Origin of the sequence: Nonlabens sp. (assembly GCF_051251825.1) — a bacterium.
GTDB lineage: Bacteria > Bacteroidota > Bacteroidia > Flavobacteriales > Flavobacteriaceae > Nonlabens.
In genome coordinates this window covers 1-54,560 of sequence record NZ_JBPOGG010000014.1, presented here as the reverse complement: position 1 = coordinate 54,560, position 54,560 = coordinate 1, and the positions used below count along the sequence as shown (strand labels likewise).

Below are 54,560 nucleotides of genomic sequence, written 5' to 3'. Positions count from 1 at the left end.
AAAAAGCTCCTTTCCTTAGATATTGCATCCGACGAGCGAAGTTTACGTAGCGAGAGGAATGCATCGGTGGGCAAAGTTTGCGATAGCAAGCTTTGGTCGGAAAGGTTGAAAACACGTATGACGTTCCTATAATCCAATCGTATTTTCAACCACTCCTGATACTCCTTTGTCAAGCAAAGGATCATCTGTCCTCGCCTTTTCTAAGGCGAGGAGCTCTCAAATAGTAGAATAAAAAAGCTCCTTTCCTTAGATATTGCATCCGACGAGCGAAGTTTACGTAGCGAGAGGAATGCATCGGTGGGCAAAGTGCGTGATAGCACGCTTTGGTCAGAAAGGTTAAAAAAACGCATCTCATTAAAACCTTGAATTTCCGCACTTGATGCGGAAACTTCTTATTCCACCTTGTTACTTCGTTGCAACTTCCCAACCACAAAAATTATTATAAAATAAATCAACGCAACCCAAGGCGCACCGTGCATGAAAGTATCCCAATAATCCATTAATTCCATACCATCGCCGCCGCCAGCAATCCATTTGAGTTTTCCCCAAAGATGTGGCTCTGGACGGAAAGGTGCGAGACCTAGCGTTAAACTAGCAACTAATGCAAGAAGTATTTTCTGTTTTAATTTCATGAAGGCAAGATAAGAATTGTTAGGAAAAATAAGGGAATTCAAATGGTGAAGCCGTTGTCCTATCTTATCTTAGCAAACCAAATTAAAATAACTATGTCACAAGAAGTAAGAAATCAAGAACCACAAGTGCTTTGGAATCATTTTGCCGATTTAAACGCTGTACCACGACCTTCAAAAAAGGAAGAACGTGTACGTGCTTTTATGGTAGATTTTGGTAAAAAGCTAGGTTTTGAAGTAGTGGAAGATGCGATAGGAAATGTGATTATTAAAAAATCTGCGAGTCCTGGAATGGAAAATCGTAAAACCATCATAATGCAATCGCATATAGATATGGTGCATCAAAAAAATAACGATACAGAATTTGATTTCTTAACTCAAGGAATCGACATGTATGTGGATGGAGATATCATAGGTGCTCATGGAACAACTCTAGGAGCAGATAATGGAATAGGAGTAGCGGCAATCATGTCTGTACTTTCTTCAAGTGATGTTGCACATCCAGCTATTGAAGCGTTGTTTACTATCGACGAGGAAACCGGAATGACTGGAGCAAAGGAACTTGATAAAACCATTTTATCAGGAACTATTCTTTTAAACCTAGACACTGAAGAAGATGATGAGATTGATATAGGTTGTGCTGGTGGAGTAGATATTACAGCAACTAAAAATTATGATTTAGAAAACGTTTCCTTTGATTACACAACTTGTGTGCTTACTGTAAAAGGCTTGAATGGTGGACATAGTGGAATGGATATCATTAAAGGTCTAGGAAATGCAAATAAAATGATGACTCGTTTGCTCGATGCTATGCAAAAAGCTGGCGACGTTCATATAGAAAGTATTCATGGTGGTAGTTTACGTAACGCTTTACCACGTGAGGCAAATACCATCATCAGTTTTAAAAAGACTGATGCGATTATGGATAAATTTAATCGTTGTAAAGAAGCAATCCATGATGAGTATAAATCGCTAGAAGTAAATCTAGACATCACATTAACAGAAACAACAGCTGCAAAACTTGCACTTACTGCTACAGATAGTCGTCACTTAGTATTTACATTACTAGGAATTCATCATGGAGTTTATCGCATGAGTCCAGACATTGCTGGTCTTGTAGAAACATCTAACAATCTAGCTCGTATCACGCTAGAAAACGGAGCATTACAAATCGCTTGTTTAACAAGATCATCTGTAGAAAGTTCTAAAACAGATCTTGCCTCATCCATAAGTGGTGTGATGAAACTTGCTGGTATGGAAGTAAAGCTTTCTGGTCACTATCCAGGATGGCAACCTAACACAGATAGTGAGATCCTTGATATTGCCAAAGCTAAATACGAAACGTTATTCAACCATTCACCTAGAGTAGTGGCATGTCACGCAGGATTAGAATGCGGTATTCTAGGAGAACGTTATCCAGGATTAGACATGATATCATTCGGTCCTAACATACGTGGTGCACACAGTCCAGATGAGCATGTGGAAATTCCATCGGTTCAGAAATTCTGGAAGTACTTACTTGAGATTCTTAAGGATATTCCTAAGGCTTGATTCCTTACTTTTATTTGATATACAAGAGCCTTTCTTTACTTAATAGAGAAAGGCTTTTTTTTCAATTTAAATAGCTGTTGTTGTTAAGTAAAAAATCGTGTATTCAACCTTTCCGACCAAATTTCCGTAAACTCCAATTTGCCCACCTTTCCTCATCTGAGGCAAGGAGCTTTTTAGATTCTACTTTGTAAAAGCTCCTCGCCTTAGAACCTGCATCCGACGAGTGATGTTTACGTAGTGAGAGGAATGCACTAAGGACAGATTTGATTATAACTTTGTCAACAATTAAATCAGGAGTGATTGAAAACACAGATGATTTTAAGCAGTATTTAGCTTTTTCAATCCGTCATAACGAGTAGCGATAGCTACAAAGTAAACTACTGTTTTGAAAACGAATTACAGTTTGCCAAGCTGCGCTCGCTATGACGATACTCAAAAAAAACGCAACAAAAAAAGCGCCCAACCAGGCGCTTTTTAATTCTATATAAAATGAAGTTTACTCTTGTGGTAATACTTCCATTTCAAAAATAAGTTCAGCATTGGGTGGAATTACATTTCCAGCACCGCGCTCACCATATCCTAAGTCAGATGGTACAAATGCTACAATCTTATCACCATAGTTCATAGTTAAGTAAGCATGTTTGAAACCTACCGCTCCCATAGGAGTTGCAGGATCATACTTTACTGGAATAGCTTGATATGCACCTGCTTGGTCTTTACGTACGTTATAGTTGCCATAAATCTGTGCGGTATCTACATTACTAGTGTCAAATAAATTACCGTCTTTAAAGAATCCAGCATAATCTATTTTAATTTGAGAACCTAGTGCTGGCTTAACACCGCTACCTTCTTCAAGTTTATAAACCATCACATCGCTATCAGATAACTTAGTTGCTTTTGATCTCCATTCTGCTAATTGTGCTGCTTTTTTTGCTACCATGTCTGCAGCTTGAGCTTGTCTTTCTGCTGCAAGTACTGCTGCTTTCTCAGCTGCAGCTGCTTTTTCTTCTTGAATACTTGTAAAAGTCTTTACAGCATCCCATTTTTTTGCCGCTTTACCTTTTCTGATAATGCGTATCGTTTGCATCTTAACTTCTTCAAGTGGTCTGTGGTTTGCTTGAGCATTTACAGGAATGGCTGCGATAGAATCGATAACTGCAAGTCCTTCAACTACTTTTCCAAATACGTTATACTTGCCATCTAGTGATGGAGTTGCTTTATCCATTATAAAGAATTGTGCTCCATTTGTATTAGGACCAGCGTTTGCCATAGAAAGCACACCTTTTTCATCGTGCTTTAAAGAGTCAACGATTTCTTGATCAAACTTATAACCTACGTTACCAGATCCAGTTCCTGAAAAATCTCCACCTTGAATCATGAATCCTTTCATTACTCTGTGAAATAACAAACCATCATAATATGGCTTACCTTTTAAACTATCTACAGCTAGAGTAGGGTGATTACCTTCGGCAAGTGCTACATAATTTGCAACCGTTAATGGCGTTGCCTCATAGTATAACTCAGCAAACATGGTTCCTTTGTCCGTAACAATTTCTGCATAGATTCCGTCTGGAGCGTCTTTATATTTGTCTTCTTCACATGAAGCTCCTGTAAGGATTACAGCAAGTAATAAAAGTATTCCGTGTACTTTTTTCATTATTCTAATTTTTAAAAATTTAAGTTGTTTTTATACGCTTTCGCGAAAGCGCAATGATAAGAATTATTCTTCTAAATTTATACCTAGTAATTTAACGTCACTTTTAAACGCAACGTTAGTTCCTATACGGTCTTGATCGCCATAATAGCCATATCCAGTGTAAGATGGAAAGTAGAATGTAGCCTCTTCATCAACCTGCATTAACTTCAAAGCATCTCGCATACCACGGAAGATTCCATATTCCTGTTCCATACTTTTAGTGATAGGAGAAAGTTCTTCCTTATTATATATGGTATCTCCATTAAGCGCAATGACGTTGTATTCAAAAGTCACACGATCACCAAAAACAGGTGTTTTTCCTTTTACAGAATCTTTTTTAGTAAAAGAATAGTAGAATCCATTTGTGGAGCGTTCAAATTTTTGATCGAGTCCTGCAATGACTTTTTCTATAGCAGCTTCCTCTGCAGCATAGATTTTTTTATTGTTCTCAATAGAAATTTCTGTAGTAGAACTGGTGTTACGGCTTACTGGTTTACGCGGCTCTGGAGCTTTGCAACTAGCTGTAAATAGGATTAATAGAACTATTATGCTATTAAACAATGGTGTCGCTAAGTGCTTTTTCATAAGAAGGCAAGATACTAATTAATTTTTGCTCTGTAGCTTTCATATTAAGATCAGAACGTCCACCAGCAGCATTTTTATGACCACCACCGTGGAAGTGTTCACGAGCAAGTAAATTCACGTCAAAATCACCTTTAGAACGTAATGAAATCTTAATTATTCCATCATCTTTATTCTCTATGAAAATAAGTGCAAACACAATTCCTTGCAGACTTAAACCATAGTTTACAAAACCTTCAGTATCGCCTTTTTTAAAGTTGTTATCATTAAGTTCTTGCTGACTTATCGTGATATAAGCTGTTTTGTATTCTGGTAATATTTGTAGGTTGTTCAATGCAACGCCTAGTAACTTCATGCGTGATGGCGTGTTGACATCATATATATTACGATTAATCGCTTCACTGTCTGCACCTTTATCTTTTAATTGTGCGGCAACTCTAAGTGTGGTGCTCGTGGTAGAACGGTATTTAAAGTTTCCCGTATCTGTAATGATCCCAGTGTACATAGATGCTGCCATGTCTGGAGTGATCAAATCGGTATGCTCCATCATATCCATGAAATGATAAATCATCTCACAGGTGGAACTCATAGATGTATCGCTATACATATAGGTTGCAAAATCATCGGGTTGTTGATGATGATCGATCATTACATAAGTAGTTTGAGTCGCAGTAAGGATTTCTTCCATATCGCCAGCGCGATGAAAGGCGTTTTGGTCGAGGATAAAAATAAGATCTGCGGCTTTTATCAATTCGTTTGCTGCGGCTTTCTCTTTTTCATAAATCATGATATCATTTGTGAACGGTAACCATTTCAGGAAATCGGGAAAGTCGTTAGGCGATATGATTTTACAATTATGATCTAGCTGATTGAGATATCCATAAAGTGCTGTGGTAGAACCTATGGCATCACCATCGGGATTGCGATGTGGTACAATCACTATATTTTGTGGAGTGCTCAGTTGATTTTTGAGCTCTTGAATTTGAGTTTTATCCATGGTTGCAAAAGTAAGTAATAGCAGCCTGATTAACGATTGATGATTAACGATTTGAGATTAACGATTGATGATTAACGATTTTTGATTTGCGATTTTTGATTTAAGATTTAGAGCACAGATCATAGAGTTTAGAGTTTAGAGTTTAGAGTTTGGAGTTTGGAGTTTGGAGTTTGGAGTTTGGAGTTTGGAGCTTGGAGCTTGGAGTCTAATAAAAGTGTTGACTTAGGCAGCTTAGCGGTCTATCATTATAGTAGTTTGATTACATATTTGATACTCACTTAAAAAACAATGTAACTTTTAATGTTACAATCGACTTTAAGCAGTACTTTTGCACCGCATTTTAAAAACAGAAAAATGGCAACTAACAGAACATTTACAATGATTAAGCCTGATGGCGTTGAGAACGGACACATCGGTGCTATACTTGAAAAGATTACAGCGAGCGGTTTTAAAATCGTAGCTTTGAAATTAACTCAAATGACTCAAGCAGATGCTGAGACATTTTATGCCGTTCACAACGAGCGTCCATTCTTTGGTGAGTTAGTAGAATTTATGACTCGTGGACCTATCGTTGCGGCTATTCTTGAGAAAGAAAACGCAGTTGCAGATTTCCGTACACTTATAGGAGCTACAAACCCAGCAGATGCTGCTGAAGGAACCATCCGTCAGTTATATGCAACGAGTATGGGAGAAAATGCTGTTCACGGTAGTGATAGCGATGAGAATGCTGCTATAGAAGGAGCTTTCCATTTCTCAGGTCGTGAGATGTTTTAATTAGAAAGCATTTATAATATTTCCTAGGTTAGTTTCTAGGAAAAAAAAATCCACCGTTAGGTGGATTTTTTTTGTTTAGTGAGTTTTTTTGATTAATTCGATTACACCGCTAACTTTATCTATTCCGAATTTGAGATAAGCGTTATAACCTTTATAAACTTTGATTTCGTAATCATCTAAATCCGATTCTATATGTTTTAGTTTTCTCTTTAATTTACGATTAATCTTGTGTCGTTTTTTTACTAAACCATAGGAATTTGAGCGAGCATTTTTTTGCAGATACTCTTTACCATCAATTATGTAAGTGGTATAGTTGCTTTTTTCGCAATACTTGATGGGAATATAAATTACTTGGTATTCTTTGTTTAAAAGTACTTTATCAGCTATAATGATTTCATTTAGTTTTGAAAAGTGTTGTAAACCATAATGACGTAGTGTTTCTATATCACTTTGGCTTTTATGGATTTTAAGAATTCTACCTTCAAACTTGAATTTTAAATTTTCCTCAAATTGGAACCGCATGTGAAGATTTATGGAGCTTAATTTTATGGTAGAGTCATTTATTATTTCTATATAATGATTTTGAGCTAAACTATCTGTAACCATTCCATAGTAAATACCTCTAGGTAGCTCATTGGACGCTGAAAGTTGAATCGCGCATAGCAGAAAGAAAATCAAACTAAAAAGTACTTTTTTCATGAGGACAAATTAGAATTCTAATCTTGTTTGGTAAAGGTCGAATGAGTAAACAAGCGTTTTGACTGAGTAAACTATAGATTTAATTATGTTTTTTTATTCTTTATTACTTCGCTTGCCATGTCTATAAACTACAAATCCTCCCAAAGCTCCAATAACCAACATAAACAACACTTCTACAAGCCATAATTTCCAATTAAACATTTCTAACTGAAAAGAGATATCAGACAAATAGAACAAGGTTCCAAAAGCCAATGAAACAATTAAAATAATAGGGATAATCTTTTTCATCATGTCTTACATATTCTTCAAAAACCCATACACCTTAGGCAACGGTAATCCCATCACATTATAATAACAACCTTCAAGTTTCTTAACAGCAGCATAGCCTAGCCAGTCTTGAACTCCATAAGCTCCAGCTTTGTCCATAGGTTGGTAGGTTTTTACGTAGTATTCTACCTCTTCTGGAGTTAGATTAGCAAAATGAACTTTAGTGCAATCGTTAATGACGGTTTGTTGCGTAGTTGAAGTAAAGCAAACTGATGTAAACACTTCATGAACCTGACCACTCATAGAAGTAATCATATCAATGGCGTGTTGGTCGTTTTTAGGTTTTTCAAGTGGTGCGTTTTTGAACCATACTATGGTATCACTCGTGATTAAAAGTTGGTTGTCTTTTAAATCGTTTTTAAAAGCACTAGCTTTTAAAACAGCGAGATAATCTGTGATTTGTGCTGCTTTTAAATCGGATGAATATACTTCATCTACTGGTCTGGTTTCTATTCTAAAATCTATATCAAGTCCTTTTAAAAGCTCTTGTCTTCTAGGAGATTGTGAAGCGAGAATGATTTCAGTGTTCTTAAATTTTTCTTGTAGCATGATTATATGGTTAGAGCAATGACTGCCATGGAGCATATTCCTGTAAGTAATACTACCTTTAGAATAGTGCTTAACAAATGAAACTGAGCTGTTTTTTCTGAGCTCCAAAGTCGCAACATCACATACATTAATGGAGCGATGATGATAAATACAAAGTAGAATAGTGCGATCTGGTTTTGATACAGGTAGTTATAGACGTACCAAACTAATAATCCAATAACGCCAAATAAAAATACACTTACCACTCGAGCAGCTCTTATTCTGCCTATGGCAATCGCCAGCGTATTCCTACCACCAGCATGGTCACCATTAATATCTTCACAATCTTTTACCCATTCACGAGCTAGATTGATTAAAAAAGCACCAACTGCAAAGTCAAATAGTATTTTCAACATGGTCTGTTGTGCACCTTGATTCACTGGTGTAATGACTGGATATAATTCAAAGATCCCAGTGATCATAATTACTAAACCTACTAATAGTGAGATGACTATGTTTCCAACCAGCAACATACTTTTAAGCGTAGTTGCATAGATATATAAAAGAAAAGCTACAAATACAAACACTGTAGCCATAATAGGTTTGTCAAGGCTGTTTGCTAATATAAATCCAGCAATAACGGCTATTACGGTAAGCACGGCATAAATAGTAAATGCACTGTTTTCTGAAATGGATTTACCGACCAGTACTTTTTCAGGCTTATTAATGGTATCAATTACTACGTCTTGAATGTCGTTAATGACGTTTCCACCAGCAGTTAGTAATGCGGTAGATATTATAAGTAACGAGAGTTGCCACCAGCTCAGTGCCATATCTACACCTGACGGAATAAGAATCGCATACACGATTACTAATTGGGTGAGAATGGTCATCAATACATTAGGCCAGCGTATGAGTTTAAAGAATGTGAGCATTAATTAAAAGTTCAAAGTTTATGGTTTAAAGTTCAAGGTTCATAATTCAAATATTCTATCACCAAATTGATTCATTAACTAATCACCAAATTATTTAACTCGACTGCGTATTCTTTCCACCAGCAACGTGCCATTTCCCTTGCACTTTTAGTACTTGTTCTATCACATCACGTACACAGCAATCGCCACCATTTTTATGTGAAATGTAATCACTTACGGCTTTCACCTCAGCAATCGCGTCTTGTGGACAAGTTCCTAAACCTACAAATTCTATAGCTTCCACGTCGGGCATATCATCACCCATGTAGAGCAATTGAGAAGGTTTTAAATCGTGTTTTGTAACATATTCATGGAGTATTTCCATTTTATCATGAGCATCTAGAAAGACATCTTTAACACCTAGACCATTCAGTCGTGTCTTAACACCTTGATTACGTCCGCCGGTGATGATGCATACTTTAAATCCTTGATTAAGAGCAGTTTTAATAGCATATCCATCTTTTGCATTCATGGTTCTGAGCAGTTCACCACTTTCAGAAATGAGCATTCTGCCGTCTGTGAGAACTCCATCTACATCAAATATGAACGTAGTAATTTCATGTAATAATTCTTTATAACTAGTTGCCATAAGTGTTTTTAATAGATTGAGTAATCGCATCATACATAGCACGATCATTGGTTTTTAAAGAGTTGAGATGTCTTGCAATAGTCTGCTCATCGTTGCGACGTGCTGGACCAGTTTGTGCCGCCAGCGGACTTAAATCCTGTGCCTTGGCGAGCGTTTCATTCATCAATGGATATAATAGAGACGCATCAATTTGCGATTCCTGTAAAATCTCATCGGCCTTTGTGTAGCAATGATTTACAAAATTATTCATGTAAACGGCTGCAATATGCAATCGGCCACGCTGTTGAGAATTGAGATGTGTTAGTTTTCGCGAAAGCGTGTTTCCTAAATCTTCCAGTACATGTTGAGTTACCGTATTATTAAACTCAATACAGATAGGTAGATGATCAAATACCATAGCTCTAGACTTACTAAAACTTTGCGGAATGTAGAAAACCCCATGGTTTTTATGTCTTGAAACGGCATCCATAGCTACACTACCACTGGTATGAACTACCACAGCATCATTCTTTATAGAATCACTTACCTCTTTAATGAAATCGTCTGGTGTGGCGATGATGATGAGATCCGCTTTAGGAAGCTCATCAATTGAGTAGAGTAGTGGTGCTTTAAATTCTGGAATTTCACGAGCAGATAAGTTGTAATAGCCTACTAATTTTAGGGTATTTTTAACGTTGTTGTTATCTGCTTTCGCGAAAGCTGAATTATCAACATTTAAAAGCGCATCCTTCTGATTTTCAATTGCTTTACACAAGTGATACCCTAAGTTGCCGGTGCCTATGACAATAATCTCAATCATGTTGTAAAAATACGAACTGCAGGACGACCTACAAGCTAGGTGAAACGGGTTTTGTAAAGTATCTTTGCAAACTGTAAAACAGCGCTATGAAAGATCACTGGATTGTCAAGTTACTTATCTCTACTAGAACCATGACTTTTTTGCTATTAGCATTTGCGATTAGCATGGCGATAGGAACGTGGATTGAGCATATTTATGACACGCCTACTTCTAAGAAATGGGTTTATAATGCCTGGTGGTTCAGCGGTATAATGTTTTTACTAGTTCTCAATTTTATAGGAAATATTAAGCGATATCAATTGCTGCAGTGGAAAAAATGGGCAACGCTAACTATGCACTTGTCCTGGATTCTTATCATTATAGGTGCTGGAATTACTCGCTATATTTCTTATGAAGGAATGATGCTGATCCGTGAAGGAGAAACTGAAAATTCTTTTTACTCAGACGAGACTTACATGAGCGTGATTATGCAAGGAATGAGTCCTGATGGTCAGGAAATGCAGCGGGAAGTAAAAGACAAAATGCTCATTACTCCTTATGATTATGATTACACTCTTAATGAGAAGTTTTATGATAAGGACATTTCTATAAAGATCGACACGTTAATATATGATGCGGTTGAAGGATTGATTCCTAGTGAAGATGGTAAAGATCGTTATTTAAAAATAGTTGAGGCTGGTCAAGGTACTCGACATGACCATTTATTAAAAGATGGCGAGAAGGCGCTTATTCATAACACACTTTTTGGGGTGAATCTAGATCCAGAACTTGCTGCGGCTGAAGATGTGATCAACATCGTAGAGAACTGGAACGGTTACACGATCCAAACTCCATTTGAAGGTCAGTTCATGCGCATGGCAGATCGTATGGAAGGCGAGGTTTTTAAAGACAGCATACAGCCGTTGAACTTACGTTCTTTATATACGATTGGGAATATGCAATTTGTAATTCCAGAGCCTATTACTGCAGGAACCGTAGGAATTATCAAATCTCCAGAGCCTACTGGTGCAAAAGCTTATGGAATAAAAGCAACGGTAACATCGGGTGAGGAAAGTGAGCAAATAGAACTGTTAGGAGGAAAAGGAATTATTAAAGATTATGTAGATGTAGATATTAATGGAGTTAAAATGTACGTTAAGTATGGATCTATTATGAGAGAAATTCCATTTTCTATCACTCTAGAAGATTTTATTGCCGACAAACATCCTGGAACCGAGAAAGCATATGCAGCGTTTGAAAGCAAAGTAATTGTAACAGATAGTACAGGTAGTACTCCAGAACGTATTTATATGAATAATGTACTTGATAAGGAAAGTTATCGCTTTTTTCAAGCTGGATTTGATCCCGATGAATTAGGAACACACCTATCTGTAAATCACGATTTTTGGGGTAAAACGGTCACTTATGCTGGTTACTATCTATTGTATCTAGCTATGCTCGCTTTGTTGTTTGATCCAAATACGCGTTTTGGTGAATTAGGAAGATTGATTACTCGTGTAAATAAGAGAAAAGCAAAAATGATGACTGCTATTCTAGTCCTTTTCATGAGTTCATTTGCAATAGCTCAAGATGGTCATGAAGGTCATGATCATGCACCAAGTGATCATCAAGAACAAGCTGTTGTGCAGTCATCGGTAGATTCTCAAGAACCTGTTCGAACTAAACTTATTCAAACTCCAGTTTCTCGTTTAGACAGTATTATTGTGGCAAATATGATTCCGCAAGAACAAGCGGCAAAGTTTGGTGAAGTAATCATACAAGATAATGGTCGTATGAAGCCGGCAAGTACACTAGCATCAGAACTTCTGCGTAAGATCTCAGAAAGAGATTATTATGAAGCTCATGTAGGAGATAGTGTCGTGCGATTATCACCAGAGCAGACGCTGCTAAGTATGATGCAGTTTGGTAATCTGTGGTATGAAGTGCCATTAATTAAATTAAAAAGAGGTAATGATTCTATTAGAGATATTTTAGGAATAGATCGTTCTAGAAAATATGCTGCTGGAATGGACTTTTTCAAATCTCCAGATGGTGAGTTTATAGGTTTTAAACTAGCACCATATCTAGACGAAGCAAATCAGTCTGATCAAAAGAATGCCTTCCAGAAGAGTTTTATAGATGTAAATTCAAATTTAGGATTACTAGATCAGGTAGTTTCTAGTTCCATGATTAGAATATTCCCTAAGCCTAACGATCCTGGGAACAAATGGTATTCTTATCCTGAGCTCAATGAGGCAGGTTTTAAGGCAACAGATTCCGTTTTAACTAAGCAGTTCATTCCAGCTTATTTACAAACCTTGAGATATGGTAAGGCAAAAGGTGATTATAGCGAAGCAGATCAAGTACTTGCAAGTTTAAATCGTTTCCAAAAGTCTTATGGTGAACAAGTAATGCCTAGTGAAAATAAAATTAAGGCAGAAATTCTCTATAATAAGTACGACATCTTCAAGAATCTATATATGTGGTATGGATGGTTTGGAGTATTCTTAATCATCTTATTGGTCGCTGAGATATTACTTACTAAGCCTATGAAGGAATTGCGTTATGCGATTCAATTTCATAAAATCGTGATTATAGTACTTTTTATAGCGCACATGATAGGGCTAGGATTAAGATGGTATATAAGTGGTCACGCTCCATGGTCAGATGCTTATGAGTCTTTGCTTTATGTAGCTTGGGCGCTCATGTTGTTTGGTGTGTTGCTAGGTCGCAAAAGTGAGTTAACTATGGCTGCAGCGGCATTTGTAGTCGCCATTGTTTTATGGGTAGCACATTTGAACTGGTTAGATCCTAGTGTGGCAAATATTCAACCAGTACTGGATAGTTACTGGTTAATGATTCACGTAGCTGTAATAGTTGCTAGTTATGGACCATTTGCTCTTGCCATGATTTTAGGAATCATCACATTCATATTGATGATTTTTGCAAACGAAAAGAATAAGAAGCGCATGGATTTAAACATCAAGCAGCTTACTTACATCAATGAAGCAGCAGTGACAATAGGATTGATCATGCTTACCATAGGTAATTTCTTAGGTGGAATGTGGGCAAATGAAAGTTGGGGACGCTACTGGGGCTGGGATCCTAAAGAGACTTGGGCATTAATAAGCATATTCGTTTATGCTATCGTTTTGCACTTGCGTTTAGTTCCTGGATTGAAAAGTAGATGGACTTATAATTTATGGTCTATCCTTGCTTTCTTGTCGATTCTTATGACTTATTTTGGTGTGAACTTTTACTTGTCAGGACTGCATAGTTATGCAAGTGGTGATCAAGTATTATCCTTACATTATGTAGGTTACTTTTTACTCTTTGTAGCAGCGATAGGAATTCCAGCTTATATTAATGAGAAGAAGTTGTTCAAGAAGAAGAAAAGAGAAGAATAGAATTTTAAAAATCATATTAAAAAGCCGATACATTTGTGATGTATCGGCTTTTTAGTTTTTTTGAATTTATCTATATTTAATCCTACTTCTTAAAAGAGTTTCTGCGTTCCTCTTTTTCACGTTGGGTTTTACGCTGTATCTGGAATCCTTTTAAGAATTTACGCAGGTACTGATCGTTAAGATACTTATACTTTGCATGTGTTTTCTTTCTGAAAAATGCGCTCAGTTCTGTTTCACTAATTTCGACATCTGCTTTTTTCCATATGTAAATCAACTCGTCAGACTTGAAATTAAAGGCGATTTTAAGCTTGCGTAGAATGATGTTGTTATCCAGTTCCATCTCGGCTTCTGGTATCATTCCGTCTTTTTTACCACGATAATTTACGATCACACCATTTAAAAAAGTAGCTAGATTCACATCTACAACTTCTTTAAAGTCTTCATCTTCTTCTTTTTTGAGCCAGTCGCTTACCTCTGCACGCGTTACTGGTGCGCCACCTTTGGCATAAGTATCAATCATCGCGTCATCACTCAAGTTGAGTGTAAATCGTAATCTTCTTAAAATATCGTTATTGTCCATGGGTCGTTATTGGATTGCAAAGATAGTAATAGTGTGTAGTTGTTACGCTTTCGCGAAAGCGAGATTATCAAACATAAAAAAGCCGAGATTGAGTTCTCGGCTTTTAAAGAGTTAATTCTATTTCTAACCCAATATTTCAATAATCTGATCTGCAAGTTCAGTACCTATACGGTCTTGAGCCTCATTAGTCGCCGCACCGATGTGTGGACTTAGTGAAAGATTTGAGTTCATGAGCAACACCATTTCTGGCTTTGGTTCTTTTTCAAAAGTATCTAAAGCAGCAAATGAAATATGCTCTGATTCTAAAGCGTTTACTAAGGCAACTTCATCTATTACTCCACCACGAGCAGCATTTATTATAGCAGCTCCTTTTTTCATTTGGTTGAATTCTAATTCGCTAATTACGTAATCCTTTTGAGCAGGAACATGCAATGTCACAAAGTCAGATTGTGATAATAAGTCATCTTTACTCACTAATGGAATTTCAACTGAAATTGTCTGTCCATCAAATAAATCCCATGAAATAGTAGGAGCAGAGTTTGCAAATGAATCATGTGCAACAACTTTCATTCCTACACCAGCCGCAATTTTTGCAACTTCCTGACCTATACGGCCTATTCCAATAATTCCTAAAGTCTTTCCACGCAGTTCAGATCCTTTGGCATATTGTTTTTTCAAACCTTTAAAGTTAGAATCTCCTTCTAGTGGCATGTTACGGTTACTGTCATATAGAAAACGAACTCCACCATAAAGGTGTGCAAACACTAATTCTGCAACACTTGCGCTACTTGCTGCTGGCGTGTTGATGACTTTCAAGCCTTTTTCACGTGCATATTCCACATCGATATTATCCATTCCTACGCCGCCACGACCTATTACTTTAAGACTTGGGCAATTATCTATAAGTTCCTTACGAGCCGTAGTCGCAGAACGTACTAATAGCACAGCAATTTCATGCTTGTTGATATAACTCTCTAGTTGGTCTTGAGCCACGTTTGTAGTAATTACTTCATATCCTGCAGCAGTTAGTTTATCTATTCCGCTTTGTGAAACGCCATCATTTGCTAATACTTTTTTACTCATAATACTTTAGTTATCTGTTGTCAGTTATTATTTAACTGTTAATTCTATTTTATTATTATACATCCGAGTTTCTCAGATCTCAATACATTCTACCGAGCATTGAGGCTCTCGAAATGCGATATTCTATTTGTTTTCGTTCCCCAACCCTAAAGGGTGCGAAAACTGATGATCATTTCTTTTTAGAAACCTAACCATTTAAGGTTGGGGAAAAGGTTTCGGTTCATATATCCGGTCTTCGAGATCCTCAGACCTCGCATAACGTGAGCGAGCATTGAGGTGGTTGCTGAGCTTGTCGAAGTGCTCTCGAAATGCGGAATTCAAATTCTCTACGCTTTCTTCTCTAATTCCTGCATTGCATTTACAAGTGCTTGAACACTTTCTAATGGTAATGCGTTGTACATACTTGCTCTGTAACCACCGACAGAGCGATGACCATTAAGTCCACTTATATTTGCTGCGTTCCATAATTGATCAAATGCAGCTTTATGAGCTTCATCTTTTAACGAGAATGTGGCGTTCATGTTAGAGCGATCTTCTACGGCTGCAAATCCTGTAAATAATTCATTGCGGTCTATCTCGTTATAAATGAGTGCCGCTTTCTCATTATTCACTTTTTCAATAGCTGCGATTCCGCCATTGTTTTTTAACCAGTCTAGTGTTAACATGCTTACATAAATAGGGAATACTGGTGGTGTGTTGAACATAGAATCTTTGCTTATGTGTGTTTTATAATTAAGCATAGATGGAATATGACGTGTTACTTTACCTAGCAAGTCTTCTTTAACAACTACAAGAGTTGCACCAGCTGGTCCCATATTCTTTTGAGCACCTGCATAAATCAGATCAAATTTTGAAAAATCTAACTGACGCGAAAATATATCACTACTCATATCACATACTAGAGGAATATTTACATTAGGAATCTCCTTTAATTGTGTACCAAAAATGGTATTGTTAGTTGTGATATGAAAATAATCTGCATCGCTAGGAACGGTATAGCCTTTTGGAATATAGTTAAAGTTAGCATCTTTAGAAGAAGCTACTTCTACAACTTCGCCAAATGCTTTAGCTTCTTTAATAGCCTTATCTGACCAAGTTCCTGTGTTTAAATATGCTGCTTTTTTCTCGAGTAGGTTATAAGCAGTCATTAAAAACTGCATGCTTGCTCCACCACCTAGAAATAATGCTTTGTAACCTTTATCAGTCAGTCCTAAATGTTCTAGAGCTAGTGATTGGGCTTTTTCCATTACCGCAACAAAGTCTTTACTACGGTGTGATATTTCTAGAATGCTAAGACCATTAAAGTCTATAACTGCCTGAGAAGCTTTTTGAAATACTTCTTGAGGTAAAATACATGGTCCTGCCGAAAAATTATGGATGCGCATAGCTGTTTATTTATAATAATTACAAAAATGCAATTTATCATAACAAACAAAGTCAGGAATTCAGGAAATGATTAAGATAATGTCAACAGGAAATCAACCGTATCCACACCATCTGCATAATCGTTTAATAATGGACATTGTGTAGTTCCAAAATTTACAACAGCAGGAGCTGATAATTCACCTAATTGCGATTTGATAATCTGTGCAGCATCACCTTGCGCGACGATGCATTGAAGTTTATCAGCGTCTGTTTTGAGTTGATTTGCTACGTCTTTTATATCATCATAATAACTATAGCCTAAAGCAGCGATAGGTGAAGTGTAGCTGTCATTCTCTTCCTTGATTAATAAAAACTCGTTATCTAGTAAGTCAAAATCACTCATTAAATAAACGGCCTTATTATAATCGTAGTTATTGAGGTATTTTTCGTTTTTGATCAATTCCTTTTGAACAAACATTCCGTTGAAAAAGAGGTCAAAGTTATAACCTCGAGGAACCATTAAATGACTCACACTACGGCAACCTAACCCGAAATAGCGGAACACATCTTCACTCAAAGCTTCCATGTGCTTAAGAGTTTCAGTTCCTGTTAATACCGCAATACTGTTACGATTCTTACGAATGATGTGAGGCTTTGTTCCAAAGTAATACTCAAAATAACGCGCCGTATTATTACTTCCCGTTGCGATTACAGCGTCAAATCCTTTGAGCATTCCGTCGTTATAACTGTAGGATTGTGAGAGTTCTGGCAATTCGTCAGTGGCAAGCCGTAGTAATAAAGGTGTCAAGACGTCATCATTACCGCTATTTTTAATCATCGCATGGTGACCAGTTATAATAACAGATAAAACATCGTGAAATCCTACTAGTGGTAGGTTTCCAGCCGTGATTATTGCGACTACTTTAGGTGATATATTTTCTAAATGATATGGTTTAGTCCATTCTTCAAGAGCTTGGTGGCTAAGTGCTTGCGACCATTGCTCGAGTGCGTGGTTCAAGTTCTCATCTGTAAACCAAGAGTTTTTGGACTGTGCTCTATAGAAAGCAGCCTCGATAATGGTGTTAGCATCGGTTTGCTCCTTTTTTAAGTAGGAGGAAAGTAGTTTTCCCGCTTTCGCGAAAGCGGAAATCCTATCATTTAACGTGGTATTAATTGCCAGTGAGTTCAATGGGCATTATTTTTGCACAAAAGTAAAGAAAACAGCTATGGCAATCATCATAACAGACGAATGTATTAACTGCGGTGCTTGTGAACCTGAGTGTCCTAATACCGCAATCTATGAAGCAGCAGACGACTGGCGCTATGCAGATGGTACAGATCTAGATGGAAATGTGGTTTTACCTAATGGTAAAGAGGTAGATTCAAACTTAACCCAAGAACCGGTAAGTGACGAGTTTTACTATATAGTTCCAGATAAGTGTACGGAATGTGTAGGTTTTCATGAAGAGCCACAATGTGCAGCAGTATGCCCAGTAGATTGTTGTGTTCCAGACGACAGTCACGTAGAAGACGAAGCAACTTTAAGAGCTAAACAAGCGTTTATGCATAAGGAGTAATTAAACTTAAGTTTAAGTTTAAAATAAAATGAATCCCAGGAGTTACGGCTTTTGGGATTTTTTATTACCACACCATCACCGAGAAAAACAAAGTCAGCAGATACATCAAAGCTATTAAATAAAGTAATTTACTAATTGTTTTGTTCTTGTTCCATGTTAAATATCCGATGAATCCTATAATGATAGGAGCACCAATGAAAATAAGATAGATATAGAGCACCGTCCATATATCAATTCCAGAATGGGCCATTAACAAAACCATAGTATCATTATTAAGTTCTAAATTAGTCTTTTCATAAAATAACATACATGAGATTCTTAACTTTATTATTCTTATTAGTTACAATTACGGTTCAAGCTCAGCAATTAACGGGTGAGCAATTACTTGACAAAGCTATTGAGCATCATGATCCTAATGGGCACTGGTCGCAATTTGTTGGTGATCTACAGGTCACTATGAAAACTCCTGATCAATCGGAACGTGTTAGTGATATTTCAATTAATCTACCGACTCAAACATTTGAACTCATCACTATGCGTGATAGTGTAATGACTGAAAGTCGTGTAGTAGGAAAAGAAGTGACTGTAGTAAAAGTAGATTTAAAAAACTTGAACAAAAAGTTTGAAACTACTGATAAAGAATGGGATAGAGCCGTATTGATGAAAAACTATTACACTTATCTCTACGGTTTACCTATGAAGTTAAAAGATCCAGGAACTATCATTACCGATCAAATAGAACATAAAACTTTCAAAGGAAAAGAATACTTAGTTCTTGAAGTCATGTATGATGAAAACGTAGGTAGTGATGTGTGGTATTTTTACTTTGACCCAACGACCTATAAAATGGAGATTTACCAGTTCTATAAAAAGGATAAAAACGGTGCTATTGATAAGAATAGTGGCGAGTATATTCTACTAACTGAGAATCATCAAGTGAATGAGATTAATATGCCTAGAGTGCGTCAATGGTATTACAATAAGGATGATCAGTTTCTTGGGACTGATGTGATTACAAAATAACTTACTCACCCATTAACAATCCTAAAATATCAATCGCTGCTTCACTGATTTTAGTTCCAGGACCGAATACAGCTACTACTCCTGCGTCAAATAAAAACTGGTAATCTTTACGTGGAATCACGCCACCTACAACTATCATAATATCTTCGCGACCATACTTTTTAAGTTCATCCATTACTTGAGGAACTAGTGTTTTATGTCCTGCAGCTAAAGAGCTTACACCTAAAACATGCACATCATTTTCAACGGCTTGTTTTGCAGCTTCGGCTGGTGTTTGAAATAATGGACCTATGTCTACATCAAAACCTACATCGGCATAGCCCGTAGCAACTACTTTTGCTCCACGATCATGTCCATCTTGTCCCATTTTGGCAATCATGATTCTAGGACGGCGACCTTCTTTTTTAGCAAATTGGTCGGCTAGTTGTTGCGCTTTCGCGAAAGCAGGATCATTCATAATTTCTTTTTTATAAACTCCTTGAACACTTTTAATGGTTGCTCGGTATCTTCCATAAACAGATTCAAGTGCATCTGATATTTCACCGAGTGTCGCATGTTGTTGTGCAGCAATCACAGCAAGTTCGAGTAAGTTTCCATTTTTATTTTTTGCACAATCCGTTAAGTTTTCAAGCGCTTTTTGAACCTTTTCAGTATTTCTTGTTGCTCTTATTTCTTTTAATCGGTTGACTTGCTCTATACGTACCGCAGCATTATCAACTTCCAGTGTATCGATATGATCTTCATCGGGACTAGGGTATTTATTAACTCCTACGATGGTGTCGATTCCAGAATCTATGCGTGCCTGCTTCTTTGCAGCAGCTTCCTCGATTCTCATTTTAGGAATTCCTGCTTCTATGGCTTTGGTCATTCCACCTAGTTCTTCAACTTCTTCAATGAGTTCCCAAGCCTTATGAGCAATCTGATCTGTAAGTGATTCTACGTAATAAGAACCAGCCCATGGATCTACCGTTTTAGTAATTCCAGTTTCGTCTTGTAAATACAATTGTGTATTTCTAGCTATACGTGCGCTGAAGTCCGTAGGCAACGCAATTGCTTCATCAAGTGCATTAGTATGTAAACTTTGTGTTCCACCAAAAGCCGCCGCAGCCGCTTCAATAGTCGTACGCGCTACATTGTTAAACGGATCTTGCTCGGTTAGCGACCAACCCGATGTCTGGCAATGCGTTCTTAAAGCTAGTGACTTCGCATTTTTAGGATGGAACTGTTTAATGAGTTTTGCCCATAACATACGTGCCGCACGCATTTTGGCAATTTCCATAAAATGATTCATTCCTATAGCCCAGAAAAAGGACAATCTAGGTGCAAAGGTGTCGATGTCCATTCCGGCGGCTAGACCTTTGCGTACATATTCAAGTCCGTCAGCTAGTGTGTAGGCTAGTTCAATGTCACTGGTGGCTCCAGCTTCATACATGTGATATCCTGATATGGATATCGAGTTGAACTTAGGCATGTGTTTACTGGTGTATTCAAAGATATCAGAGATGATCTGCATACTAGGAGATGGCGGATAGATATAAGTATTCCTCACCATGAACTCCTTTAAAATATCATTTTGTATCGTACCACTCAGTAGAGCTGGATCAACACCTTGTTCCATAGCGGCTACAATATAAAACGCCATTATAGGTAATACAGCACCATTCATGGTCATAGAAACCGACATCTTATCAAGCGGAATCCCATCAAAAAGAACTTTCATGTCCTCAACACTATCAATGGCAACTCCAGCTTTTCCTACGTCACCAACCACACGTTCATGGTCAGAATCATAACCACGATGTGTTGCCAAATCAAATGCTACGGATAATCCTTTTTGCCCAGCGGCAAGATTACGTCTGTAAAAAGCATTGGATTCTGTTGCACTAGAGAATCCAGCATATTGACGCACAGTCCATGGACGTCGCACATACATAGTAGAGTAGGGACCACGTAGATTAGGCGCTATTCCAGCGACATAATTTAGGTGTTCTAAATCTGCAATATCATCTTTAGAATAATATTTTTTAATATCAATTCCTTCCGACGTTTCGTAAGCCGGTAAATCTGCTTTTTGAGAAGAAGAGAAATTGAAATCTGCTTTTATGTTAGATATATCTTTTCTTTTCATGACATCTGTGCTTTTTCAATCGACTCTGCAATTCTTGAAGGAACAATAGGAGAGATCAACGTCTTACGTGGATTTGCTTTTACAAATGGAAATAATTCATATTCCTTTTGCAGTGGCAAGTCTCCATTTGGGTATTTGTTGACACCTACGAGGATTTTCTTTTGAGCTGCGATGTCACTTAATTCTTGTGCGGCACTTTCTTTAATCTTGCGCTGTATGGTACTATCAAATAGTGATTGAACAAAACCGCCAGCGTTTTCTATAATTTTAAATAGTTCTAGCGCTTTTTCAGTAAGCTGTTTAGTTAGCGTGTCGATGTAGTAGGAACCATCGGCAGCGTTATTGATTTTGCCTAGGTATGCTTCATCTTTTAAGATACGTAGTTGGTTGCGAGCTATGCGATCGCCAAATTCATTTTCTTTATTGAAAAACGCATCATATGGTAGGTTATATACAGTGTCTGCTCCGCCTAAAACGGCACTCATGCATTCTGTAGTCGTGCGCAACAAGTTCACATTGTAATCTAGCAATGATTTATTACGCAAGCTAGGACTCGCTGTAATGTAACAACCTAAATCTAATCCATATATGTCACCTACAGCTTTGGTTATTAAGCGATAAGCTCTGTATTTTGCTACTTCCATGAAGTAATTGCTACCTATTGCTGTGTCTATGTTGATTCTTTTGTCCGCTTTCGCACTTCGACTGCGCTCAGTGTGAACTTCTTCGTCGCCGCGCTCCTTGAAAGCGTTATAAACAACCTCATCATGCTCTTTACTCGTATCACAGTAATGATTCAAATACTCATTCAAATGTGCGGCATAATAGCCTAGTTCTTGAGTAATCGTGGCACCAGCGTTTTGATATAAACTTGTGTTTACAGTAAATTGAGAAAAGAAACCGTGAAATGACGTTATAAAATCTGCGTAATTTTTATGATCTGATTTACCGCTGCTAAACCAATTTCCATCACTAGCTAACTGATGAATTATATCCAGATGTACATAAGCTTTAGGATTTAAAGCATGAACTTTTTTTACATAATCTAGATCCATAAATTGTGGATGGATCTGTATGCCGTGTTCTGGTAGATCTGCAAGAAGCACCGCTGGGTCTATATCATTACTCGGTATTACAAAGAGTACACCTTCACTACCACGAGCAAGAATATCTTTTGCTTTTTTGTTTGCCGCTGCGGCATTACCGGCATAGATTTTTTGAGAAATGTACCAACTATCTGTTGATCTTGCGGGAATATCCAGTTGCGGAGCACTATCACTATGATAAATAGGTTTAATGTCTATTCCAGCAGCAGTTTTTGTGATTAAGGTGTCATTATAATCGGCACCTTTTAAATCCATTTGGATTTTTTGTTTCCATGCAGCTTCAGACACTGGTTCAAAATCTTCAAAAAGTCGCTTACTCATCGTTTTCTTTTTTTAGGGAATCAGCATGCTGTATGATAAACACTTCTTCATTTTCTCTTTTCATCAAATAGCGTTCACGGGCAAATTTCTCTATGCCTGCGCTGTCTTTAAGTGATCTAATTTTCTCTTGATCGTGAGCGATTCCACGTTTGTAGAATTCTACATTTTGCTCTTTTTCGGCTATTTGCTGGTCCAGTTCTCTGTGAGAAGTCAACCATGCACTAGCATCTAAAAATAGTATCCAAACCAAAAATATGATGCTGATAAGCACATATTTGTTAGTCAAGATTTTCCAAAATCTAGTTTGTTTTAATTCCTTGAAAGTCATCTTGTGAAATTTAAGAAAATTCTGCGAGGCGCTGGTCTATTATACCTCTTAAAATTTGAACACCTACGGTATTAAAACGATTGGTAGGAATAATAACGTCTGCATATGCCTTAGTAGGTTCAATGAACTGCTGGTGCATAGGTTTTAATGTATTCTGGTAACGTTCTAACACTTCTTGAAGGTCACGTCCACGATCTGAGATATCTCTTTTTAAACGACGTATCAATCGCTCATCACTATCACAGTCTATATAAACTTTAATATCAAATAACTCTCTGATTCTAGGTTGAGTAAGGATTAAAATTCCTTCTACGATAACAACTTTAGAAGGTGCTGTTTTCACAACTTCTCCAGTACGATTATGTTCTACAAAAGAATAAACCGGTTGATCTATGGTTTTTCCTTCTTTGAGTTCTAGCAAATGTTTTTCAAGCAACTCAAAATCAATACTGCTAGGATGATCAAAGTTGATTTTTACACGTTCCTCATAGCTCAAATCGCTCGTGTCTTTATAGTAAGAGTCTTGCGAAATCACATTTACATCATGATCTGGATAGGTATGTACCATTTGATCCACAACAGTGGTTTTTCCACTTCCAGTTCCACCAGCTATTCCTAGTATGAGCATTTGATTATAGGTTTAGTGCAAAAATAAGATTTTGAACTTGAATTAAATTTAAAGCTAAACTTAAACTTATACTTAATTCATTCACCCATTAACACATTAACAAATTGTCACATTAACAAATTACCACATTAAACACTCCTCATCGCCATCATTCGTTGATACAATGTAGGATGTGAGTAATTAAAAAACACATAAGCTGGATGTGGTGTTAGATTACTCAGACTGGTTTTATTAAGTTTTTTAAGTGCATTTATTAATGGTTCACCTTCATAGGTATCTCGAGCATATGCATCGGCTTCGTATTCAAATTTTCGCGAAAGCGAACTCATCAAAATTCCTGTTACCGTAGAAATAGGTGAGTAAAGCAATCCAAAAGCGACTAACCCAACATGAAATGAAGGAATGGTTACTCCTAATGCTTCAGACAGCATAGCGCTATCTACAAATATAGAAAACAGCCAAAGCGTAAATCCTGTCGTTATAGTACTGGCAATGAGGTTATAAATGATATGTTTTCTTTTATAATGTCCTACCTCATGAGCGAGTACGGCAACGATTTCTTCTTCGGTTAGTTTAGAAACTAGGGTATCATAAAGAGTAACTCGTTTCTCACTACCGAAACCGCTGAAATAAGCATTGGCCTTAGTGGATCGCTTGCTGCCGTCTATGACAAAGATTTTGTCCAGTTGGAATCCTACGCCTTGCGCATAGCTCGCAATAGCAGCTTTAAGCGAACCTTCTTCTAGCGGAGTTTGTTTATTGAAAAGCGGCACAAACCATCGCGCATAAAACATATTCATTAATAATGAAATCGCAAATATCAATATCCATACATACCACCAGAAATTTGCTCCAGCCCAATTGTAACAAACGATGACGAGCGATAGGATTCCACCACCGAGTATAGCGGTAAGAAGCCAACCTTTGATTTTATCGAGTACAAACGTCTTTAGAGTGGTTTTATTAAAGCCAAATTTCTCTTCAATAACAAAAGTCGAGTAATAAGAAAACGGCAGCGAAATAATCTCTCCAGCAGCGGCGATAACGGTGAAGAACAATAATCCTACGAGAATTTCATGATCAACTATGGATCTCGCCCAATTGTCTATAACCGCAAAACCATCCAAGGATAAAAAGATTAAAATAGCAATAAATGAAATCGTGCCACTCAGTAAGCTGAATCTATAATTGGTCTTTTTATATTCTTGTGATTTGGCATATTCCTCAGCATCATAAACATCTTGTAATGCTGCAGGGACATCTTTAAAATACCAAGTATAGTTGAGATAGCCTAAAAACTGGTCGAGTACAAAATCAAATACTAGAATCCCTATAATGATATAGAATAGCGTAGTGGCGTCCATTTATAATTTTTCACAAATGTACTAGAATAATGAGGCTTTACCTATTTGAAATCGCGCTGTCTCTTAGCTTCAAATATCAATATTGCAGCACTCACAGAAAGGTTCATAGAATCAATTGCACCACTCATGGGAATGATGATATTTTGAGTCGCAGCATCGCGCATTTCTTGAGTTAATCCGGTAGCTTCTGTTCCTAAAGCAATGGCACTTGCCGCAGTGTAATCGATGGCATCATATCGCTTGCTGGATTGCAAGGTTGCAGCATATAAATTGATATCATTAGATTTTAAGAACTCGATGACTTCGGTTGTAGTTCCAGTCGCTGTAGGAACCGTAAAAACACATCCTACGCTGGAACGCACCACGTTAGGATTGAATAAATCTGCCACTGGATTTGCAATGATGACCGCATCGACTTTTGCAGCGTCGGCAGTTCTTAGTATGGCACCTAGATTCCCTGGTTTCTCAGGAGATTCTGCTATTAAGATTAATGGATTTTCTGTAAGTTTTAAATCTTTGAGACTGTTTGATTTCGCTTTCGCGAAAGCGATAACACCTTCCGTACCAGTTCTGTAAGCTAGTTTTTCATAAACATCCTGAGTTACAGAGATAATTTCGGGATTGCTTGCGATACCAATCTTTTCATACACGTCGCTTGCTTGAAAATCTTGAGAATCGAGTAGGATAGGACCGCATACCAGAAGATGTTGTAATTCAAAACCACCGCGATCACAAAGCATGATTTCGCGTTGTCCTTCCACAAGAAAAAGACCTTCCTTCTTGCGTACTTTACTCTTGCGCTGCAATTGCTCTGCATGCCTGATTGTTGCGTTATGCGGACTCGTAATGTGTTTCATTGTGGCAAAGGTACGTGTAAATTAAATTAATATGTTGCATTTCGAGAGCACTTCGACAAGCTCAGCAACCACCTCAATGCTCGCTCAAACGCTGCGAGGTCTGAGGCACTCGAAGACCGACTTAACGACTTGAACTTGAAATCGTATATGAATTGTTAGATATATAAATTAATCGTGATTACATCCATCCCAACCTTCCTTCAAAGGAAGGAGCTGTTGTAGAATAATAAGATCTTACATTCTATTTAAAAAGTCTTCCTGTAAAAGGAAATTTAGAGGGATGTTAGCTAAAATGATATTTTATCTAACTACTTTTATAAAAAAAATAAGCACATGAATTTCCACACTAGAAAATGGATCAAGCCTGAGGATTTAAACCCAAATGGCACTTTGTTTGGTGGACGATTACTGGAATGGATTGATGAAGAGGCAGCGCTGTATGCGATTATTCAAATCGAAAACCAAAAAGTGGTGACTAAATATATGAGTGAGATCAACTTTAGAGCCAGTGCAAAACCTGGTGATATTGTAGAAATAGGACTTGAGGTTAATAAATTTGGGAATTCTTCAATAGACTTGAAATGTGAAGTGCGTAATAAAATGACTTATGAAACCATTATTACGATTGAGAATATCATTTTAGTAAACCTAGGCGAAGATGGAAAACCATTACCACACGGGAAAACCCAAGTTGAGTATCAGTCTGATCGTATGAAAAAGAAAGGCTTTTAAGCAGTAGCTATTTCATCTTCTAAGTACTCACGCTCCATCCAGAATGTTCCAAAAGGAACGATAGACATAGTCAACACTATGAGGAGTTTTTTAAAATTCCATTTAAGAAGTTGTGAAACGATAATCGCAACCACAACATAAGAAAGGAATAATACACCGTGTGCCATTCCTATGATCTTATTAGGCATTCCTAGTCCGCCCATATATTTTAGTGGCATGGTAATAAAAAGGATGAGAAGAAATGAGTAACCTTCAGCTATAGCGAGGTATTTGAAAAATTTAAGCATCTTTTTTAACTCTTTTATCGGCTAGTGACAAAGGTAATTCAGAATCTCGACCATACAATTTAATTTCTTGAATATCTGCTGGAAGATAGAATCCTTTTTCCATGAGAGCACGTTTTACATTTCCTATCACTCGACCACGTGTGGTATTTGCAATTCTTCCAAAATCAAAAGTATCTACCCAAAAGAATACTTTAAGATTCACCGTACTCGTAGCCAGTTCATCTTCAATGACATAATTCACGTGTTCTTCATCACTTACTACTTTAGGATCTGAATTTAGCGCCTCCATAATGCAATCCTTAGCAAGGTTGATATCATCTTCATAATCTACACCGACGGTAAAGTTCCAGCGATAGAATCCATCCTCAGTATAGTTAGTTACAGGTAATGTAATTACATCACTATTTGGTATATACACATCTTTACCATCAAATGTTTTAAGCTTCGTATATCTAAACTCAAGTGTTTTTATTTTACCAAAATTATCTCCTATTTCTACAGTATCATTCACGTTAAATGGTCTGTTGAAGCTTAGGATAATACCAGCGATGAAATTTTGTCCTATATCTTTAAATGCAAAACCTAATACTACCGCACTTGCTCCAGCAGTTGCCAGTATTCCAGCACTTATATCGCCTAAACCTGCTGCACGCAAGGCCAGCATAATAAATATGATGATTAATATAAACCTTATGGCTCTTCCTAGAAATCTACTCATCAGTGGATCATTAGTCCTTGACTTTACACGAGCTGTGGCAAATCGTCCTATAACACCAGCGATGAGCACGCCTAAAATTATAATCGCAAGGCCTAGTCCTAATCGTGGTAAGAACTCAATAAATGTCTCATAATATGATGTTGTAGTAGAAGTAAGTTCTGCGGTAAAATTGATGTCTTCTGGAGATTCTTGAATGGTCATGCTATACATTTTTATAAAGGTAATTTTTGTAAGTATTAAAAATGTTAAGCATTAATTAAATCCTTTCTTTTTACAAAGTCTAGGTTAAATTTGCCGTTATGAATAAGGAGCAATCTCAAATTACAATTATAGGTGCTGGAGTAAGTGGACTTGCTGCCGCAATTACTCTTAAAAATGCTGGTTACAAAACTCAACTATTAGAACAATCAAGTTCTGTAGGTGGTCGTGTGAAGACTACTTTGCAAGACGGATTGAAGCTGGATCATGGTTTTCAAGTGTTGCTGGACGCTTATCCTGCGGCACAGGAGTTTTTAAATCTGGAAGCATTGAACTTAACGACTTTTAGTCCTGCGTCAGTTGTATTTATAGATGGTAAGAAGCATGAGATAGGTGATGCGCAACGTGATTTTAAATTTGCATGGAAGACATTAATAGCTGGAATAGGTAGTTTAGGAGATAAATGGAAGGTGTTTACGCTTTCGCGAAAGCTTAAAGAAAAAAGCCTCACAGATATATTCAACACTCCAGAGATAACGACCTTACAGTATTTACAAGATTATGGATTTTCTGAAAAGATGATTCAACGATTTTTCAAGCCTTTTTATACAGGGATTTTTCTTGAGACCGAATTGCAAACGAGCAGTCGCATGTTTGAATTTGTCTTTAAAATGTTCAGTATAGGAAACGCGACGATTCCAGCAGCTGGAATTCAAGCGATTCCTCAACAAATGGCTGCTCAATTACATGGTCAGATTAAATTGAACACCTCAGTGCAGGAAGTAGTAGGAGACACGATTCATTTATCAAATGGAGAAACCATACAGAGTGATTATACCATAATCGCTACACCAGCCGAAGGTTTAATTCCTAATTTACCGCAAATTGAAAAGCAGTGGCATAGTGTTCAAATACTCTATTTTGATACCGACGAGCACGGATTTGACCAACCTATTATAGGATTAATAGCTGGAGAAAACTGTTTAAGTAATAATTTTCATTTCCTGAATGACGTGTTTGAGAACCACGCTAAAGTAATCAGTGTGAGTGTAGTAGCAAAACATCAGTTAACTGACAAAAAACTTGAGGAACGTGTGCGCCAAGAACTAGAAGAACAAGCTCATATTAAAGCTGGTGATTTGATTAAGAGCATGGAAATTAAAAAAGCACTTCCTACTTTTGAAAGTGTTCAATACGCGATGACACCTACTGAAACACAGTTAACTCAAAATATCTTTCTAGCTGGAGACCAGTTAAGCAATGGTTCTTTAAATGCAGCGATGCTAAATGGTAAAGCGGCTGCGCAGGCTGTGATTAGTAATATTGAAAATGGGATTTTTGTTTAGAAGATTTAAAACATTCTTACTTCGGCAATCGTTTTATTATTTCTAGGAATACAATAAACTTTCTCCATAATATTAAGGAGTTCTTCAATGATTCCGTCTACTTGGGTTTTGTCTTGACAGTTATAATCTTTAAAGTAATTTGATTGAATATCTTGATGCTTCTCAAATCCATTTTTTAATAACAGGTTGAAATTGGGTTTGATATCTGTTTGCTTCAAATATTCAAAATCTTCACTAAGTGCCTCACAATAAATATACCCTGAAGAATCATTTGTTTTTGAAAATACGGCATACTGAACATAGAAGGCATTAAAGCTTACAATTACACTTTTATTAATGACTTCATCTGCAACCAAAACATTTTCTAAATAGTTCACAAATTCATTTTGCTCTATACTTAAATCAAACTCTTCAATAATTTCTTTTGAATCAGGAATTCCATCAACTTTTAAGAAATTCCAATAAAAGATGTAAGCTAGAGCAGCACCAATAACTAATGTGCCGGCTATGTTTATAAAGTAATCCATTATAAAAATTGATTTTACCTCGCCGTAGGATCAGCGTCTTCATGTACGATGTCAAAAACAGATTCCTTCTTATTACCTAAAATACTAACTCCTTTTTGCATGAGTAGGTTGTTGGGATAAGTAATGATCTCGCCGTCGTTAGTTTTCAGGACTGTGTAAAATCCTTTTATATCTTCTATAACCGCCGTAACGGGTAAATCCTTATCATGTATCCTGATTCGATCTCCAATTTTAAATGGAAAAGCAAAATATAATATAAAGCTAGAAGTAAGGTTACTAAGAATACTCCAGTTTGCAAACAAGGCAACACCTATAACAGCAAACGTAGAGGAAAGTGTAGTCCAAAACCAATCTTTAGAAATTCCCCAAACAAATATGATAGTAATAGTAGCAAGTGTCCACAGTAGATAACCTACATATCTATTAATGTACTGTCGTCTTAATTTAGAGCGATTTAAATCTTTGGAAAGTTTTGCGGCACTCCATATCACAAATCGGTGCATGGTAAATGCTACGACCAATATAATGATTGTAAAAATCACTTCGGTACGGCTTAATAGATCCATCATAATTGTAAACTATCTCTTAATACTTCATGTTCATTGCCATTCTGTGACCAGTATGGAGTATTAATGGTCTTAATTAACGTTCCTGTGGAAACAGCAGGTTTGCCGCCATCAGTGTAACGATCCATCCATGCTAGGATTTTATGAGGAAATTCTTTTTGGACCTTAAAAGCAATCATGCGATCGAGTTCTGTATAACGCATACTGTATAAATAGCCATCTTCTATTTCTCTAAGAGAAGCAGTTACTTCATAAGGTTTAGTTTCCACATGCTTCAATCTCAAATACTCAGCACTAGGTATGACTTTCATTGCTCCAGTAGGCATTTCAGTAGGGTTTAATCTTAATTGAACTGGAATTTGATTTTCAGTCATCACGTTTTCTACTTCAAAATAATCTTCACCTTCAGACTGGAAGTAAGAATATAAATCCACGTCATAGACATTTTCATCTTGATTAAACTGCATGAACGTGTGACCGCACCATTCTTGAATACTTGAAGAGATTTTAAGAGCATTATCCTTTTTATCTAAAGGGAAAAAGGTACTACTCATTATGGAGTAAGGATAAATACCTGTGTTAAAATCACGAGTAGCATTTAGTTTCATCACAGGACGACTCATCTCGTCGGGATTATCTGCTTTGACTTCGTCTATAGTATCAAATGGTTCAGTAACAAAAATGAGAACTGCTTTTCCGTCACGCATCTCACCATAACGAGATTGTGAGAGTTCGTAACTAGAAATCTCTGCTTTTCCACCATACCAATAATCTTTAAATTCTTGGGAAAGATGAATGTCTTCAAGAGTTTCAAATCGCTCTTTTACATCACTAGGTTCATCGTTATAAACTGACACACCTGAATTACAAGAAGTAAGTAGAACTATAATTGGAATAATTAATAATCTTTTCATGACTCTAGAATTAGAGCACAAAGATACTATTTGCAATTGGTGAATAACTTAAAGTATTACTAAGTAATTTGCTTTATACAACAGTACATTATGATTTCTATAGTACAAAGTTTGAATATCTTTAATCACCTTTGTAATTAGAAAAAATGACTATGAAAGAAGTAAAAGCTTATGCAGCGCAAGATAAAGATGCGCCATTAAAAGAAATAAATATTAATCGTCGTGACTTACTCGATAATGATGTTGCAATAGACATCAAATATTGTGGAGTTTGCCATAGTGATATCCACGCAAAATTAAATGATTGGGGAAATGCAAAATATCCTATCGTTCCAGGACATGAGATTATAGGAGAAGTTACCGCAGTAGGAAGCGATGTTTCTAAGTATAAAGTAGGTGATCTAGTAGGAGTAGGTTGTATGGTAGATTCTTGCCAGACTTGCAGTGCTTGTGAAGAAGATCAAGAAATGTGGTGTGAGAACGGTTCTACGAGCACTTATAATAGTAAGGATAAACATCTAGGTGGACACACTTTAGGTGGTTACTCAAAATCTATTGTGGTACGTGATGAATTTGTTTTAAAAATTCCAACTAATCTTGATACGCAAGCAGTAGCACCATTATTATGTGCAGGAATCACAACTTATTCTCCATTAAAACATTGGAACGTTAAGAAAGGTGATAAGGTAGGAGTCGTAGGCTTAGGTGGTTTAGGTCACATGGGAATTAAGTTTGCAGCTGCTATGGGCGCAGAAACTGTAATGATTACAACCAGTTCTGAAAAAGCCAAAGACGCTAAACGTCTAGGAGCTGATCATGTAATTATCTCAAAAAACGATGATGAAATGAAGGAGCACAAAGACTCTTTTGATTTTATTTTAAATACCATTCCAGTTTCTCACGATGTGAATCCATACCTAGCTTTGTTAAAAAGAGACTGCACCATGTGTCTGGTAGGAGCGATTGAACCTCTGGAAAATGTTCATGGAGCAAATCTTATTTTGAGAAGAAAAAGACTAGCAGGATCACTCATTGGTGGTATTAAAGAAACTCAAGAAATGTTAGATTTCTGTGGTGAACATAACATCACCTCAGACGTTGAGATGATTGACATGCAGGATATCAACACGGCATTTCAACGTGTTCAGGACAGCGATGTAAAATATCGTTTTGTTATAGATATGGATACGTTGTAGTATTCCGCTTTCGCGAAAGCGTAATTTAAATAACACATTACTTCACCAAACCTCATAGATTATCAAAATCTGTGAGGTTTATTGTTATAATTAATAAATCTCGTCACGCTGAACCTGCATGCCGATAGATAGGTTTATTTCAGCATCTCTTTGTAATAAGTCTTGAACTCATTGTTTCTAACCAGCATTTTTCTAAACCACTTCTAAAGTGTAGCTTTACCATCTCAACAAGAATACGACTCATGAATTCATTTACTGCCCAACAAATTTGCGATGTTCTTCAAGGAACCATGCTAGGAGAAACTACTCAAGAAATTACTGGAATAGAAGAAATAACTAAAGCCAGCGCGAGTGATTTGACCTTTATTGGTAATCGTAAATACGCAAAACTATGGGCAGATTCTAATGCTGCTGTAGCGATTGTAAATGATAATATAGATCTTGAGCCAGGCGATAATCGAGTTCTCATTCAAGTAAAAAATGCCGATCTAGCTATGGCAAATATGCTCGAGGCGTTCTTGCCACCTACACCAGTTTTTGAGACAGATATTCATCCTACGGCTGTTGTTCATGAAACCGCAACAATTGGAAAAGGTGTTCAAATAGGTGCTCATTGTTATGTAGGTAAAAATGTAACTTTAGGTGATGGAGTTGTACTATATCATAATGTTAGTGTATTTGATGATACGACTATAGGTCCACAAACAGTGGCGTGGTCTGGAACGGTGATTAGAGAACGTTCTCAAATAGGTGCACAATGTATTTTTCATAATAATGTAAGTATAGGCGCAGACGGATTCGGTTACCGACCAGCAGACGATGGTCGTGGACTGGTTAAAATTCCGCATATAGGAAATGTGGTAATCGGTAATGGAGTAGAAATAGGAGCCAATTCCTGTATAGATAGAGCAAAATTTAACTCGACTATAATTGGTGACGGTTGTAAAATTGATAACCTTGTTCAAATAGCTCACAATTGTGTGATGGGAAGAAGCTGTATTATGGCTGGTCACAGTGGACTTGCAGGATCTGTGACTCTAGGTGATGGAGTTATTATAGGTGGAAGCGCATCCATAAAAGATCACACGACTATTGAATCTGGGGCAACTGTAGGAGCAGGAAGTGGTGTTTTAAATAATGTAAAAGCTGGTCAAACCGTACTAGGTTATCCAGCTACTGAAGCTCGTGAGATGTTGAAACAATGGGTGGCATTGCGTAAACTAGCTAAATAATTTTTTTTGATGTTTGTAAATTACACTACCGAAATCTTTTCCCTAGCCCTAAAGGGTAAGATTTCTAGATCGCAATTAAATGCTTTATAGTTTCCGCACCCTTTAGGGTTGGGGAATGGAAACTTAAATGATTACAGATTGAAATATCAATACAACACTTTGGCAATTTTAAACTCTACAAAACTTAACCTAATAATATTCTATTTTGAATTAGAGAACGATATATATAGCCTACTTTTGCACGCTATAAAAAAAGCAGTACATGAAGCGTATTAATCAGTACAAGAAGATGTTCAGTGTTGAGAAAAACATTGACCTTAAAGAACTTAAGAAAAGTTACAGAAATCTTGTAAAAGAATGGCATCCTGATAAATTTCAGGATGGTGATGATAAGAAAGAAGAAGCTGAGGTAATGAGCCGCGAGATCATCGACGGTTACCATTTCTTAGTAAGTATTGCACCTGAAACTAAGGAAGCAAATCTTGAAGCTTATACAGAGACTATTACTAACACAGGTATAGAAGACTTTGACCATAAAGGACGTGTACTTGAAATAACATTTACTGATGGTACTACTTATGAGTACTTTGGAGTAGATGTGAAAATGTTTAAAAAACTTGTCAATGCTGACAATAGATACAGGTTTGCAAAACGTAATATCTGTTCAAGTTTTCTTTATAGAAAATCTAAGAAAGACGTAGAGCAGTCTTAAACTGCTTAATTTTGTTGAAGCAGTAAAATCATGGAAGAGTCTAAATCATCTCAACAGCCTTTATCGCCTGAAGAAATCGAGCAATGCATCGATATTCTCAACAGGTTAAATACAGAGACTGATGAGATTTTTGAGATTCCTATGGAACGACGTATCGAGCTTATTAAACAAGCTGGATTACTTTCTAGACCTAGCCGTGAAGAATATAAACGTCGTAAAAAGGACGCTGTAAAAGCTGCTAAAAGAAAGAGAGCAACCGCAGACAAGCATGCTCGTAAAGAAACAGGAATACGTAGCGCTCGAGAAGCTAGTGTATTTGTAGCTCCACAAATTCTATTACAACAACAGCTGGAACAAAAAGATCCAGGAGAATTAAGTACTCCTAGGAACTGCTACGTTTGTAAAACTCTGTTTACTAAACTGCATCATTTCTACGATCAGATGTGTACAGATTGTGGTGATTTCAATTATGCAAAGCGTTTTCAAACTGCCGATGTTAAAGGACAAGTGGCGCTAATAACAGGTTCGCGTTTAAAAATAGGATATCATATTTCATTGATGTTATTACGTGGTGGAGCTACAGTGATTGCAACCACACGTTTTCCAGCAGACAGTGCGATACGTTTCTCAAAAGAGCCAGATTATAACGATTGGGCTCACAATCTTAAAATTCACGGCCTTGATTTAAGACACATTCCTAGTGTTGAAATCTTCTGTAATTTTATAGAGCAACGCTACGAGAAACTAGATATTCTTATTAATAATGCCGCTCAAACAGTGCGCAGACCATCTGGATTTTATGCGCATTTAATGCCTAATGAGAATCTAGAATACAATGAGTTACCGCCGTTTGCTCAAGAATTACTTAAAGATCATCAAGAATGTCTTGCAGAGATAAAAGCATTATCTCCAGCGGCATCCTCAAATAAAAATATGCCGGTTACATGGCATGGACCAGAACCTGGAATAGGATTAAGAGCAAGTGCTCAATTATCTCAAATTCCTTATAGTTTTGATAAAGCACTCAGCGCTCCAGAAGTGTTCCCAGAAGGACAACTCGATGCCGATTTACAGCAAGTTGATTTAAGAAAGACCAATAGCTGGAGATTAAAACTCGGTGAGATAGAAACTACTGAGATGATTGAGGTTCAGTTAGTAAATTCTGTCGCACCTTTTGTTCTTTGTAATCGTCTTACAGAACTTATGCAAAAGGAGAATACTGGTAAAAAGCATATCATTAACGTGAGCGCGATGGAAGGTAAATTCCATACATTCTTTAAAGAAGATCGCCATCCACATACTAATATGGCCAAAGCTGCTTTAAATATGTTGACTCATACTGCAGCAGGAACACTTGCAAAGGATGGAATTTACATGAATGCAGTAGATACTGGATGGGTAACAGATGAAGATCCAGCAGAGCTTTCCAAGCGCAAACAAGAATTACATGATTTCCAGCCACCACTCGATATAGTTGATGGTGCAGCACGTGTATTAGATCCATTATTTGATGGAATTAATACTGGTAAACACTGGTGTGGTAAATTCTTAAAAGATTACAGACCTATAAGCTGGTAATGGAAAAGAAACCAGTATTAATAGTTTTATCATTTTTTGCAGTCTATGTATTTTGGGGTTCTACATATTTGTGGAATAAAATTGCAGTAACTGAATTATCGCCTTTCTCACTAGGTGCCATGCGTTTTACGACAGCTAGTTTTATCATTTTTGCCATTGCGATTGCAAGGGGAAAAAGTTTAAGAATCTCAAGAAAGCAACTTCTCAATTCTATTCTAGCAGGATTTCTATTTCTAGCTTATGCCAATGGTATGTTTGTATGGGCACTAAAATATGTTGATAGTGGTTTTGGTTCACTGTTAGCGTCACTACAACCACTAGTTTTATTACTCATGATGAGGTTTGCGCAGCGTAAATCATTAAAATTGAAATCTATTATAGGAGTGTTGCTCGGACTTTTGGGAATGTATTTATTAGTAAGTCAAAAAGAGTTGCAATTACAAGAAGATAGCTGGATAGGAATCATTATGATCATGACCTGTATTGTAAGCTGGAGCGCAGGAAGTTTATTTGTTGCAAAGGCAGATACACCGACAAATTTCTTCATTGCTACAGGTTATCAAATGTTGAGTGCTGGGATTATTCTAGCTATTGCAAGTATTAGTTTTGGTGAATCGTGGACATTACCCGATGAATGGTTATTGCCTACTCAAATTTCAATGGTTTGTTTGATACTCTTTGGTAGTATAGCTGCATTTACTGGATTTAATTATTTACTTAAAGTTGTAAGTACTGAGAAAGTAGCCACATCATCTTACGTTAATCCTATAATCGCATTACTACTAGGATGGTATTTTTTAAACGAAGTGATTACCATACAATCTATAATAGCCGCTGCGATTATGCTTACTGGAGTCTATTTCATAAATAGTAGAAAAGAAAAGTGATTTAACACTTCATAACATTTGTTATTATAGTTTTAAGGAAACCTGGTTTGGATCCTTTGTAAATTGTATAAAACTAATTTTATGAGACTTACATTAATAATTTTATCTTTTCTATTTGTATCTATTAACGCTAGTTGTCAAGAAAAACCTGAAGAAGTTCCTGAGGCTGTACAATCAGCTTTTAAAGCAAAATATCCAGACGAAAATGATCCCGATTTTGAACTAGATTCTCATGGCTATTGGGAAGCTCATTTTAAAAAAGATGGAGAAAAGTACCGTGCTGATTTTAATCCTGATGGAACATGGGTAGAAACAGAAAACTCCATCAAAGATTCTGAAATTCCTGTCGCAATTCAAGAAGCTATAGAAAGAGAGTATCCAGAACGAGTAATCACTGAAGCTGAGCATGTAATGAGCGCTACTAAAGGCGAATTCTACGATATCGAATTCAAACAAAAAGGCAAAAACATGGATGTGGAATATAGAGAAGACGGAACTAAAGTATAACCAGATATCAAAATGAAAAAAAGTGCTGATAGTCTCAACCAATCAGCACTTTTTTTATTTGATAATAATTGAAATATGAACAGATAATTATTCAACGATGCCTTTAGGAAATTTAATGACAAATTCTGTCCATTCACCGAGCTTAGAATCAACGGTAATGGATCCATTCATGTGCTCTAGTAATCTTGCAACCGTTGCGAGTCCTATTCCAGTTCCTTGATTACCATTACGATCCTTTTCTGCAGCGATATAAAACAGTTTAAAAACAGATTTTAAATTTTCTGGAGAAATTCCACTTCCATTATCTTTTATTCTTATTTCATAATCATTTGGGTAGCTCTCTAAATGTATATCTATAATGGTTTTTTCCTTATCTCCATATTTCACAGAGTTTGTAACCACATTTATCAAAATTTGTTGGAGAGCCATTTCACTGGTATGTAATGTGGTATCTAGAGCTGGTATATAATTAACAACAACGTCATCATCTTTAACAGTCATGGCAATGACATCTTCGATTAAATCGACATAACTCACGTGGTCATAAATGTTTGAAACAAGTTCTTCACTTTGATAAAATTGCAACATTCCATCAATGTATCTACTCATAGTGGTAGAGCTTCCTTTTAAGTAGCCTAAATATTCCTTACTTTGATCAGATAGTGATTGTTCACTTTCTTTTAAAAGTTCAGTAATCATTATGATGTTAGAAAGTGGTGCTTTAAGATCATGAGAAACAATCCCTGCAAAATCTTTTAATTCATCATTACGTTCCTGAAGTGTCGAGGTCACTTTCTCCAATTGAATCGTTTTATAACGTTCTTCAAATAACGCAATAACCTGCTTAGACATAGACTTAAGAGCGGTTATTTGATTTTCCTTTAAGGTTCTAGGTTTATGATCATAAACACATAAAGTACCCAGTTTATATCCATTTTTATCAACTAGAGGTACACCTGCATAGAAAATCGCATTAAAACCATCTACTAAAGGATTGCCTTGAAATCTATGATCTTCTCTAGCGTCTGGCACAATCATTATGTCTTCTTCACTTGCGATAGCATGACCACAAAATGAGATGTCTCTTGGAGATTCAGACATGTCAATACCGTGTCTAGATTTCAAAAAATTACGATCCTTATCCATTAATGTGATTAGTGATATAGGAGCATCACATATACTTGAAACGATTGACGTGATGCTATCATAATTTTCCTCTGGCATCGTGTCGAGCAAATTGTAGGTCTCTACAGCTGCTTGCCTGTATTGCTCGTTTGTAGGTATAGGTGGTTTTATCATTTTGTTTTTTTGCAGCTTAAGCAGGTGAAAACTCTTTATAAATTGAACTATAAGAGTTAAGCAATATCAAAGATAGATGTACTATACCTTACAATATATGTATAAATGGATAATTAATTAAAGAAACAAAAATAATTATGTAGGACAACTGTAACATTTTGTTTTGAGTCAAGTCTATTTTTCAATCACTAACCAAGATTCATGAGACTTCCTTTAATCACTCTATGTTTGCTATTTTGTATTCAAGCATTCGGGCAAGAAAAGAAAAAACTAAACATTCAACGTACAGATGATTCACCTAAGATTGATGGTGAGCTTACAGACACAGCTTGGCAAAATGCCGAAGAAGCCACAGGTTTTATTCAATTTAGACCTATTCCAGGAGTAAAAGACTCATTACACAATCGTACGGTTGTTAAAATGACTTATGATGATAATGCTATTTATGTAGCCGCTTACTTATATGATGATACAGCTCTTATTGCAAAACAGTTTGCGAGTAGAGACAATTTTGCTTTCTCAGATTTTTTTGGTTTTGTAGTGAATCCAAATAATGATGCTCAGAACGATACAGAGTTTTTTGTCTTTGCCTCAGGTGCTCAGGCAGATGCTACCGCAAATCCTACCGTTGGTGAAGATTTTGGCTGGAATGCTGTGTGGGATAGTGCTGTTAAAATGCAAAACGATGGATGGACTTTGGAAATGAAAATTCCTTATCGCTGTTTGAGATTTGATAACAAAGATTTAGAAACTTGGGGAATTCAATTTCATCGCAGGTTTAAACGTACTGAGGCACAATATACATGGAACGAGCTGGACGTGACTAAAGGAAACATAGGTTTATACCATGGAGAATTAAAAGGACTGAGTGCTATCGATCCACCAGTAAGATTAGCTTTTTATCCATTTATCTCTGGTGTGACTAATAGCTTTGAAGGAACTACAGAAACTAATTTCAACGCAGGACTTGATTTAAAATATGGCATTACAGAGAACTTCACACTGGACGCAACACTTATTCCAGATTTTAGCCAGGCAGGATTTGATGATGTAACTCTTAATTTAGGACCGTTTGAACAAACTTTTTCTGAGCAAAGACAGTTTTTTACTGAAGGGCTAGATCTATTCAGTAAAGGAAATTTATTCTTTTCTAGAAGAGTTGGAAACGCACCTACGGGCGATGTAAGTTTAAATGCAAATGAAGAGTTGGTAGCCTATCCACGTACAAGTAAAGTGTTGAACGCCATTAAGGTATCTGGTCGTACTAAGAAAGGTCTCGGTCTAGGATTCTTTAATAGCATAACAGAAAAAACCTATGCAACCGTTGAAAATACAGTAACTGGTAATAGAAGAGAAGAACTAGTAGAACCATTTACTAATTACAATATCATAGTCGCAGACCAGCAATTTAATCAAAACTCAAGTATAGGAATCATAAACACAAACACCACTAGAAATGGTGGTTTTAGAGATGCAAATGTGACCGCTTTACTTGCAGACATCGTGAATAAACGTAACACATATAATATTCAAGGTCAGGTTAAAATGAGTCATCTCAACCTTGAAAATGGTAATCAATCGGGCTATAGCACCTTTTTTAGAGCACAGACTGTTGCTGGAAAGCATCGCTTTAACTTTGATCATACTTATGTGGATACTAAATTTGATATCAACGATCTAGGATTACAGTTCAGGAATAACCGCAATGACTTTGGCGTTAATTATACCTTTAGAACATTTGAACCTACAGGAAAGTGGAATAACATCTTTGTAAATACATATATAGACTATACTAGACTCGCAAATCCAGATACTTTTACTGGATTAGGAATAGGAGCAAATTTTAATGGTAACACTACATCATTAAATAATTATGGTGCAAATATTAATCTACAGCCTGGTCGTCAATTTGATTATTTTGAGCCACGTAAAGCTGGTGCTTTTTTCATAAGAGAAAATGGTGTGAATATGAACGCATGGTTCAATTCAAACGATAATAAGAAAGTAGCCATAAGCGCAAATTTTGGTATTGAAAGTTTATTGGAACCTGGACGCGATTATGTAAATTATTGGTTTGGATTTGGGCCTAGAATACGTTTTAATGATAAGTTCGTTTTGTCCTACTTTTTTGATAGAGAATATTATACAGGAGATAGAGGTTACGTGACTCAAGTAGGAAATGATGTAGTAATGGGAGATCGCCAGCGCATAGAAATTGAGCAAACTATTAATGCAAATTATAACTTCAATCCCTATCATACTTTGTCATTGACATTAAGAAATTATTGGGGAATTGTTGATTATAATAAGGATTTATTCACGTTACAAGATAACGGTCGTGTCGCAAATACAGGTTATACCACAACTAATATTCCTAACGATCCTAACATCAATTTCACGACTTGGAATTTTGATTTGAGTTACTCATGGCAAGTAGCTCCAGGTAGTTTTTTAACTGCGTTATACCGCAATCAACTGTTTAATTTTGATAATGAATCACAGGCGACATATAATCGTAGTATAGGCAATCTATTGGACCAGTCGTTGAATCAAACAGTTTCGATAAAACTACAATACTTCATCGATTACAATCAAATTCCGGGCTTTTTTAAAGGTAAGAAGAAGAAAAGCACATTGTAAATTGAAATAGATGATTTTGATTACGCTTTCGCGAAAGCGTAATTCTCAACACACCTTAACAATTAAATTAAGCTTATAATTCCATCACTTTAATTGCGGTTGCTTACTTTTGCAAACTCGTTATTAACCGACATGGCAAAACATAAGAAAGTCAATAATTACCGTAGGAAAATCATGAAATCTCTAACGAGAAAGATTGGTACAACTCATGAGCCTAAACCTGGTGATTTAATAGATTTAAATGGTGTCAAGCGTGTGTTAATCGTACGTACTAATCACAGGCTAGGTAACTTAATCCTTATCACGCCTCTAGTTCAAGAGGTGATTGCAACGTTCCCAAATGCCAAAATAGACCTTATTGTTCAAGGTTTTCTAGGACCTATCATTTTTGAGAATTATGAAGCTGTAGATAAAATCACAAGATTGCCTAAAAAGCCTTTTAAAAACCTCAAAGACTATATAAAAGGAGCAACATCAGTTAGAAACAGAAAATATGATTTTGCTATAAACGCTGTAACTGGATCATCTTCAGGAAGGTTGTATACACAAATGGCCAAGGCAAAATTCAAAGTTTACGGAGAAGAAGAACAAGATTTTACAGCCCATTACACAGACGGAATGCACATCGCAAAGGAGCAAGTCTATGCATTTAGAGCTTATATGGAAAATTTAGGTTTTCCTGATCAACATTTACCTGTCAAGAATCTAAGTATAGAATTGACTAACGAAGAATCACAACGTGGACTTGAAAAACTCCGTGAAATCGCAGACGATTCTAAGAAGACCATTTCCATTTTTACCTTTGCAACAGGAGATAAATGTTATAAGCCAGACTGGTGGATTCCTTTCTATAAAAGACTCCAGTTAGAATATCCTAACTATCATATAGTAGAGGTGCTGCCTTATGAAAACGTTTCCCAAATAGACTTTACAGCGCCATCTTACTACAGTAAAGACATAAGAGAAATTGCCGCATTTATTTCTCATACTGATGTGTGGATAGGAGCAGATTGTGGTATCATGCACCTTGCCAGTGCTAGTGGCGCACCGGTAGTAGGATTATTTTCCCGCATGAATCGCAACGTGTATGAACCTTTTAATGGTAAGAGTTTTTCTCTATTTACAGGAGATTTAAAATATGACCAAATCATAAACGCCGTCGATGGTGTTTTAAAATAATTTAATAAAATCTATTATGGCTAAACCAAGTGCTACATCGCTTAAAATGAGAATATTTCACCGCTATTTAGGCTTTTTCCTAGCTGGAATTATGGCTATGTATGCTATCAGTGGAATCGTTTTAATATTCCGTGATAGTGATGTGATGAAACGTGAGGTTGCTTATTCTAAAGTGATCAGTACTCAATTAAATGAAAAAGCTCTAGGTCAAGCGATAGGTGACAAGAGACTCAAGATTGAAAGCACAAATGGTGATCTCGTTCTATTTAAAAATGGAAGTTATAATAAAGTCACCGGTACCGCCGAATTCACTAAAATGGAATTGCCTTATGTGCTGGATAAGATGACGCACCTGCACAAAGCAAAATCTAGTCAACCATTATTTTTCTTGAATATCATTTTTGGACTTGGGTTATTATTTTTTGTGATTTCAAGTTTTTGGATGTTCATGCCTGGCACAAATATCTTCAAGAAAGGAATGCTCTTTGCTGCTGGTGGACTTTTGCTAGCATTAATACTTATCTTTATATAAGTAGGTTTACATAGTTTGCAATTTTGGTTTTTGAATACGCTTTCGCGAAAGCGTATTTAAAACAATCACACCATTTCTTTATAGTACTCTTAGTGAAATAGAGTAGTGGAAACCACTACTTTTGCAACATGTCAACAACTATAAAAAATCAAGCGCAAATCCTTGAGAAATTAGGGATTACCGCATTAAATCCTATGCAGGAACAAGCATTGCTTACTATTCCAGCATATCCTAGTACTATATTACTATCTCCTACGGGAACAGGTAAAACACTCGCGTTCTTACTTCCTTTAATTAACGAGTTAAAACCGGCGATTAAAGAAGTTCAACTACTCATACTCGTTCCATCTAGGGAACTAGCGATTCAAATTGAGCAAGTAATACGTGATATGGGAACCGGTTTTAAGGCAAACGCCGTATATGGTGGAAGACCTATTTCCAAGGATAAACTTGAACTGGCGCATACTCCAGCAATTCTTATAGGTACGCCAGGTCGTGTTCTAGATCATCTAGATCGAGAAAGTTTCTCTATCGAGGAGTTGAAGACCATCGTACTGGATGAGTTTGATAAATCACTAGAAGTAGGATTTGAACAAGAAATGGGAGATATTCTTACTGATTTAATTCATGTAAAGAAACGCGTACTTACCAGTGCAACTCAAAATATAAGAATTCCAGACTTTGCAAAAGTGAAAAATCCTAAAGTGATAGACTATACGGCTGCTGGAGTTGCTCAATTAGATATTAAGAAAGTAACTGCTGCAAATAAAGATAAGCTGGCAACACTTATCAATTTATTGCAACATATAGGGAATCAACCAGGTATTATATTCTGTAACTTTAAGGATACGATCAATTTTGTGAGTGAACATTTGAGCATTCATAATATATCTCATGGATTATTCCATGGTGGACTGGAGCAACAAGAACGTGAACGTGCGTTAATCAAGTTTAGGAATGGAACACATCAGGTTATTATTGCCACAGATCTAGCTGCACGTGGTCTCGATATACCAGAATTAAAATACATCATACATTACCAATTGCCGTTAAAAGCCGAGGAGTTTACTCATAGAAATGGCAGAACTGCTCGTATGAATGCTCAAGGAACCGCTTATGTCTTACAATGGAATAAAGAAACTGTTCCCGATTTCATTACTACTGAGGAAGTTTTAATTCCAAAACCAGAAACTACAAAACTAGGAACGGAATGGGCAACGGTATTTATATCTGGTGGTCGTAAGGATAAAATCTCTAAAGGAGATATCGCTGGATTGTTTTTCAAGCAAGGTGGACTCGAGAAAAACGAATTAGGTGTTATAGAGTTGAAACAGGATTGTGCCTTTGTAGCGGTACCTAAGAAAAAGCTCTACGAAGTGATAGATAAAACTAATAATACTCGCTTGAAGAAGAAAAAGGTGCGTATTTATGAGCTATAACAGCTCTAAATAATTGAAAAAGAGCGATTTTACTGCTTTTAATAGCCGCTTTTAAAGCTTGCAGGTATCGTTAATGCTCAATAAATGAAGTTTAATCACTATTTAATGTGATTGGCAATTGAATGATACTATCTTTGCAACTTATATTATAATTTAATTACATTAAGATGAGTAAAGGAACAGTAAAATTTTTCAACGAAACTAAAGGATTTGGTTTCATCACTGAAGAAGGAGTAGACAAAGATCATTTCGTACACATTTCAGGATTAATCGATGAGATTCGTGAAGGTGACGAGGTTGAATTTGACCTTAAAGAAGGTAACAAAGGATTAAATGCAGTGAACGTAAAAGTTCTATAAGACATATATTCAACGTTTAGAAAAAAGCTCAACCGTAGGTTGGGCTTTTTTTATGGCTTGTATTGAACTATTGGGAAACTTTAACTGATTACTATTTTCCAAAAAGAAATTATGGATTGTATGCATCAATAGTATTAATATTCACATTTGATAAAGGATATTGTAATAAAAGAATGAAATACACATAATAGTTGCTATTAAAAATTGTCCTGCCTCAAACTAGTCTATCTTTGCAGCGCTAATTGTTTGTGGCACAAGGTTTGCAAATGAGTTAGTATTAACAATTTAATTACAATACAATGAGTAAAGGAACAGTAAAATTTTTCAACGAAACAAAAGGATTTGGATTCATCACTGAAGAAGGAGTAGATAAAGATCACTTCGTACACATTTCAGGATTAATCGATGAGATCCGTGAAGGTGACGAGGTTGAATTTGACTTACAAGAAGGAAACAAAGGACTTAATGCAGTGAACGTTAAAGTTCTATAAGACATATTTTCAAAGTTTTAAGAAAAAGCCCATCCATAAGGATGGGCTTTTTTGTGTTTAATATTTTGATACATAGAAATAGGTGAGAAGTTATCTCATAATCATCAAATGGTATTTAATCATAAATGACTTCCTTCCTAACGCTTATGGCTCAAAAAGCGACAAAAATGAATTGGATATTAATTAATATCTTAATTATCAGTATTATTATAGATTCTAGCTCTCATAAGCATTGATTTAAATGAGCTAGAAATATCAGTTTACTTAAGATTATGAAAAATAGATTTCTCTTTATATTATTATTACTAGCAATAGGTTCACAAGCTCAAAACAAGGCAGTAGACAGTGTAAGAAACGAGCTAAGATTACACAAACAAAAGGATACTACGAGAGTACGACTTCTTAATTCGTTGATATATGATCTTAATGAATATAATCTGGATGGTATTGATGAATTAATTAAGGAGTCTGAATATTTAATTGATTCCTTGAATTTTGAAGATGGAAAAGCAGAGCTTTATTATTTCAAAGGTCATATTGCTTTAAAAAAATCAGACTTTCAAAACGTTATAGAAACGAATCAAAAAGCGTATGACATCTATAAAAAATTAAATAATAAAAAAGGAATATCTTATTCCTTAAATAGTATAGGTATTGCTCATTATTCACAAGGTAACCTTGATAAAGCCATTGAATATTTTGAAAATTCAGCTGTAATAGATCGAGAAAGAAATGATCTTAAAGGTGTCGCTGCAGTGCTTAATAATGTAGGGAATATTTATGCAGATCGTGGTGACTATGATCAAGCAGTCGTCAATTACACAAAATCATTAGAGATTAGAAGACAAATTAAGGATTCTATTGATATAGCCTCTTCTCTTACAAACATTGGTGGTATTTTTGGTGAACAAAATAATGCTCCCAAAGCTATTGAGTATTTAAATCAAGCACTAGACATCCACAATTCTCTAGAGATTCCAAATGAATATGAAACCTTAACGATTACTATTAATTTGGCTATTATTTATCAAATGCAACAGCAATATGATAAAGCTATTAATTACTATAATAAAGCTCTTGAATTGTCAAGAAAATATGGAAAAAAGGAAGTTATTGCAGGGTCTTTAAATGGGTTAGGATTCATCAAGCTCGCACAAGACAAAGATGATGAAGCATTACCATATTTATTAGAAGCACTAGAAATAAATAAAGAAATCAATGATCAATATGGAATTGCTAATGGATTAAGTTTTATAGCTGAAATAGAATATAGCAAAGGTAATTATGAGAAAGCCTTAGATTATTTTAAGCAATCAGAAAAAATTTGCGAAGAGATAGGTAATGCTATAGGTGTAAGCAGAACTTATTTTGGTCTTGCAAAAGTTTATTCAACCCAAGGAAATAATGACCTTGCTTTTGAATACCTAGAAAAGTGTGAAGAAATTTCTATTCAATTTAATTTTCTTGATGCACAAAGAGATTGCAAAGACTTGTATTACCAGATTTATGAAAAGTCAGGTCAATATAAAAAAGCTCTAGAAAATCATGTAGCCTATAAAAACCTAAACGATAGCATTTTCAACAAAGAAAACATTGAGAAAATAGCGCAGTTAGAGAATCAATTTAAATATCAAAAAGAATTGGACTCTGCGAGCATCAGAGAATTGAAACTGACTAAAACTGTAAAAGATGCCACAGAGAATTTAGAAAAATCACAACGTAATTTATTATTAGGTGTTATTGCCTTTTTACTTTTAACGCTGGCACTTGCAGCAATTATTTTCTCTCTCAAGCTTAGAAATGCAAAGGCTAAGACTCAAAATATAGTTATGGAGCAAAAATTATTACGCTCGCAAATGACACCACATTTTATTTTTAATTCACTTTCTGTTTTACAAGGAATGATATTAAATAAAGACGAAGAAAAATCCATTTCCTATTTATCTAAATTCTCTAAGCTCCTGAGAACCATTTTAGAAAATTCACGTCATAGAACGGTATCACTGGCTGACGAGCTATCTGCTATAGACAGCTATGTGGAGTTACAAAATCTAGATACAGATCCACCATTTCATTTCAAATATGAGATAGATAAAAATATAGATCCAGAGGCATTAAAAATTCCACCTATGCTTATTCAACCTTTTATTGAGAACGCTATAGAACACGCTTTTCCTGATAGATCAAAGCATAAAGAAATCAACGTAGCTATACGTTTTCATGGAGATCAATTAACTTGTACTATTGATGATAATGGAGTAGGGATTTCTAAGGACGATCAAAAAATTAATAAGACTAAAAAATCTCTTGCAACAACTATTACTTCAGAACGACTCAAAGTACTGTCTAAAGATTTTAACTCTCCAGGATCACTTACTTTAAAGAACAAAATGGAAGATGGTAAAAACGGAACCATGGTAACGTTAATAATCCCTTATATCTCTTAAATATATGAAAGCATTAATTGTAGAAGATAAAGAAAACATAAGGAAAGGCTTAATACATATCCTTGCTTCATTAGATAAAGATATAACAGTAGTAGGTGAGTGCGAGTCTGTTAAAGATGCGGTAATCGTAACTAAGGCATGTAAACCAGACTTAATTTTTCTTGATATTAATCTCACAGATGGTACTGGATTTGACTTTTTAAAACAAACTGATGATTTAAAATTTAAAGTCATCTTTATTACAGCTTATGAAGAATATGCATTACAAGCTTTAAAAATAGGAGCAGTAGATTATTTATTGAAACCAGTGGACATAGACGAACTAAAAGTTGCTCTAGAGAAAATAGAAGCGTTACCATTAGAGGTTCAAAAACAACAAATTAAAAAAGTTCAAAATGCGATTAATAATGAAGGTGAAACTCTCATACTATCGTTACAAGATTCCTTTCAAGTAATTCATCTTCAAAATTTAATGTATTGCGAGTCAGATAAAGGTTATACCACATTTTATTTAGAAGATGGGAAAAAACATCTCGCATCTAAACCTATTAAGGAATTTGAAGAACAGCTTATTGCTGGTACCTTTATTCGACCACATCAATCCTTTATGGTGAATCTTCAGTTTATAGATAAATATGATAAATCTGGAACCATTTATTTGAAAAATGGTAAAAGAATCCCTGTATCTACACGCAAAAAGGAAGGTTTCTTAAATCGACTATTCGGCTGGAACAGAGAATAGTATCCTGATTTGCATTTCATCGATTTGCGCATATTGTTTTAAACGTATCGCATATTGATTATAACTGCTCGCAAATAGAATACTCATTTTTATAGAGCTTATAACATCATATGTTTATCTCATCAATAGCACAGCACAAGTGCTCAAACAGATAAACATTATGAAAAAAATCAGTCTATTTATTTTAATCGGTGCCGTACTCAGCTTAGTCTCTTGTGGAGGAAACACGGCAGATCAACCAGCAACTGCAGCAGGTTTTACAGAAATTCAAAACGAAATTAAAAGTGAGTTTGGTGAAGATGCTTACTTCACAGACATCAGTATAGTTTACGATAAAACCATAGGTAACATAGTAGGTGTTACAGTAACCACAGATCCTAGTTCATTAAAAATGGGGCAGTGGAATTTAAGTCAAGGTTCCTGGACACAAAACTCAGACATCTCTCTAGAGGTTCCTGAAGGTACGCAAGCTGCAGATTTTATGTATCAGCTTAATGACCAAATTAATCTTACTCAACTAGGCTCTTTAATAGAAAAATCTAAACAGCAATTAAAAGACGAGAAGGATCTTGAAAACCCTACTCTTTACACTGCTTCTGTGATTTTCCCTAAAAATGGGGATATCGCTAGAACAGAATATGCCATTAATCTCAAACCAGAAAACGGTGGTACTACGTTCCGTTTTTATTACGCACTAGATGGATCCCTTAGAAAAATGGATTACTAGTTTATTTCTATTACATATTTCCATTCTGCTTTCGCGAAAGCATGCAAAACAATCTCAAATCAACTTTAAAAATCTACAATCATGAAAAAATCTTTACTTAGTATTTTAATTCTTTTTACAGTAACCATAGGATACGGACAGATATTCACTCAAAATTCAATGGAATTTATAGTTAACTCTGGCACAAACACGGTTACAGTCAGAGACTATAATGCTTCCACAGGAGGCGTTAATGTAGTAATCCCTTCAACGGTTACAAATAATAACATTACTTATACGGTTACAGAAATAGGTTATGGTGCTTTTTTTGGAGGAAATCCACCATTTATAACGACTGTAAGTTTTCCTAATACATTAACTACAATAGGAGAAATATCATTTTCTTCAAATCAGATTTCAAATTTAGTTATACCAGATAGTGTTACTATTATTGATGATTACGCTTTTCAAGGTAATCTAATTAGTGATGTGGTGATTCCTTTAAATGTTACATCTATAGGAATAGGCGCTTTTAGGGTAAACCCTTTATCTTCTATTACTTCTTATGCAACAACAGCACCGACTATAACAACGGCTTCTAATCAAAGTGATACTTTTTACAACAATGGTGTACGTGAAACCATAGATTTAATTATACCTGATGGCTCTACGACATCATATTCAAGTGGTACTGGTGCTTTATGGACAGGTTTTAATATGGTTTTTGAACAGAATCCTACGATAAGTAATGAGGTAGCAATTTCTGACTATAGCTTAGTTAATGGATTAAATTTAAATATTCCTTCTACGGTTACTACAGCATCACAATCTTATACGGTTACCGCTATAGCAGATAATGCTTTTAAGGATGATGGCTTAACCAGTGTCACAATACCTAATGGTATTACAGAAATAGGAATCTCTGCATTTGAAAATAATAGTTTAACCGCAGTTACAATACCAAATAGTGTAATCACAATAGGAACTACAGCCTTTGTAACTAATTCGATAAGTAGTTTAACATTAGGTGATAACGTATCCACTATAGGATTAGGAGCGTTTGGATTTAATCAATTAACCTCTGTAACATTTCCTAGTAGTGTCACAAACATAGGTGCAGTTGCCTTTTTTAATAATTTGTTGACAGATGTTACATCTCTAGCAATAACTCCACCAAATGTTACAACAGGTACTAATGATACCTTTGATACACGTGGTAATATTAATCTACACATTCCACCAGGAACATCTGCTGACTATGTTACTAATTCCGGTGCACTATGGATCAATTTTAATATGGTGGCCGAAGATGCTTTGAGTTCCTCGGACTTTGAACTGGATAATGATATTATTCTCTACACTTCAAATAATTTCATAAAGTTGAGTTTTTCAAATCAAATTGAATTTGAGAAATATACCCTTTATAATATGGCTGGTTCTCAAGTGGCGCAAGGAATTGAAAGTGAGATTTATACTAATTCATTTGCAAATGGTATTTATATAGTCAAACTAGACTTTGATAAAGGTACTGTGGTGAAAAAAGTAGTTATTAATTAATACTTAAAATCTAAAAAATGAAAAACCTCATATTTATAATAACTGCATTAATTTCCACAATAAGTATTGCTCAAAACGCCATCATTCCAGATGTTAATTTTAAAGCATACTTGGTAGGTAATCCTTCCATAAATACTAATGGTGATACTGAAATACAGATAACAGAAGCAGTGGCATTTACGGGACATATCAATTGTCCAAACATGAATATTGCAAGTTTAGTCGGTATAGAAGAATTTACAAATATTACCCAATTAACTGCGTGGAGTAACCAAATCACATTTGCTGATTTAAGCGACAATACCGCGCTAACCTTTGTAAGATTAGAAAATAATCTATTGACTAACATTATATTGAATAGAACAAATTCATTGATTTATTATTTATGGTTACAACAAAATCAATTGACAAGTTTTAATGCTTCCGAACATCCTTTATTAGAATATTTCTCAATACGATTTAATCAAATGACTTCTATAGATGTAAGTCAAAATCCACTGTTAAAATATTTTGGTTGTGGATCTAATATGTTAACCAGTTTAGATGTTACTCAAAACACAGCATTGGAAACATTATTTTTTGATAACAACGGTTTAACCAGTATTGATTTGAGTCAAAATGCTGTTTTGAAGAATATTAGCTGTACTAATAATCAGTTGCAAGCGCTTGATTTTTCACAAAATCCTTTAATGGAGCTCATTACTTGCTGGAATAATCAATTGACTTCTATCAACGTTTTACAGAATCCACAATTACTTGAATTGAACTGTAGTCAGAATCAGCTTACTGTTGTGAACACCTCACAAAATCCTGTTTTAGATGAATTATTTTGTGATAATAACCCTATTACAAGCTTAGATGTTTCTGCCAACGTAGCTCTTACAGAGTTAGGAGTATATACTACACCGTTAACATATTTAAATGTTCAAAATGGTAATAATTCCAATTTCACTTATTTCGGTTCTAGTTTCACACCTAGTTTGATATGTATTTTTGTGGACAATGCTAATTATAGTACAACAAACTGGACTAATACTCATCCAAATAACATCTTTGTGAATAATCAAGCAGAGTGTACTGCCTTATCAAATGAGAGCATGTCTCTAGATGATTCATTCACTATTTATCCTAATCCTGCATCAACTGATATTCACATAAAATATGATGGTTTAATAGATAGAGTGGAAGTGTATGATGTTGCTGGACAAAAGCTAATCGATACTTCAAAGATTCACATTTCAACTAATGAGTTGAAAAGCGGGATTTATTTCATGAAAATATATTCAGGAAGCGAATCCGGTGTAAAACAATTCATTAAAAATTAAATCAATTAGACTTATCAATCATTCAAAAGAACTTAGTTATGGAAAGCATTATCTCAATTAAAAAGGAAATCAATTCATTAGAATCATTGCATACGTTTATAGATAAGCAAACTCCTTATGAATGCATCATCGATTATGATATATGGGACGTTAGATCAAATGCTCAAAACCAAATGGAAAAATGTATGATCATCAAAAAGAACTCTATGAATGCTGTGAAACTCTATTTTTTAAATGATAATAAAGTTAAGCTTGATCATATCATACCTAATAAGATGATGAATGTATATTTTGGCAAAAGACATCGAGTAAGACAAAATATTCTGGAATTTGCCACCACAAAAATTAAGGATTCTTTACTAGCTGCACCACAGCATAAAGCTTTCAAGGAAATTGAAATAATTGTTCTTAGCGCATCTTCATAAGACGAGTTGGTTAAGGGATAAGTTAATTTGAAACGTTATGAGCAATTTAGACAGTACAAACTTTAAGAGAATACAATACATTCAATCTTTATTGTTTGTACTGTTATTTAATATTTTTACAACAGCAGCACAAATAGGAATAAATACAGATGTTCCTGAGGCATTGTTAGATATAAGATCATCAAGTGAGAGCACACCTAGTGCTTTGGATGGAATATTAATCCCTAAAGTGGATAATTTTTCTACTATAAATCCTAGTACTAGTCAACATGGAATGCTTGTTTTTGCAACCGGTAATGGCGCTGCGACTAAAGGTTTTTATTACTGGGATAGTACTGGTTCCACTTGGGTTGCAATGAATACTACGATTAATTTAGATCGTATAAATGACTTGTATGATGGAAAAAGTGATGTGGATGGTTCTGAAAATGGATCCTCTATATTTCTAGGAATCAATGCTGGTGTCAATGATGATAGTTCTGATAATGGAAACATAGGTATTGGCTTTGAATCTATGTATTCAAATACTTCAGGTTATTCTAATTCAGGTTTAGGATATCGTACCTTATATTTCAATACAACTGGAATAGGTAATACTGCTAGTGGATATGAGTCTATGATGTCCAATTCTACAGGGAATTATAATACTGCATTAGGTTATCGATCTTTAGATTCAAATACTTCTGGTTCTTTTAATGTAGGAGTAGGACCTTTTGCATTGAATTCAAATACTTCTGGTGGACTTAATGTAGGAATAGGAGATGCCGCATTAAATAGTAATACAAGTGGTTCAGGAAATGTGTCCATTGGTTTTATTACTATGTTTTCAAATACTACGGGCTCAAGCAATATAGCCATAGGAACCGAATCTTTATCTTCAAATACAACTGGAAGTCATAATGTTGCTCGAGGACATCGTTCTTTATGGTCTAACACTACGGGAACAAATAACATATCCACAGGACTCAATTCTTTAAGGGATAATACCACTGGTAGTCATAACATTGCAACAGGACAACAATCTTTACACGATAATATTTCAGGCGGTCATAATATAGCGACAGGATTTCAAACACTAAATGGAAATACCTCTGGTAATTCTAATGTAGCTATTGGTTTTCAATCTATGTATAGCAATATTTCAGGGGACTTTAATATAGGTCAAGGTAATCAAGCACTGTTTAATAATACAACGGGTAATTATAATATAGCTATAGGCTATAATGCCTTGAGAAATAATACTACCAGCAATAATAATATAGGAATTGGTTTTATGGCTTTAAGAAATAACACCACAGGAGTTCAAAACATTGCACAAGGATCCTCATCCTTGTTCTCAAACACAACAGGAAATCACAACATTGCTAGCGGAAACCACTCATTGTTTGCCAACACGATAGGTTCAAATAATATTGCCCATGGTAACCAATCTTTATTTTCCAACACTACAGGAACCATAAACATTGCCAATGGATCACAAGCGTTATATAGTAATACAACAGGCTCTAACAATATAGCAAATGGTCAAAATTCGTTACGTAGCAATAGGACCGGATCGAATAATATAGCAACTGGAGCATCTGCCTTATTATCAAATTTCTCTGGTAACAATAATATTGCTATTGGTTCTCAATCTTTAAGAGTAAATTCTACGGGATCAAATAATTTAGGATTAGGTTTGAATTCTTTGAGGAATAATTCATTAGGAAATAATAATACAGCTTTGGGCTCACAAGCCTTATATAGCAACATAGCTGGAAGTAACAATGTTGCAATAGGAAATCAAGCTGGTTATAGTGAAACTGGTGATAATAAATTATATATAGAGAATCAGTCTAACGATTTAGATAGTGCTTTGATCTACGGTGAATTTGATAACAACATCATCAGGTTTAATGGCACGATCCAAACTGGGATAGCTGGAACTACTAACTATTTAGAAATAGCTAACTTAGATAACAATAACTTAGGCTTAAATGGAAATATTATTCCATTTTCAGGTTCTGCTGCTGGTTATGATTTAGGCAATAATACTGCAACGGGACATTGGGATGATGTAGTAGCAAATGATTTTGTAACTTTTTCTGATAGAAACACTAAAAAGAACATTAAGCCATTAGCATATGGT

At 35.7% G+C, this 54,560-nt stretch carries 52 protein-coding genes; 26 read left to right on the top strand and 26 right to left on the bottom strand.

The window, feature by feature from the left end:
- Positions 1–392: 392 nt before the first annotated feature.
- Positions 393–632 carry a hypothetical protein gene (locus tag ACSHWW_RS13015; protein ID WP_435682899.1) on the bottom strand — a complete coding sequence of 80 codons (240 nt, stop codon included), beginning with the start codon at positions 630–632 and terminating at the stop codon, positions 393–395.
- A gap of 93 nt (positions 633–725) precedes the next feature.
- Between ACSHWW_RS13015 and ACSHWW_RS13010 the strand changes: the two genes are divergently transcribed.
- Positions 726–2,180, top strand: coding sequence for an aminoacyl-histidine dipeptidase (locus ACSHWW_RS13010; protein ID WP_435682898.1), 1,455 nt, complete (start codon positions 726–728; stop codon positions 2,178–2,180).
- Positions 2,181–2,676: 496 nt separating this feature from the next.
- On the opposite strand, the gene ACSHWW_RS13005 is transcribed toward ACSHWW_RS13010, so the two are convergent.
- From ACSHWW_RS13005 to ACSHWW_RS12995, 3 genes are all read right to left on the bottom strand, one after another.
- Positions 2,677–3,837 carry a peptidylprolyl isomerase gene (locus ACSHWW_RS13005; protein WP_435682897.1) on the bottom strand — a complete coding sequence of 387 codons (1,161 nt, stop codon included), beginning with the start codon at positions 3,835–3,837 and terminating at the stop codon, positions 2,677–2,679.
- Between the two features lie 63 nt (positions 3,838–3,900).
- The gene (gene gldI / locus ACSHWW_RS13000) at positions 3,901–4,461 is read right to left on the bottom strand and encodes a gliding motility-associated peptidyl-prolyl isomerase GldI (RefSeq protein WP_435682896.1); all 561 of its coding nucleotides are present in this window, start codon (positions 4,459–4,461) and stop codon (positions 3,901–3,903) included.
- Positions 4,430–5,455 carry a DHH family phosphoesterase gene (locus ACSHWW_RS12995; protein ID WP_435682895.1) on the bottom strand — a complete coding sequence of 342 codons (1,026 nt, stop codon included), beginning with the start codon at positions 5,453–5,455 and terminating at the stop codon, positions 4,430–4,432. The genes gldI and ACSHWW_RS12995 overlap by 32 nt, the downstream gene beginning before the upstream one ends.
- 354 nt (positions 5,456–5,809) lie before the next feature.
- Between ACSHWW_RS12995 and ACSHWW_RS12990 the strand changes: the two genes are divergently transcribed.
- Entirely contained in the window at positions 5,810–6,229 is a 420-nt protein-coding gene (locus ACSHWW_RS12990; RefSeq protein ID WP_435682894.1) for a nucleoside-diphosphate kinase, read from the top strand.
- 75 nt (positions 6,230–6,304) lie between these two features.
- On the opposite strand, the gene ACSHWW_RS12985 is transcribed toward ACSHWW_RS12990, so the two are convergent.
- From ACSHWW_RS12985 to ACSHWW_RS12960, 6 genes are all read right to left on the bottom strand, one after another.
- Entirely contained in the window at positions 6,305–6,928 is a 624-nt protein-coding gene (locus tag ACSHWW_RS12985; RefSeq protein ID WP_435682893.1) for a hypothetical protein, read from the bottom strand.
- A 93-nt stretch (positions 6,929–7,021) separates the two neighbouring features.
- A complete protein-coding gene (locus ACSHWW_RS12980; RefSeq protein WP_435682892.1) occupies positions 7,022–7,216 on the bottom strand; it encodes a hypothetical protein in 195 nt (64 codons plus the stop codon).
- Positions 7,217–7,222: 6 nt separating this feature from the next.
- Entirely contained in the window at positions 7,223–7,804 is a 582-nt protein-coding gene (locus ACSHWW_RS12975; RefSeq protein WP_435682891.1) for a Maf family nucleotide pyrophosphatase, read from the bottom strand.
- 2 nt (positions 7,805–7,806) lie between these two features.
- Positions 7,807–8,718 carry a geranylgeranylglycerol-phosphate geranylgeranyltransferase gene (locus tag ACSHWW_RS12970; RefSeq protein WP_435682890.1) on the bottom strand — a complete coding sequence of 304 codons (912 nt, stop codon included), beginning with the start codon at positions 8,716–8,718 and terminating at the stop codon, positions 7,807–7,809.
- Between the two features lie 94 nt (positions 8,719–8,812).
- Positions 8,813–9,346, bottom strand: a complete 534-nt coding sequence (locus ACSHWW_RS12965) for a KdsC family phosphatase (protein WP_435682889.1) — start codon at positions 9,344–9,346, stop codon at positions 8,813–8,815.
- On the bottom strand, positions 9,336–10,145 hold the full coding sequence (locus tag ACSHWW_RS12960; RefSeq protein ID WP_435682888.1) for a Rossmann-like and DUF2520 domain-containing protein: 810 nt from the start codon (positions 10,143–10,145) through the stop codon (positions 9,336–9,338). The genes ACSHWW_RS12965 and ACSHWW_RS12960 overlap by 11 nt, the downstream gene beginning before the upstream one ends.
- An 86-nt stretch (positions 10,146–10,231) precedes the next feature.
- Between ACSHWW_RS12960 and ccsA the strand changes: the two genes are divergently transcribed.
- Positions 10,232–13,531: a cytochrome c biogenesis protein CcsA gene (gene ccsA / locus ACSHWW_RS12955; RefSeq protein ID WP_435682887.1), complete on the top strand. Its 3,300-nt coding sequence runs from the start codon at positions 10,232–10,234 to the stop codon at positions 13,529–13,531.
- 82 nt (positions 13,532–13,613) lie between these two features.
- Here ccsA and ACSHWW_RS12950 read toward each other — a convergent pair whose 3' ends face one another.
- From ACSHWW_RS12950 to ACSHWW_RS12935, 4 genes are all read right to left on the bottom strand, one after another.
- Complete coding sequence (locus tag ACSHWW_RS12950) at positions 13,614–14,111, bottom strand: DUF1456 family protein (protein ID WP_435682886.1); 498 nt, start codon at positions 14,109–14,111, stop codon at positions 13,614–13,616.
- Positions 14,112–14,234: 123 nt separating this feature from the next.
- Complete coding sequence (locus ACSHWW_RS12945; RefSeq protein WP_435682885.1) at positions 14,235–15,194, bottom strand: D-2-hydroxyacid dehydrogenase; 960 nt, start codon at positions 15,192–15,194, stop codon at positions 14,235–14,237.
- 326 nt (positions 15,195–15,520) lie between these two features.
- A complete protein-coding gene (gene serC / locus ACSHWW_RS12940) occupies positions 15,521–16,579 on the bottom strand; it encodes a 3-phosphoserine/phosphohydroxythreonine transaminase (protein ID WP_435682884.1) in 1,059 nt (352 codons plus the stop codon).
- A 71-nt stretch (positions 16,580–16,650) separates the two neighbouring features.
- Entirely contained in the window at positions 16,651–17,748 is a 1,098-nt protein-coding gene (locus ACSHWW_RS12935) for an acyl-CoA reductase (protein ID WP_435682883.1), read from the bottom strand.
- Positions 17,749–17,785: 37 nt separating this feature from the next.
- Between ACSHWW_RS12935 and ACSHWW_RS12930 the strand changes: the two genes are divergently transcribed.
- Complete coding sequence (locus ACSHWW_RS12930) at positions 17,786–18,136, top strand: 4Fe-4S dicluster domain-containing protein (protein WP_435682882.1); 351 nt, start codon at positions 17,786–17,788, stop codon at positions 18,134–18,136.
- Between the two features lie 309 nt (positions 18,137–18,445).
- Complete coding sequence (locus ACSHWW_RS12925) at positions 18,446–19,159, top strand: DUF6503 family protein (protein WP_435682881.1); 714 nt, start codon at positions 18,446–18,448, stop codon at positions 19,157–19,159.
- Position 19,160: 1 nt separating this feature from the next.
- Here the strand turns inward: ACSHWW_RS12925 and scpA are convergent, their stop codons facing one another.
- The 6 genes from scpA to ACSHWW_RS12895 all read right to left on the bottom strand — a co-directional run bounded on the left by scpA (position 19,161) and on the right by ACSHWW_RS12895 (position 25,891).
- Positions 19,161–21,287, bottom strand: a complete 2,127-nt coding sequence (scpA, locus tag ACSHWW_RS12920) for a methylmalonyl-CoA mutase (RefSeq protein WP_435682880.1) — start codon at positions 21,285–21,287, stop codon at positions 19,161–19,163.
- Entirely contained in the window at positions 21,284–22,714 is a 1,431-nt protein-coding gene (locus ACSHWW_RS12915) for a methylmalonyl-CoA mutase subunit beta (RefSeq protein ID WP_435682879.1), read from the bottom strand. Before ACSHWW_RS12915 ends, scpA begins: the two co-directional genes overlap by 4 nt.
- Entirely contained in the window at positions 22,707–23,042 is a 336-nt protein-coding gene (locus ACSHWW_RS12910) for an FtsB family cell division protein (protein ID WP_435682878.1), read from the bottom strand. The genes ACSHWW_RS12915 and ACSHWW_RS12910 overlap by 8 nt, the downstream gene beginning before the upstream one ends.
- Positions 23,043–23,052: 10 nt before the next feature.
- Complete coding sequence (gene udk, locus ACSHWW_RS12905; protein WP_435682877.1) at positions 23,053–23,670, bottom strand: uridine kinase; 618 nt, start codon at positions 23,668–23,670, stop codon at positions 23,053–23,055.
- 128 nt (positions 23,671–23,798) lie between these two features.
- Positions 23,799–25,034 (bottom strand): M48 family metallopeptidase, encoded by a 1,236-nt coding sequence (locus ACSHWW_RS12900; protein ID WP_435682876.1) that lies wholly within the window; start codon positions 25,032–25,034, stop codon positions 23,799–23,801.
- 41 nt (positions 25,035–25,075) lie between these two features.
- Complete coding sequence (locus ACSHWW_RS12895; RefSeq protein WP_435682875.1) at positions 25,076–25,891, bottom strand: TrmH family RNA methyltransferase; 816 nt, start codon at positions 25,889–25,891, stop codon at positions 25,076–25,078.
- A 333-nt stretch (positions 25,892–26,224) separates the two neighbouring features.
- Between ACSHWW_RS12895 and ACSHWW_RS12890 the strand changes: the two genes are divergently transcribed.
- Positions 26,225–26,623: an acyl-CoA thioesterase gene (locus ACSHWW_RS12890; RefSeq protein WP_435682874.1), complete on the top strand. Its 399-nt coding sequence runs from the start codon at positions 26,225–26,227 to the stop codon at positions 26,621–26,623.
- Here ACSHWW_RS12890 and ACSHWW_RS12885 read toward each other — a convergent pair.
- Both ACSHWW_RS12885 and ACSHWW_RS12880 read right to left on the bottom strand, forming a co-directional pair.
- Positions 26,620–26,910 (bottom strand): DUF3817 domain-containing protein, encoded by a 291-nt coding sequence (locus ACSHWW_RS12885; RefSeq protein WP_435682873.1) that lies wholly within the window; start codon positions 26,908–26,910, stop codon positions 26,620–26,622. The genes ACSHWW_RS12890 and ACSHWW_RS12885 overlap by 4 nt on opposite strands.
- The gene (locus tag ACSHWW_RS12880) at positions 26,903–27,829 is read right to left on the bottom strand and encodes a mechanosensitive ion channel family protein (protein ID WP_435682872.1); all 927 of its coding nucleotides are present in this window, start codon (positions 27,827–27,829) and stop codon (positions 26,903–26,905) included. Before ACSHWW_RS12880 ends, ACSHWW_RS12885 begins: the two co-directional genes overlap by 8 nt.
- Positions 27,830–27,927: 98 nt before the next feature.
- On the opposite strand from ACSHWW_RS12880, the gene ACSHWW_RS12875 reads away from it, so the two are divergent.
- The gene (locus ACSHWW_RS12875; RefSeq protein ID WP_435682871.1) at positions 27,928–29,172 is read left to right on the top strand and encodes an NAD(P)/FAD-dependent oxidoreductase; all 1,245 of its coding nucleotides are present in this window, start codon (positions 27,928–27,930) and stop codon (positions 29,170–29,172) included.
- A gap of 5 nt (positions 29,173–29,177) precedes the next feature.
- On the opposite strand, the gene ACSHWW_RS12870 is transcribed toward ACSHWW_RS12875, so the two are convergent.
- From ACSHWW_RS12870 to ACSHWW_RS12860, 3 genes are read right to left on the bottom strand one after another with little or no spacing between them, the layout of a single operon-like run.
- A complete protein-coding gene (locus tag ACSHWW_RS12870) occupies positions 29,178–29,699 on the bottom strand; it encodes a hypothetical protein (protein ID WP_435682870.1) in 522 nt (173 codons plus the stop codon).
- A 14-nt stretch (positions 29,700–29,713) separates the two neighbouring features.
- On the bottom strand, positions 29,714–30,268 hold the full coding sequence (locus tag ACSHWW_RS12865) for a mechanosensitive ion channel domain-containing protein (RefSeq protein WP_435682869.1): 555 nt from the start codon (positions 30,266–30,268) through the stop codon (positions 29,714–29,716).
- A complete protein-coding gene (locus ACSHWW_RS12860; protein ID WP_435682868.1) occupies positions 30,265–31,179 on the bottom strand; it encodes a septum formation inhibitor Maf in 915 nt (304 codons plus the stop codon). The genes ACSHWW_RS12865 and ACSHWW_RS12860 overlap by 4 nt, the downstream gene beginning before the upstream one ends.
- Before the next feature lie 152 nt (positions 31,180–31,331).
- Here ACSHWW_RS12860 and ACSHWW_RS12855 point away from each other — a divergent pair, with 152 nt between their 5' ends.
- The 6 genes from ACSHWW_RS12855 to ACSHWW_RS12830 all read left to right on the top strand — a co-directional run bounded on the left by ACSHWW_RS12855 (position 31,332) and on the right by ACSHWW_RS12830 (position 37,291).
- A complete protein-coding gene (locus tag ACSHWW_RS12855) occupies positions 31,332–32,375 on the top strand; it encodes an NAD(P)-dependent alcohol dehydrogenase (RefSeq protein WP_435682867.1) in 1,044 nt (347 codons plus the stop codon).
- Positions 32,376–32,617: 242 nt separating this feature from the next.
- Positions 32,618–33,607 (top strand): UDP-3-O-(3-hydroxymyristoyl)glucosamine N-acyltransferase, encoded by a 990-nt coding sequence (gene lpxD / locus ACSHWW_RS12850; RefSeq protein ID WP_435682866.1) that lies wholly within the window; start codon positions 32,618–32,620, stop codon positions 33,605–33,607.
- A 262-nt stretch (positions 33,608–33,869) separates the two neighbouring features.
- Positions 33,870–34,319 carry a KTSC domain-containing protein gene (locus tag ACSHWW_RS12845; RefSeq protein WP_435682865.1) on the top strand — a complete coding sequence of 150 codons (450 nt, stop codon included), beginning with the start codon at positions 33,870–33,872 and terminating at the stop codon, positions 34,317–34,319.
- A 30-nt stretch (positions 34,320–34,349) separates the two neighbouring features.
- Positions 34,350–35,897 (top strand): SDR family NAD(P)-dependent oxidoreductase, encoded by a 1,548-nt coding sequence (locus tag ACSHWW_RS12840; protein ID WP_435682864.1) that lies wholly within the window; start codon positions 34,350–34,352, stop codon positions 35,895–35,897.
- Complete coding sequence (locus tag ACSHWW_RS12835; RefSeq protein WP_435682863.1) at positions 35,897–36,784, top strand: DMT family transporter; 888 nt, start codon at positions 35,897–35,899, stop codon at positions 36,782–36,784. Before ACSHWW_RS12840 ends, ACSHWW_RS12835 begins: the two co-directional genes overlap by 1 nt.
- An 81-nt stretch (positions 36,785–36,865) precedes the next feature.
- Entirely contained in the window at positions 36,866–37,291 is a 426-nt protein-coding gene (locus ACSHWW_RS12830) for a PepSY-like domain-containing protein (protein ID WP_435682862.1), read from the top strand.
- A gap of 87 nt (positions 37,292–37,378) precedes the next feature.
- Here the strand turns inward: ACSHWW_RS12830 and ACSHWW_RS12825 are convergent, their stop codons facing one another.
- A complete protein-coding gene (locus ACSHWW_RS12825) occupies positions 37,379–38,590 on the bottom strand; it encodes a sensor histidine kinase (RefSeq protein WP_435682861.1) in 1,212 nt (403 codons plus the stop codon).
- A 201-nt stretch (positions 38,591–38,791) separates the two neighbouring features.
- On the opposite strand from ACSHWW_RS12825, the gene ACSHWW_RS12820 reads away from it, so the two are divergent.
- The 13 genes from ACSHWW_RS12820 to ACSHWW_RS12760 form a co-directional block, all read left to right on the top strand.
- Positions 38,792–41,230: a DUF5916 domain-containing protein gene (locus tag ACSHWW_RS12820; protein WP_435682860.1), complete on the top strand. Its 2,439-nt coding sequence runs from the start codon at positions 38,792–38,794 to the stop codon at positions 41,228–41,230.
- Positions 41,231–41,362: 132 nt separating this feature from the next.
- On the top strand, positions 41,363–42,409 hold the full coding sequence (locus ACSHWW_RS12815) for a glycosyltransferase family 9 protein (protein ID WP_435682859.1): 1,047 nt from the start codon (positions 41,363–41,365) through the stop codon (positions 42,407–42,409).
- A gap of 16 nt (positions 42,410–42,425) precedes the next feature.
- Positions 42,426–42,941: a hypothetical protein gene (locus ACSHWW_RS12810; RefSeq protein ID WP_435682858.1), complete on the top strand. Its 516-nt coding sequence runs from the start codon at positions 42,426–42,428 to the stop codon at positions 42,939–42,941.
- 128 nt (positions 42,942–43,069) lie between these two features.
- Positions 43,070–44,380, top strand: coding sequence for a DEAD/DEAH box helicase (locus ACSHWW_RS12805; protein ID WP_435682857.1), 1,311 nt, complete (start codon positions 43,070–43,072; stop codon positions 44,378–44,380).
- A 167-nt stretch (positions 44,381–44,547) separates the two neighbouring features.
- On the top strand, positions 44,548–44,739 hold the full coding sequence (locus ACSHWW_RS12800; RefSeq protein ID WP_036579162.1) for a cold-shock protein: 192 nt from the start codon (positions 44,548–44,550) through the stop codon (positions 44,737–44,739).
- A gap of 299 nt (positions 44,740–45,038) precedes the next feature.
- Positions 45,039–45,230 (top strand): cold-shock protein, encoded by a 192-nt coding sequence (locus tag ACSHWW_RS12795; protein ID WP_435682856.1) that lies wholly within the window; start codon positions 45,039–45,041, stop codon positions 45,228–45,230.
- 272 nt (positions 45,231–45,502) lie between these two features.
- Positions 45,503–47,677 carry a tetratricopeptide repeat protein gene (locus ACSHWW_RS12790; protein WP_435682855.1) on the top strand — a complete coding sequence of 725 codons (2,175 nt, stop codon included), beginning with the start codon at positions 45,503–45,505 and terminating at the stop codon, positions 47,675–47,677.
- 4 nt (positions 47,678–47,681) lie between these two features.
- The gene (locus ACSHWW_RS12785; RefSeq protein ID WP_435682854.1) at positions 47,682–48,419 is read left to right on the top strand and encodes a LytR/AlgR family response regulator transcription factor; all 738 of its coding nucleotides are present in this window, start codon (positions 47,682–47,684) and stop codon (positions 48,417–48,419) included.
- Between the two features lie 160 nt (positions 48,420–48,579).
- Positions 48,580–49,146, top strand: a complete 567-nt coding sequence (locus tag ACSHWW_RS12780) for a hypothetical protein (protein WP_435682853.1) — start codon at positions 48,580–48,582, stop codon at positions 49,144–49,146.
- An 81-nt stretch (positions 49,147–49,227) separates the two neighbouring features.
- Entirely contained in the window at positions 49,228–50,682 is a 1,455-nt protein-coding gene (locus ACSHWW_RS12775; protein ID WP_435682852.1) for a leucine-rich repeat domain-containing protein, read from the top strand.
- A gap of 17 nt (positions 50,683–50,699) precedes the next feature.
- Positions 50,700–52,007 (top strand): T9SS type A sorting domain-containing protein, encoded by a 1,308-nt coding sequence (locus tag ACSHWW_RS12770; RefSeq protein WP_435682851.1) that lies wholly within the window; start codon positions 50,700–50,702, stop codon positions 52,005–52,007.
- Positions 52,008–52,045: 38 nt separating this feature from the next.
- A complete protein-coding gene (locus ACSHWW_RS12765; RefSeq protein ID WP_435682850.1) occupies positions 52,046–52,432 on the top strand; it encodes a hypothetical protein in 387 nt (128 codons plus the stop codon).
- A gap of 37 nt (positions 52,433–52,469) precedes the next feature.
- Positions 52,470–54,560, top strand: a 2,091-nt coding sequence (locus ACSHWW_RS12760) for a beta strand repeat-containing protein (protein WP_435682849.1), incomplete at its 3' end; no start/stop codon positions are given.

Excerpts from the sequence above, each read along its gene's own strand:
- ACSHWW_RS12880 (WP_435682872.1), bottom strand. The coding sequence starts at position 27,829 with ATGACCATTCAAGAATCTCCAGAAGACATCAATTTTACCGCAGAACTT.
- ACSHWW_RS12910 (WP_435682878.1), bottom strand. The coding sequence starts at position 23,042 with ATGACTTTCAAGGAATTAAAACAAACTAGATTTTGGAAAATCTTGACT.
- ACSHWW_RS12870 (WP_435682870.1), bottom strand. The coding sequence starts at position 29,699 with ATGGATTACTTTATAAACATAGCCGGCACATTAGTTATTGGTGCTGCT.
- ACSHWW_RS12835 (WP_435682863.1), top strand. The coding sequence starts at position 35,897 with ATGGAAAAGAAACCAGTATTAATAGTTTTATCATTTTTTGCAGTCTAT.
- ACSHWW_RS12820 (WP_435682860.1), top strand. The coding sequence starts at position 38,792 with ATGAGACTTCCTTTAATCACTCTATGTTTGCTATTTTGTATTCAAGCA.
- ACSHWW_RS12990 (WP_435682894.1), top strand. The coding sequence starts at position 5,810 with ATGGCAACTAACAGAACATTTACAATGATTAAGCCTGATGGCGTTGAG.
- lpxD (WP_435682866.1), top strand. The coding sequence starts at position 32,618 with ATGAATTCATTTACTGCCCAACAAATTTGCGATGTTCTTCAAGGAACC.
- ACSHWW_RS12840 (WP_435682864.1), top strand. The coding sequence starts at position 34,350 with ATGGAAGAGTCTAAATCATCTCAACAGCCTTTATCGCCTGAAGAAATC.
- ACSHWW_RS12925 (WP_435682881.1), top strand. The coding sequence starts at position 18,446 with ATGAGATTCTTAACTTTATTATTCTTATTAGTTACAATTACGGTTCAA.
- ACSHWW_RS12770 (WP_435682851.1), top strand. The coding sequence starts at position 50,700 with ATGAAAAACCTCATATTTATAATAACTGCATTAATTTCCACAATAAGT.
- ACSHWW_RS12890 (WP_435682874.1), top strand. The coding sequence starts at position 26,225 with ATGAATTTCCACACTAGAAAATGGATCAAGCCTGAGGATTTAAACCCA.
- ACSHWW_RS12775 (WP_435682852.1), top strand. The coding sequence starts at position 49,228 with ATGAAAAAATCTTTACTTAGTATTTTAATTCTTTTTACAGTAACCATA.
- ACSHWW_RS12980 (WP_435682892.1), bottom strand. The coding sequence starts at position 7,216 with ATGAAAAAGATTATCCCTATTATTTTAATTGTTTCATTGGCTTTTGGA.
- ccsA (WP_435682887.1), top strand. The coding sequence starts at position 10,232 with ATGAAAGATCACTGGATTGTCAAGTTACTTATCTCTACTAGAACCATG.
- ACSHWW_RS12855 (WP_435682867.1), top strand. The coding sequence starts at position 31,332 with ATGAAAGAAGTAAAAGCTTATGCAGCGCAAGATAAAGATGCGCCATTA.
- ACSHWW_RS13015 (WP_435682899.1), bottom strand. The coding sequence starts at position 632 with ATGAAATTAAAACAGAAAATACTTCTTGCATTAGTTGCTAGTTTAACG.
- gldI (WP_435682896.1), bottom strand. The coding sequence starts at position 4,461 with ATGAAAAAGCACTTAGCGACACCATTGTTTAATAGCATAATAGTTCTA.
- ACSHWW_RS12975 (WP_435682891.1), bottom strand. The coding sequence starts at position 7,804 with ATGCTACAAGAAAAATTTAAGAACACTGAAATCATTCTCGCTTCACAA.
- ACSHWW_RS12895 (WP_435682875.1), bottom strand. The coding sequence starts at position 25,891 with ATGAAACACATTACGAGTCCGCATAACGCAACAATCAGGCATGCAGAG.
- ACSHWW_RS12785 (WP_435682854.1), top strand. The coding sequence starts at position 47,682 with ATGAAAGCATTAATTGTAGAAGATAAAGAAAACATAAGGAAAGGCTTA.
- udk (WP_435682877.1), bottom strand. The coding sequence starts at position 23,670 with ATGCTCATACTAGGAATAGCTGGTGGAACTGGAAGTGGAAAAACCACT.
- ACSHWW_RS13005 (WP_435682897.1), bottom strand. The coding sequence starts at position 3,837 with ATGAAAAAAGTACACGGAATACTTTTATTACTTGCTGTAATCCTTACA.
- ACSHWW_RS12985 (WP_435682893.1), bottom strand. The coding sequence starts at position 6,928 with ATGAAAAAAGTACTTTTTAGTTTGATTTTCTTTCTGCTATGCGCGATT.
- ACSHWW_RS12830 (WP_435682862.1), top strand. The coding sequence starts at position 36,866 with ATGAGACTTACATTAATAATTTTATCTTTTCTATTTGTATCTATTAAC.
- ACSHWW_RS13010 (WP_435682898.1), top strand. The coding sequence starts at position 726 with ATGTCACAAGAAGTAAGAAATCAAGAACCACAAGTGCTTTGGAATCAT.
- serC (WP_435682884.1), bottom strand. The coding sequence starts at position 16,579 with ATGCGCATCCATAATTTTTCGGCAGGACCATGTATTTTACCTCAAGAA.
- ACSHWW_RS12945 (WP_435682885.1), bottom strand. The coding sequence starts at position 15,194 with ATGAGTAAAAAAGTATTAGCAAATGATGGCGTTTCACAAAGCGGAATA.
- ACSHWW_RS12950 (WP_435682886.1), bottom strand. The coding sequence starts at position 14,111 with ATGGACAATAACGATATTTTAAGAAGATTACGATTTACACTCAACTTG.
- ACSHWW_RS12995 (WP_435682895.1), bottom strand. The coding sequence starts at position 5,455 with ATGGATAAAACTCAAATTCAAGAGCTCAAAAATCAACTGAGCACTCCA.
- ACSHWW_RS12900 (WP_435682876.1), bottom strand. The coding sequence starts at position 25,034 with ATGGACGCCACTACGCTATTCTATATCATTATAGGGATTCTAGTATTT.
- scpA (WP_435682880.1), bottom strand. The coding sequence starts at position 21,287 with ATGAAAAGAAAAGATATATCTAACATAAAAGCAGATTTCAATTTCTCT.
- ACSHWW_RS12765 (WP_435682850.1), top strand. The coding sequence starts at position 52,046 with ATGGAAAGCATTATCTCAATTAAAAAGGAAATCAATTCATTAGAATCA.
- ACSHWW_RS12860 (WP_435682868.1), bottom strand. The coding sequence starts at position 31,179 with ATGAAAAGATTATTAATTATTCCAATTATAGTTCTACTTACTTCTTGT.
- ACSHWW_RS12970 (WP_435682890.1), bottom strand. The coding sequence starts at position 8,718 with ATGCTCACATTCTTTAAACTCATACGCTGGCCTAATGTATTGATGACC.
- ACSHWW_RS12790 (WP_435682855.1), top strand. The coding sequence starts at position 45,503 with ATGAAAAATAGATTTCTCTTTATATTATTATTACTAGCAATAGGTTCA.
- ACSHWW_RS12810 (WP_435682858.1), top strand. The coding sequence starts at position 42,426 with ATGGCTAAACCAAGTGCTACATCGCTTAAAATGAGAATATTTCACCGC.
- ACSHWW_RS12875 (WP_435682871.1), top strand. The coding sequence starts at position 27,928 with ATGAATAAGGAGCAATCTCAAATTACAATTATAGGTGCTGGAGTAAGT.
- ACSHWW_RS12795 (WP_435682856.1), top strand. The coding sequence starts at position 45,039 with ATGAGTAAAGGAACAGTAAAATTTTTCAACGAAACAAAAGGATTTGGA.
- ACSHWW_RS12845 (WP_435682865.1), top strand. The coding sequence starts at position 33,870 with ATGAAGCGTATTAATCAGTACAAGAAGATGTTCAGTGTTGAGAAAAAC.
- ACSHWW_RS12965 (WP_435682889.1), bottom strand. The coding sequence starts at position 9,346 with ATGGCAACTAGTTATAAAGAATTATTACATGAAATTACTACGTTCATA.
- ACSHWW_RS12930 (WP_435682882.1), top strand. The coding sequence starts at position 17,786 with ATGGCAATCATCATAACAGACGAATGTATTAACTGCGGTGCTTGTGAA.
- ACSHWW_RS12960 (WP_435682888.1), bottom strand. The coding sequence starts at position 10,145 with ATGATTGAGATTATTGTCATAGGCACCGGCAACTTAGGGTATCACTTG.
- ACSHWW_RS12805 (WP_435682857.1), top strand. The coding sequence starts at position 43,070 with ATGTCAACAACTATAAAAAATCAAGCGCAAATCCTTGAGAAATTAGGG.
- ACSHWW_RS12825 (WP_435682861.1), bottom strand. The coding sequence starts at position 38,590 with ATGATAAAACCACCTATACCTACAAACGAGCAATACAGGCAAGCAGCT.
- ACSHWW_RS12915 (WP_435682879.1), bottom strand. The coding sequence starts at position 22,714 with ATGAGTAAGCGACTTTTTGAAGATTTTGAACCAGTGTCTGAAGCTGCA.
- ACSHWW_RS12815 (WP_435682859.1), top strand. The coding sequence starts at position 41,363 with ATGGCAAAACATAAGAAAGTCAATAATTACCGTAGGAAAATCATGAAA.
- ACSHWW_RS12885 (WP_435682873.1), bottom strand. The coding sequence starts at position 26,910 with ATGCTTAAATTTTTCAAATACCTCGCTATAGCTGAAGGTTACTCATTT.
- ACSHWW_RS12800 (WP_036579162.1), top strand. The coding sequence starts at position 44,548 with ATGAGTAAAGGAACAGTAAAATTTTTCAACGAAACTAAAGGATTTGGT.
- ACSHWW_RS12780 (WP_435682853.1), top strand. The coding sequence starts at position 48,580 with ATGAAAAAAATCAGTCTATTTATTTTAATCGGTGCCGTACTCAGCTTA.
- ACSHWW_RS12865 (WP_435682869.1), bottom strand. The coding sequence starts at position 30,268 with ATGATGGATCTATTAAGCCGTACCGAAGTGATTTTTACAATCATTATA.